The 46,151-nt window shown below is 33.8% G+C and carries 48 protein-coding genes; all 48 read left to right on the top strand.

All coding sequences use genetic code 11. From position 1 onward, the window contains the following. Positions 1-158 precede the first annotated feature (158 nt). Positions 159-1,715, top strand: coding sequence for a radical SAM protein (locus Q0358_RS01630; RefSeq protein ID WP_299546339.1), 1,557 nt, complete (start codon positions 159-161; stop codon positions 1,713-1,715). Then, on the top strand, positions 1,715-2,848 hold the full coding sequence (rffA, locus tag Q0358_RS01625) for a dTDP-4-amino-4,6-dideoxygalactose transaminase (RefSeq protein ID WP_299546337.1): 1,134 nt from the start codon (positions 1,715-1,717) through the stop codon (positions 2,846-2,848). The genes Q0358_RS01630 and rffA overlap by 1 nt, the downstream gene beginning before the upstream one ends. Next, positions 2,848-3,723: a glucose-1-phosphate thymidylyltransferase RfbA gene (rfbA, locus tag Q0358_RS01620; protein WP_299546335.1), complete on the top strand. Its 876-nt coding sequence runs from the start codon at positions 2,848-2,850 to the stop codon at positions 3,721-3,723. Before rffA ends, rfbA begins: the two co-directional genes overlap by 1 nt. Beyond that, complete coding sequence (locus Q0358_RS01615) at positions 3,713-4,732, top strand: radical SAM protein (protein WP_299546333.1); 1,020 nt, start codon at positions 3,713-3,715, stop codon at positions 4,730-4,732. The genes rfbA and Q0358_RS01615 overlap by 11 nt, the downstream gene beginning before the upstream one ends. Positions 4,733-4,741: 9 nt before the next feature. After that, positions 4,742-6,103, top strand: coding sequence for a hypothetical protein (locus tag Q0358_RS01610; protein ID WP_299546331.1), 1,362 nt, complete (start codon positions 4,742-4,744; stop codon positions 6,101-6,103). Positions 6,104-6,116: 13 nt separating this feature from the next. Further along, on the top strand, positions 6,117-7,091 hold the full coding sequence (locus Q0358_RS01605) for a radical SAM/SPASM domain-containing protein (protein ID WP_299546329.1): 975 nt from the start codon (positions 6,117-6,119) through the stop codon (positions 7,089-7,091). Next, complete coding sequence (locus tag Q0358_RS01600; protein ID WP_299546327.1) at positions 7,088-8,158, top strand: TDP-N-acetylfucosamine:lipid II N-acetylfucosaminyltransferase; 1,071 nt, start codon at positions 7,088-7,090, stop codon at positions 8,156-8,158. Before Q0358_RS01605 ends, Q0358_RS01600 begins: the two co-directional genes overlap by 4 nt. Further along, on the top strand, positions 8,155-8,982 hold the full coding sequence (locus tag Q0358_RS01595) for a WbqC family protein (protein ID WP_299546325.1): 828 nt from the start codon (positions 8,155-8,157) through the stop codon (positions 8,980-8,982). Before Q0358_RS01600 ends, Q0358_RS01595 begins: the two co-directional genes overlap by 4 nt. After that, positions 8,966-10,210: a DegT/DnrJ/EryC1/StrS family aminotransferase gene (locus tag Q0358_RS01590; RefSeq protein ID WP_299546323.1), complete on the top strand. Its 1,245-nt coding sequence runs from the start codon at positions 8,966-8,968 to the stop codon at positions 10,208-10,210. Before Q0358_RS01595 ends, Q0358_RS01590 begins: the two co-directional genes overlap by 17 nt. Then, a complete protein-coding gene (locus Q0358_RS01585) occupies positions 10,198-10,746 on the top strand; it encodes an acetyltransferase (RefSeq protein WP_299546321.1) in 549 nt (182 codons plus the stop codon). Before Q0358_RS01590 ends, Q0358_RS01585 begins: the two co-directional genes overlap by 13 nt. 4 nt (positions 10,747-10,750) lie before the next feature. Then, on the top strand, positions 10,751-11,620 hold the full coding sequence (locus tag Q0358_RS01580; RefSeq protein WP_299546319.1) for a formyltransferase family protein: 870 nt from the start codon (positions 10,751-10,753) through the stop codon (positions 11,618-11,620). Between the two features lie 10 nt (positions 11,621-11,630). Next, a complete protein-coding gene (locus Q0358_RS01575) occupies positions 11,631-12,650 on the top strand; it encodes a TDP-N-acetylfucosamine:lipid II N-acetylfucosaminyltransferase (RefSeq protein ID WP_299546317.1) in 1,020 nt (339 codons plus the stop codon). Next, positions 12,637-13,437 carry a class I SAM-dependent methyltransferase gene (locus tag Q0358_RS01570; protein ID WP_299546315.1) on the top strand — a complete coding sequence of 267 codons (801 nt, stop codon included), beginning with the start codon at positions 12,637-12,639 and terminating at the stop codon, positions 13,435-13,437. Before Q0358_RS01575 ends, Q0358_RS01570 begins: the two co-directional genes overlap by 14 nt. A 19-nt stretch (positions 13,438-13,456) precedes the next feature. Then, positions 13,457-15,133 (top strand): asparagine synthase (glutamine-hydrolyzing), encoded by a 1,677-nt coding sequence (gene asnB, locus Q0358_RS01565; protein WP_299546312.1) that lies wholly within the window; start codon positions 13,457-13,459, stop codon positions 15,131-15,133. Beyond that, positions 15,133-16,212 (top strand): DUF354 domain-containing protein, encoded by a 1,080-nt coding sequence (locus Q0358_RS01560; protein ID WP_299546310.1) that lies wholly within the window; start codon positions 15,133-15,135, stop codon positions 16,210-16,212. Before asnB ends, Q0358_RS01560 begins: the two co-directional genes overlap by 1 nt. Then, positions 16,206-17,273 carry a Gfo/Idh/MocA family oxidoreductase gene (locus Q0358_RS01555; protein WP_299546308.1) on the top strand — a complete coding sequence of 356 codons (1,068 nt, stop codon included), beginning with the start codon at positions 16,206-16,208 and terminating at the stop codon, positions 17,271-17,273. The genes Q0358_RS01560 and Q0358_RS01555 overlap by 7 nt, the downstream gene beginning before the upstream one ends. After that, complete coding sequence (locus Q0358_RS01550) at positions 17,249-18,007, top strand: formyltransferase family protein (RefSeq protein WP_006801943.1); 759 nt, start codon at positions 17,249-17,251, stop codon at positions 18,005-18,007. Before Q0358_RS01555 ends, Q0358_RS01550 begins: the two co-directional genes overlap by 25 nt. 10 nt (positions 18,008-18,017) lie before the next feature. Further along, positions 18,018-18,434, top strand: coding sequence for an acyltransferase (locus tag Q0358_RS01545; protein ID WP_299546305.1), 417 nt, complete (start codon positions 18,018-18,020; stop codon positions 18,432-18,434). A 13-nt stretch (positions 18,435-18,447) separates the two neighbouring features. Then, positions 18,448-19,119 carry a class I SAM-dependent methyltransferase gene (locus tag Q0358_RS01540; protein ID WP_006801941.1) on the top strand — a complete coding sequence of 224 codons (672 nt, stop codon included), beginning with the start codon at positions 18,448-18,450 and terminating at the stop codon, positions 19,117-19,119. Next, on the top strand, positions 19,110-20,201 hold the full coding sequence (locus tag Q0358_RS01535) for a DegT/DnrJ/EryC1/StrS family aminotransferase (RefSeq protein ID WP_299546300.1): 1,092 nt from the start codon (positions 19,110-19,112) through the stop codon (positions 20,199-20,201). The genes Q0358_RS01540 and Q0358_RS01535 overlap by 10 nt, the downstream gene beginning before the upstream one ends. Then, entirely contained in the window at positions 20,201-20,563 is a 363-nt protein-coding gene (locus Q0358_RS01530; protein WP_299546298.1) for a hypothetical protein, read from the top strand. Before Q0358_RS01535 ends, Q0358_RS01530 begins: the two co-directional genes overlap by 1 nt. Positions 20,564-20,610: 47 nt before the next feature. Continuing rightward, the gene (locus Q0358_RS01525; RefSeq protein WP_299546296.1) at positions 20,611-21,558 is read left to right on the top strand and encodes a hypothetical protein; all 948 of its coding nucleotides are present in this window, start codon (positions 20,611-20,613) and stop codon (positions 21,556-21,558) included. A gap of 1 nt (position 21,559) precedes the next feature. Next, on the top strand, positions 21,560-22,975 hold the full coding sequence (locus Q0358_RS01520) for a hypothetical protein (protein ID WP_299546294.1): 1,416 nt from the start codon (positions 21,560-21,562) through the stop codon (positions 22,973-22,975). Positions 22,976-22,977: 2 nt separating this feature from the next. Beyond that, positions 22,978-24,141 carry an adenylyl-sulfate kinase gene (locus Q0358_RS01515; protein WP_299546292.1) on the top strand — a complete coding sequence of 388 codons (1,164 nt, stop codon included), beginning with the start codon at positions 22,978-22,980 and terminating at the stop codon, positions 24,139-24,141. A 35-nt stretch (positions 24,142-24,176) separates the two neighbouring features. Then, on the top strand, positions 24,177-25,190 hold the full coding sequence (locus Q0358_RS01510) for a radical SAM protein (RefSeq protein ID WP_299546290.1): 1,014 nt from the start codon (positions 24,177-24,179) through the stop codon (positions 25,188-25,190). A 2-nt stretch (positions 25,191-25,192) separates the two neighbouring features. After that, a complete protein-coding gene (aepX, locus tag Q0358_RS01505; protein ID WP_299546288.1) occupies positions 25,193-26,500 on the top strand; it encodes a phosphoenolpyruvate mutase in 1,308 nt (435 codons plus the stop codon). After that, positions 26,500-27,588: a phosphonopyruvate decarboxylase gene (aepY, locus tag Q0358_RS01500; protein ID WP_299546286.1), complete on the top strand. Its 1,089-nt coding sequence runs from the start codon at positions 26,500-26,502 to the stop codon at positions 27,586-27,588. Before aepX ends, aepY begins: the two co-directional genes overlap by 1 nt. After that, positions 27,573-28,076, top strand: a complete 504-nt coding sequence (locus tag Q0358_RS01495) for an adenylyl-sulfate kinase (protein ID WP_299546284.1) — start codon at positions 27,573-27,575, stop codon at positions 28,074-28,076. Before aepY ends, Q0358_RS01495 begins: the two co-directional genes overlap by 16 nt. A gap of 103 nt (positions 28,077-28,179) precedes the next feature. Further along, positions 28,180-29,166, top strand: a complete 987-nt coding sequence (locus Q0358_RS01490) for an adenylyl-sulfate kinase (protein WP_299546282.1) — start codon at positions 28,180-28,182, stop codon at positions 29,164-29,166. 137 nt (positions 29,167-29,303) lie between these two features. Continuing rightward, a complete protein-coding gene (locus Q0358_RS01485; protein ID WP_299546279.1) occupies positions 29,304-30,977 on the top strand; it encodes an aminotransferase class I/II-fold pyridoxal phosphate-dependent enzyme in 1,674 nt (557 codons plus the stop codon). Positions 30,978-31,074: 97 nt separating this feature from the next. After that, positions 31,075-31,602: a formyltransferase family protein gene (locus Q0358_RS01480; RefSeq protein ID WP_299546277.1), complete on the top strand. Its 528-nt coding sequence runs from the start codon at positions 31,075-31,077 to the stop codon at positions 31,600-31,602. A gap of 164 nt (positions 31,603-31,766) precedes the next feature. Further along, positions 31,767-32,615: a 3'(2'),5'-bisphosphate nucleotidase CysQ gene (locus tag Q0358_RS01475; RefSeq protein WP_299546276.1), complete on the top strand. Its 849-nt coding sequence runs from the start codon at positions 31,767-31,769 to the stop codon at positions 32,613-32,615. Between the two features lie 73 nt (positions 32,616-32,688). After that, on the top strand, positions 32,689-34,902 hold the full coding sequence (gene topA / locus Q0358_RS01470; protein WP_299546274.1) for a type I DNA topoisomerase: 2,214 nt from the start codon (positions 32,689-32,691) through the stop codon (positions 34,900-34,902). Positions 34,903-34,904: 2 nt separating this feature from the next. Further along, positions 34,905-35,306: a pyridoxamine 5'-phosphate oxidase family protein gene (locus tag Q0358_RS01465; protein WP_299546272.1), complete on the top strand. Its 402-nt coding sequence runs from the start codon at positions 34,905-34,907 to the stop codon at positions 35,304-35,306. 1 nt (position 35,307) lies between these two features. Beyond that, the gene (locus Q0358_RS01460) at positions 35,308-36,147 is read left to right on the top strand and encodes a biotin synthase (protein WP_299546270.1); all 840 of its coding nucleotides are present in this window, start codon (positions 35,308-35,310) and stop codon (positions 36,145-36,147) included. A 6-nt stretch (positions 36,148-36,153) separates the two neighbouring features. After that, positions 36,154-37,068, top strand: coding sequence for a YihY/virulence factor BrkB family protein (locus Q0358_RS01455; RefSeq protein WP_299546267.1), 915 nt, complete (start codon positions 36,154-36,156; stop codon positions 37,066-37,068). A gap of 98 nt (positions 37,069-37,166) precedes the next feature. Further along, the gene (locus Q0358_RS01450; RefSeq protein WP_299546265.1) at positions 37,167-38,489 is read left to right on the top strand and encodes a hemolysin family protein; all 1,323 of its coding nucleotides are present in this window, start codon (positions 37,167-37,169) and stop codon (positions 38,487-38,489) included. A gap of 200 nt (positions 38,490-38,689) precedes the next feature. After that, the gene (gene purE, locus Q0358_RS01445; RefSeq protein ID WP_299546263.1) at positions 38,690-39,184 is read left to right on the top strand and encodes a 5-(carboxyamino)imidazole ribonucleotide mutase; all 495 of its coding nucleotides are present in this window, start codon (positions 38,690-38,692) and stop codon (positions 39,182-39,184) included. Positions 39,185-39,192: 8 nt separating this feature from the next. Then, positions 39,193-39,669, top strand: coding sequence for a DUF3972 domain-containing protein (locus Q0358_RS01440; protein WP_317381099.1), 477 nt, complete (start codon positions 39,193-39,195; stop codon positions 39,667-39,669). Between the two features lie 3 nt (positions 39,670-39,672). Beyond that, the gene (locus Q0358_RS01435) at positions 39,673-40,698 is read left to right on the top strand and encodes an ARMT1-like domain-containing protein (protein WP_299546341.1); all 1,026 of its coding nucleotides are present in this window, start codon (positions 39,673-39,675) and stop codon (positions 40,696-40,698) included. A gap of 153 nt (positions 40,699-40,851) precedes the next feature. Beyond that, on the top strand, positions 40,852-42,318 hold the full coding sequence (gene ccoN, locus Q0358_RS01430) for a cytochrome-c oxidase, cbb3-type subunit I (RefSeq protein ID WP_299546261.1): 1,467 nt from the start codon (positions 40,852-40,854) through the stop codon (positions 42,316-42,318). Between the two features lie 10 nt (positions 42,319-42,328). Next, the gene (gene ccoO, locus Q0358_RS01425; protein WP_299546259.1) at positions 42,329-43,012 is read left to right on the top strand and encodes a cytochrome-c oxidase, cbb3-type subunit II; all 684 of its coding nucleotides are present in this window, start codon (positions 42,329-42,331) and stop codon (positions 43,010-43,012) included. Between the two features lie 2 nt (positions 43,013-43,014). Further along, complete coding sequence (locus tag Q0358_RS01420; protein ID WP_299546257.1) at positions 43,015-43,233, top strand: cytochrome c oxidase, cbb3-type, CcoQ subunit; 219 nt, start codon at positions 43,015-43,017, stop codon at positions 43,231-43,233. Further along, a complete protein-coding gene (locus Q0358_RS01415; RefSeq protein WP_299546255.1) occupies positions 43,234-44,115 on the top strand; it encodes a c-type cytochrome in 882 nt (293 codons plus the stop codon). A gap of 12 nt (positions 44,116-44,127) precedes the next feature. After that, complete coding sequence (locus tag Q0358_RS01410) at positions 44,128-44,337, top strand: DUF4006 family protein (protein ID WP_299546253.1); 210 nt, start codon at positions 44,128-44,130, stop codon at positions 44,335-44,337. 116 nt (positions 44,338-44,453) lie between these two features. Continuing rightward, positions 44,454-45,035 carry a TPM domain-containing protein gene (locus Q0358_RS01405; RefSeq protein WP_299546251.1) on the top strand — a complete coding sequence of 194 codons (582 nt, stop codon included), beginning with the start codon at positions 44,454-44,456 and terminating at the stop codon, positions 45,033-45,035. Continuing rightward, a complete protein-coding gene (locus tag Q0358_RS01400) occupies positions 45,035-45,523 on the top strand; it encodes a hypothetical protein (RefSeq protein ID WP_299546249.1) in 489 nt (162 codons plus the stop codon). Before Q0358_RS01405 ends, Q0358_RS01400 begins: the two co-directional genes overlap by 1 nt. A gap of 77 nt (positions 45,524-45,600) precedes the next feature. Next, positions 45,601-46,151, top strand: a 551-nt coding sequence (locus tag Q0358_RS01395) for a saccharopine dehydrogenase NADP-binding domain-containing protein (RefSeq protein ID WP_299546247.1), incomplete at its 3' end; no start/stop codon positions are given.

Here is a 46,151-nt window from a genome sequence, read left to right as displayed (position 1 = left end):
AGAGAAGAGAAGAGAAGAGAAGAGAAGAGAAGAGAAGAGAAGAGAAGAGAAGAGAAGAGAGTCGCGCGTTGATATGTTTGTGAGATTTTATTTGTATTGGCATACATTTTTCTATCGTTTGGGAACAAATCGTGTTTTGTTATTAATAAAGGAATAAAATGAAAGCTGTTTTTGTGGTGTTTAATCATTTAAAAGACGCAAAAGAATTTGATGATGATTTGAAATTTGATGAGTATGAGTGGAATTTTGTAGAAGATTTTTATAGTGATCAATTTTATGAAATTTTGCGTAAAAATTACCAAGATATTAAACAAAAAAAGACGATTTTATTTGGCTTAAAATACCCTTTGGAGTCTTTAGAAGATAGAAAATTTATCAAAGAATTTATAAATTATTCGACAAAAACGCAAGCAAATTATTACTATTTTCCAAAGCCAACAAAAAATGCAAATTTAAACAACTTTGCTTTATTCGCCCTGCAAGATTCAATAACCTTAGATGCTTTTAAAATCTCTATTTTACAAAAACAAGGGGCAATTAGTATTTATCAATACGAACGCTTACAGCAAGTATTATATAAAGAAAATTTTAAAAAAGATTCCATATTTAAGCGTTTTTACCCAGAATCTAAACAGCTTTTTGATATTTCTCCTTTTTGGCAAGAATATCAAGCCGATAATGTAATAAATACTTATAACTTAATACAAAGGGCAACTTATTTTTATCCAGCACCAAAGGGAATAGGAATCCAACTTAATAATATTTGCAATTTGGAATGCACAATGTGTTGGCATTTTTCTCCTATTTATAAAGCAATGCACGATGAAGAAACGAAAAAATTTTATGCTAGCAAAAAAGAGATAGAAGAATCTGTTATTTATAGTGTTTTAGATTATGCAGGAAGGCATAAATGCACGGTGCATTTTAGTGCTAAGGGAGAGCCTACGATAGATAAACGCTTGCCTAGTTTTATTGCGTATGCAAAAAAAGCGGGTTGTCCTGTGATTTCCCTTGTTACAAACGCAACTTTGTTAGACAAAAAACTCACTAAAAAACTTTTAGATAGTGGTTTAAATCGTATTTATTTTAGTGTGGATGGAGCAACTGAAGAAACCTATGAAAAAACGCGTGGAGTTAAATTAAGTTTAGTGGAGTCAAATATTTGTAATTTTTTAGAAGAATCCAAAAATTATAAAGATATTAGAGTTAGATTTAATTGCACTTTAGAAGGAAATGCAATTAATGAAGTGGATGCTTTTGTTGAAAAGTGGAATCCTTATGCTAATGAAATTCAATCGTTAAATTTTACTTATGTAAATTCTTATACGCAAGATGGAGGATCTGTAAAAAAGCAAATTCACAATGCTTGTGAAGAAACGCGCGTGTGCAATGATCCTTGGCTTACGGATTTGTTGATTATTGATCCAATAGGAAATGTTTATCCAAGCTGTGGTTGTCCGGTATCTCAAAAGATTAGTGCGGGGGGGGGGGCATTATTAATGGGTAATGTTTATAAAAATAGTTTGAAAGAAATTTGGGATGGGATTAGATATAAGAATTTAAGAAAAGAGAATTTACTAAAAGAATTTTTAGAATTTAATCCTTGTCAAAATTGTTCTTCTAGGAAATTAGTTTCTGTTGCGCAAGAAAAATCAAATAAAATTGATATTGGAGTAAGAAAAATGTTTATCTTTAATAAAGACGAGGATAGATAGTGATACCATTTTCTAAACCATACATTAGTCAGATTGTTCGTAATAAAATTGAAGAAGTTGTAAGTAAGCAGTCTTTGTGTGGAAATGGTTTTTTCTGTAAAGAAGTAGAGAATTTTTTTAAAACAACTTTTTTAATGAAAAAAGTTTTGCTTACTGCTTCTGCAACGCAAAGTTTAGAAATGATGGCGTTACTTTTGGATATTAAAGCAGGAGATGAGATAATTGCTCCTAGCTTTACCTTTGTATCTAGCGTAAATGCGTTTGTTCTAAGGGGAGCTAGGGTTAAATTTATAGATATTAATCCTAAAACAATGAATCTTGATGAAAATCTGATCGAGCAAGCCATTACAAAAAAAACAAAAGCAATTATCCCCGTGCATTATGCGGGGATTGGCTGTGAAATGGATAGGATTATAGAAATTGCAAAACATTACAAAATAGCGGTTTGTGAAGATGCTGCGCAGGGAGTGAATGCGTTTTATAAAAATAAGCCATTAGGGAGTATGGGGCAATTTGGAGCGTTTTCATTTCACGAGACAAAAAACTATACAAGTGGCGGAGAAGGCGGAGCATTAATTGTTAATGATGAGAGATTCTATCAAAGAGCAGAGATTTTACAAGAAAAGGGGACAAATCGTAGCTTGTTTTTTCAAGGGATGGTAGATAAATATACTTGGGTAGATCTGGGTTCATCTTTTTTGCTTTCTGAATTACAAGCTGCGTTTTTGATGGGGCAACTAGAAGAGATTGATGAAATTTTACAAAAGCGATTAATGCTTTGGGGTCAATATTATGAAGCACTTTTACCATTGCAAGAAAAGGGTTATTTAAAACTTCCATTTTGTCCGAATTATTGTGCGCATAATGGGCATATTTTTTATATAAAAGTTAAGGATTTAAATCAAAGAAAAGAAATTCTAGAATTTCTAAAAGAAAAAGAAATTATCGCAACATTTCATTATATCCCTTTACATACTTCAGAAGCGGGTTTGAAGTTTGGTGAGTTTGTTGGATTAGATAGATATACTACTAAAGAGAGCGAAAGACTGCTTAGATTGCCTTTATATTATGATTTGGATCATACAAGCCAAGAAAAAGTCATTTCTAGTTTGTATGATTTTTGGAAAAAATAATGAAAGGTATTATTCTAGCAGGTGGGAGTGGGACTAGGCTTTATCCCTCTACACTTGGGATTTCAAAGCAGTTATTGCCAATTTATGATAAACCAATGATTTATTATCCATTTTCTGTTTTGATGCTTGCAAAAATCCGTGAAATTTTGATTATCTCTACACCAAAGGATACACCAAGATTTAAAGAGATTTTTGGCGATGGAAGTTGGCTTGGTATGAAAATAGAGTATTGCGTGCAAGAATCTCCTAATGGATTAGCGCAAGGGTTAATTTTAGCAGAGAATTTCATTAATGGTGATGATGTGGCGTTAATTTTAGGGGATAATATTTTTTATGGACAGGGATTTTCGCCGATGTTGCTAGAAGCAAAAGAAAGAGCAAAAAATGGGATTGCAAGTATTTTTTCATATCGTGTCAAAGATCCTTTTCGCTTTGGTGTGGCGGAATTTGATAAAGTAGGCAATGTGTTAAGCTTGGAAGAAAAGCCTAAAAATCCAAAGAGTAATTTTGCAGTAACAGGGCTGTATTTTTATGATAATAATGCAATTTCTATTGCAAAAACTCTTAAGCCTTCAGCGCGTGGAGAGCTAGAAATTACTGATGTAAATCTTGCATATTTAAGGCAAGGCAGGTTGTATTCTCAAAGTTTAGGGCGTGGGTTTGCGTGGTTGGATACAGGCACACACGATAGTTTGCTAGAAGCTGGTAGTTTTGTGCAAACAATTGAGCTAAGACAGGGTTATAAGGTGGCTTGTTTAGAGGAGATTGCATATTCTAATGATTGGATAACACAAGAGCTGCTTTTAAAGCGTGCAGAATATTTGAGCAAAAGTGGTTATGGTGCATATTTAAAAGGCTTAGTAAATGGAAATTAACGCATTTAATGCAGGCGATAAGATTCTTTGTTATAGTGATAAGATTAATTATTTTTTAAACTTTCATAAAACTTTAGTTGTTACAGAGTTAGATTTAACAAATATTTGTAATCACAAATGTCCGGGTTGTTGTGGAAATAATGAAAACAATGCACAACTCTCAAAAGAACAAATTGATAAGATTGTTGAAGGGTTAGTTAAACTTGGTAATAAAGGGGTGATTTTATCAGGGGGTGGAGAGCCTACTTTAAGCCCGCATTTTGAATATGCTGTGCAGCGCATTAGAGAAAATGGAATGAAGATTGGTCTAAACTCTCATGGGATGAATTTAGATAGAAAAAAATGTGAGATTATTGCGCGCAATATGGAGTATTTTAGAATCTCTTTAGATGCTGGAAGTGCTGAAATGTATGCAAAGATTCACGGAATGGGTGTCAAAGATTTTGACAAAACATTGCAGAATATCAAGTTATTTTCAGAAGTAAAAAAAGAGTTAGAATCCAAAACTTCTTTTGGAGTCGGATTTTTGACAAATAGAGAAACTTCTGTGGATATGGAATCTTTTGTGAGATTGGCAAAAGAAAATGGAGCGGATTTTGCGCAATTTCGTCCATTTATTGGAGATGACTTTGATGTTTTGCCACTTTTAGAAGCACTAAAAACAAAATATGAGAGTGATACTTTCAGGATTGTTGCAAGTTTTCAAAAGTATAAAGAAATGCAAAATTTAGAGCAAAGAGGCTATGATAAGTGCCACGGGATGTTCTTTAGCACTTGTATTAGTGCGGATTTTAAGGTGTGGGCTTGCTTGCACTTTAGACAGAGTCCAAAACATTTATTAGGAGATTTAAGCAAAGAGAGTTTGGAGCAAATTTGGCGTGGGAGTAGAATTAGAGAAGTTTATGAAAACATAGATTGTGCAACTTGTCCAATTTTGTGCCGTAATGATAGTTTTAATAAAACGTTAGATAAGTTGCAACTTAGCGTTTTTAATGCAGAGTTTTTATAAGGATTATTTATGCGTTATTTTATCTATCCAAAAGGCGGACACGGCAGAACTTTAGCAGAAATGATAAAATTTTTAGAGTCTTCAGTGGAGATTGCGTTTATTGATGATTATTATGCAGAGATTTCTTTAAAAACGCAAAAAGAAGAAATTTTAAGGAGTGGAGATAAGGTTTTATTAGCACTAGAGCAAAAGAATCCTTATAGCCGTGTGATTATGCAAAAGCTAATTGCAAATTTAAAAGAAGCAAAGATTTCAAATTATGCAAAGGCAGTTTTGTGGTATTCTTCAAAAATTGTAGAATCTGCTAGAGAAAAAGTGCTTCAAAAAGGTTGGAGTAGAGAAAATACTCTTGCTGTTGGTGTTTATAATCACGCTGGGGAGAAGCATTTAGGATTTGTTGATGAAGAGCTTAAACGGCAAGGCTTTAATGTGCTGTATTTGTGCAGTAATGATGTTTCTTATAAGAGCTACTCCAAAAAAGACTCTAGCAACTCTTTGGCAATCCCATTAGTTATTGAGCATTTTGATTTGGTGGATTTTGTATGGGGAATTTATATGACAACTCCACTAAATTATAAAAATCCTAGTGTGAAATATTTTTATCAACCCCACGGGATTGCGGATTTTTTAGAAAATATTTTGCGTTTTGGTGGTGTTGAAGAAACTATGGAGATCATTAGGCACGCTGATTATGTGGTCGCTCCTACAAAATTAGAAGTGGAGATTTTAAAAAAAGCATTGCAAGAATATCATTTAGAATCAAAAGTGCAGATTATAAAAGGAGGTTATCCGGCTTTTGAAATTGTCAAAGAACAATTGTTGGAATCTAAAAATGAAGTTTTGCGTGATAGTTTGCTAGTAGCAGTTTCTGATGAAGAAGATTTATTGGCGATTAAAGATGGCATTGCTTTGCTTTTAGAAAAAGGGATTAAAGTCATTTTTCGTCCAAGACCTTATTGGAATAAAACAGCAGTGGATAACTTTCAAAATGATTTTTTGGGATATTCTAATTTTAGTCTTGATAATGCTGATAAGATTCAAGCAAGTAGTTATCAAAAATCTTTTGCGGTTTTAACAACTGCTTCTAGTGTGGGCTATACCTTCCCACTTACGACCTTTTGTCCGGCGATTTTGTATTTTAAAGACAGAACAAAATTAGATTCCAACTTTTTTGGTTATGCCTATTTTAACCCCATTTTGCACAAGAGAGCTAGCACTCCTTTAGAATTATTAGAAGCTACGCAAGATCTCGCGTGTGTGCAGAAAAATCAAACGATTATGGAGTATAAAAATGCACAAGTATTTCATTTAGGGAGTGCTAGTTTAGAGATTGCAAAGAGTATTAAGGCAATCCATAAAGAAATTTGTTAGCAAAGGATTTTTTATGCAATATGGCTTTCAAGAGCATTTAACACCACATTTCCCTTCACAAATTACCATTGATGTTACACAATATTGTAATCTTGCTTGTATCCATTGTCCGCATAGTAATTTTGTAAAATCCTCTAGTTTTAGTGGGGCGCATTTAGATGAGATGGTGCATCAAAAGTTTATTGATGAAGTCTCAAGTGATGGCTTTGGGTATTGTGAGTATTTACGCTATACGGCAAATGGAGAGACGCTAATCCATCCAAAGATTGATAAGCTTTTAGAATACGCGTGTAAAAATTCAAAAACAAAGGTTAATGTAACAACAAATGGGATGCTACTTAATGCTAAGAATCGTGCGATGCTTTTAAGATTGGGTGTGAATGTTGTAGATATTAGTCTTGATGCTTTTTTAGATGAAACTTATGCAAAGATTAGAGTCAAAGGCGATTTAAAGTTAGTTAGAGAAAATATTTTAGCATTACTTAAGCAAAGAGAAGAAGAGAAATCTCCTTTAAAGCTTGTGGTGAGTTTTGTAGAGCAACCTTTAAATCAGAGTGAAACACAGGATTTTAAGAGTTTTTGGGAGAATGCTGGAGTGGATTTTGTTGTGATTAGAAAATTGCATTCTGCTGGAGGATTTAAAGAGAATATTAAAGAAAAAATGCTGAATTCTTTTGCAAAAGTGCGAAGAAAACCTTGCGTTTATCCTTGGGAGAGATTATTGCTTATGCCCACAGGAGAGATCGGTTTTTGTCCTGCAGATTGGGCTCATCAAGGGGTTTTGGGGGATTTAAGAAAGACAACTATAAAAGAAGTGTGGCAAGGGGAGAAAATGCAAGCTTTAAGAAAAGCTCATTTAGAGAATGACTTTAGTAGCTTCGCATTTTGTGGGCAATGCCCAGATTGGATACATACAAGATGGCCCAAAGAAGAAGGGAGAAATTATGCAGATATGATGCGCCAGATTGTGCCTGAGGATTTATTATGAAAATCTTGCATATTGTAGTGTATGAGGATAAATTTACCCCCCAGTTGATTTATAAGCTTAATGCATACTTTGCTAATAAAAAGACTTTTTATGTGCTTGTGGATAAAAAAGGACGTAAAGAGTTTCCAAAAGAGCTTTTAGCTTATGATAATGTGATGATTTATCAAGGGATTAAAGATTTTTGGAGGCTTTTAAGGGTTGCAAGTGGAGCGCGTGTTGTTGTTTATAATGCGCTTTTTTACCGCTTCTTTTTGCAAATGCAGCTTCTAGCTTGTGCGATTTTTAAGCCAAAGGTATGGATTGTGTGGAGTGCTGATATGTATCTTAGGGATTGTAGCAGCCTTTTAAAAAGGCTTTATAATCGTTTTTTGGTTTCAAGGTTTGCATATCTTGCAACTCCTATTGAAGGAGATTTTGAAAGTTATCAAAGAATATGGGGCTTTGGGGCGAAAAATTTACGCTTTTTCTTCCCCTTTTCACAAGATATTTTAAAGATCCCTTTGGTGCAAAAGGAGTCGCAAACAACTTGGATTCAGGTGGGTAATAGCGGGCATTATACAAATCGGCATTTAGAAGTCTTAGAAATGTTAAAGCCCTATAAAGATAGAGATCTTAAAATCGTAATCCCTTTATCTTATGGTTGTTCTAAAGACTATCAGCAAAGTGTGGAGAATGCCTATAATGAAATTTTTGGAGAGAAGAAAATCTGGGTTTTGAAAGAGAATTTGCCTTTTGTGGAGTATGCAAGGCTGCTAGGGCAAATTGATATTGGAATCTTTCATCATTTTGTGCAAGAAGCTGGGCATAATGTTATGCTTTTAGAAGCGTTTGGTAAAAAGCTTTATATTTGTCCGCAAAATACAATGTATAATATGTCTAAAGTGGTATTTGATGTAGAAGTTTTTAGCACAGAAGATTTAAAGAATCTATCTTTTGAAGAGTTTATCGCGTGGGATAGTAAGGATTCTAAAGCAAATATGGAGAAAATGTGTTATTTTATTAGTGATGAATTTTTTAAAGATGAGATTGAGAAGTTTTATGCTGTATTGCAAAAGGATTTTGAATGAAAAAAGTCGCCATTTCTCAATCAAACTATATCCCTTGGAAAGGATATTTTGATTTGATTAATAGTGTTGATGAGTTTGTGATTTATGACGATATGCAATACACAAGGCGTGATTGGCGGAATAGAAATCTTATTAAAACTCCAAATGGAACAAAGTGGTTAAGTATCCCTGTGGAAGTGAAAGGGAAATTTACACAAGCCATTAGAGAAGTTAAAGTTGTAAATATGCAGTGGAAAAGAGGGCATTTAGAAAGTTTGCGTCATAATTATTCTAAGGCTTTATATTTTAGGGATTATTTTGAATGGTTTGAGGATTTGCTTATGGGGATTGAAAGTGTTTATTTAAGTGAAATCAATATAAAGATTCTTAAAGAGATTAATGCTCAACTTGGGATTACTACAAAGATTTCGTATTCTTGGGATTATGAACTTTTGGGAGATAAAACACAAAAACTTATAAATATCTGCAAACAAATTGGAGCAAGTGAATATGTAAGTGGTCCAAGTGCGAAAAGTTATATTGATGAAAATTTATTTAAAGAGTCTAGTCTTAAACTAAGTTGGTTTGATTATACTAACTATCCACAATACACACAGCTTTATCCTCCATTTATTCATAATGTCAGTGTGTTGGATTTGCTTTTTAATGTAGGAGAAAATGCTGCATTGTATTTAAAAAGCTTTAGTCCTATTGTGCGGGGGGGGGGGCATTTCTACTCTTTTATAGCTTTTCTATCTCTTTTTATTATTTTTTATTCTTTGTCTTTTTTCTTGTATGGAATCTTAAATTTTATTTTGGTGGTGGCTTATGATTTTTGTTACTAAACCTTATTTGCCATCTTTTAAAAAATATCAAAAATATTTAGAGCGAATTTGGAAAAATCATCATCTTACAAATTTTGGTCCTTTGAGTTTAGAGTTAGAAGAAAAACTTAGTGAATATTTGGGTGTGAAATATTTAGTTGTCGTTAATAATGGGACTTTGGCATTACAATTAGCTTATAGGTTAGCGGGTTTAAAAGCAGGGGATAAAGTTATTACAACACCTTTTAGTTTTGTTGCTACGACAAATTCTTTATTATGGGAAGGTATCTTACCTATTTTTAGTGATATTAATAAAAATAACTTAAATTTAGATGTTGTAAAGCTTGCTAAACGCGTAGATTCTGATGTTAAGGCAATGATTTGTGTGCATGTGTTTGGAAATCCTTGTGAAGTGGAAGCTTTACAAGAATATTCTAGGAGACATTGTTTAAAGCTCATTTATGATGCAGCACACGCTTTTGGCGTAAGATATAAAGATAAAAGCATTTTTGAATATGGCGATATTTCTACGCTTAGTTTTCACGCAACAAAAATTTTTCATTGTGTAGAGGGTGGAGCTGTGATTTTAAAGAATGAAGCAATGTTTAAAGAAGCCAAAGAAATGATGAACTTTGGGCTTAGGGATTCTATGCCTATAAAACTTGGGATTAATCTAAAAAATAGTGAATTTCACGCTGCTATGGGACTTTGTGTTTTGGAGGATATGGGGTATATTTTAGAACAAAGAGAGAGATCTTGGAACTACTATGCAATGCATTTAAAAGATGATTTTATCTTGCAAGAATTTAATACGCAAGCCACTATGAATTATCATTATTTTCCTATTATTTTTGAAAGTGAATTGCAATTAACAGAAGCATTAAAGAGATTTAATCATAATGGAATTTTTCCTAGAAGATATTTTTATCCTTCTTTAGATGAGTTGTCATTTTTTGATGGTGGATTGTGTCCTGTTTCGAGGGATATTGCGCGCAGAATATTGTGCTTGCCTATGTTTGTGGGTTTAAGTAAAGCACAACAAGATAAGATTATTAACCTTTTAAAAGAAGTTAAAAGCTTTAATTGTGCGGGGGGGGGGGGAATAATGCCCCGCTCACTAGCTGTATTTTTATTTATCGTTTATTTTAAAGCTTTCTGTCAATTTCTTTTTCAATTTTTATTTATTACAACTTTTAAAATTATTTTGTTTATTGTAAGCTCTAATAAGGAGTTCAAATGGCGTATTTAACACAAAAAGAGCTTAAGACTTTGGGCTTTAAAAGTTTAGGGAAAAATGTTAAGGTTTCTACTAAAGCAAGCTTGTATGATGTGCATTTAATGGAGCTTGGAGATAATGTAAGGATTGATGATTTTTGTGTTGTTAGTGGAAATGTAATTTTGCAAGATTCTGTTTGGTTAGCTCCATTTTGTTTAGTAGCTGGTGGCTGTAAGTTTGATGATTTACAAGAAGGTGGGGTTTTAATTCAAGAATATAGCGTGTTTTCTTATGGAGTAAGGGTTTTTTCTAGAAGTGATGATTATGTAGGTGCAAATATTGGAGTTGTTGAAGCGGTTAGGATTGGAAGGCATTGTGTTTTTGGGGCAAATAGTGTTGTTTTTGCTGGGAGCAAGATTGGAGATTATGTTTCAGTTGGAGCGTTGAGTTTTGTTAAGGGGGTATGTAGAGAATATGGCATTTATGCTGGGATTCCAGCGCGATTACTTCAAATAAAACCTTTGCGGGGGGGGGGGATAATTTTTGTTGCTCTTCTTCAAAGAAGGTAGCATAATGAAGTGCTATCTTTTTTGCTTAGGATATAAAGGATATTTTGTCTTACAAGAGCTTGTTAGGCTAAATAAGCTTGAATTGATTTGTGGAGTAGTGAGTTGTGAGGATACAACGCAAGAGAGTTATTTTGAAAATATTAAAGAAATATGTTTGAAAAATAATGTGAAATTTTTTCATAAAACAATGCTAAATAAAATTGATAAAAATAAAATAGCCATTGCTATTGCTTGGCGATGGATTATTAAAGATTTTTCACAAGTGATTGTGATGCACGATTCTTTATTACCAAGATATAGGGGATTTAATCCGCTTGTAACGAGCTTAATTAATGGAGATGAATGTATAGGGGTTAGTATTCTGTATGGGATCAATGAATATGATAAAGGAGATATTATCGCACAAAGAAAACTTAACATCTCTTATCCTATCACAATATGGGAGGCGATTTTAAAAATCTCTTACCTTTATGCGGAATTATGTGTGGAAATATTGGAGAAAATTTCAAAAGGTCAAAAGATATTAGGTGTGCCACAAGAGCAAAAAAAAGCGACTTATAGTTTATGGAGAGACGATAAGGATTATTTTATTCAATGGAAATGGAGTAGTAAGAAAATCGTGCGCTTTGTTGATGCAGTGGGATTCCCTTATGATGGAGCAAAGGTGCTTTTTGGTGGGAATGTTCTTAGGGTGTTGAGGGCTGAAATTTTTGAAGATGTAAGAGTTGTAAATAGAGATTATGGGAAGGTGATTTTTATGGATAATGGTTGCTGTGTGGTGGTGTGCAAAAAGGGACTTGTTAAGCTATGTGAAGTGGTGGATATGCAAGGCAAGCAATGGAATGCTCCAAAATTTAGAATACGCTTTGAGTAGGAGTAAGAAAATGATTTTACATCTTTTAAGTTCTGCAACACATTCTGTTAGATTTGTAGAATTTATGCAAACATATTTTGATTTGAAAAAACATAAATTTGTTTATGTTCGCCCTGATGTTTGTAAATATGGATTAAGCAACTTTAAAGAAGTGGAGCATATTTCTACTTTAAATCAACGATTAAAGCTTATTTATCTAATGCAAAAAGCAGATAAGATTATTTTACACGGATTGTGGCGATATGAAGTGATTAATCTTTTGTATTTTCAAAAATGGCTTTTAAAAAAATGTTATTGGGTGTTATGGGGTGGAGATTTTTGTTTGGGTAAGGAGTCTTATAGCAAGAGACATAATTTTGTTTTACAAAATGTTGGGCATTTGATTTCTATTGCTGGGGATTATGCTTATGTCAAAAAAGAATATAACGCAAAAGGAGAAGTTTTTTACTCTAAAAGTTTTTATGTATCAAATGTTTTTAATGGAGAGTTTTATCTGTCTAATAAGAATAAAAAGTTGATGATTTTAATTGGAAATTCTGCTGATCCTTTAAATTTGCATAAGGATATATTAAATGCTCTAACACCTTATAAGGATTCTAATATAGAGTTGATTTGTCCTTTATCTTATGGTTCTAACAAAGAATATCAAGATGAAATTATAGAGTATGGTAAAAATATTTTTGGAGATAAATTTAAACCGCTTATAGAATTTATGCCTCTAAATGCTTATTTGGATCTTCTTTCTTCTTTGGATATTGCAATTTTTGCACATAAAAACCAGCAAGCTTATGGGAATATCATACAGCTTTTAGGAATGGGCAAAAAAGTCTATATGCGAAAAACTACTGCTTATAATGAAGTGCTTAAAAATGGATTAAAAGTTTTTGATTTTGATAGTGGTGTTGATTTATGTAGAATTGATGATAAGAACGCAATTGAAAATCATCGTTTAGCAAAGAAGATTTATTCTTTAGAAAATATGAAAAGAGAGTTTGAAGAATTATTTGGAGTAGATGATGAAGCATTTTAAATCGCAAACTTTTAGTGGAGATTTAGTTAGATATTATGAAATCTTTTTTAAGGATAAAAATTTTTTCCGTATTGGTGATTTTTTGTTGAGATTATTTAAAAAACAAACTCTTGGTAATAAAATATTAGATTTTGGGTGCGGAACAGGAATTTTTTGTGAGCATTTTGCAAGAAATGGTTATGAGGTTATTGGAGTTGATGTAAGTTTTGATATGATTGAATATGCTAAAAAAAATCATTCTTTTCATTCTGCGGGGGGGGGGGGCAAAATAGAGTATTATTGTGATGATATTAGAACTTTTTCAAACAATGTAAATAAAAATTTAGAAACATTTGATATTGTTTGTGCATTATCGCATGTGATTTGTTATCAAGTTTCTAATGAGTCATTGTTGAGGGTTTTTAATAATGCATATGATAGATTGCAAGACAATGGAATCTTTGTTTTTGATTTTTATCATCAAGCAGGGATTTTTACGCATAATCTTAAAGCAAGGATTAAAAAGGTTATAGATGGAGAGATTAGAATTGTAAGATTTTCTGAAGCGGAGTTTGATTTGATGGAGAACTCTATTAAAGTTTCTTATTCTTATTTAATTCGTGATGGTTCTAAAGAGCCTTTATTTTTAGAAAGTAATGATACAATGCGATTCTTTTCTGCCAAAGAATTAGAATTTTATCTTAAAAATGTTGGTTTTAGAGCTGTTGAGTTTTTTGATTTGGACGATTTTTGCAAAGTGCAATTAACAAGCCAACGACAAAATGGTTATTGTGTGGCAAGAAAATGAAAAAATATAGGGTTTGTCAATGTGTAGTATTTGTGGGGGAAATTATCCTTTAGAAGTGATTAAGAGAGCATCTAGTGTGATGGCGCATAGGGGACCGGATTTTAGCGGGAGTTTGACGCATCAAGAGGTTACACTAGCACACAATCGCTTGAGTATTTTGGATTTAGATAAGGAGGCAAATCAGCCCTTTACTTCTCCCTTTTGTCCGCATTTTGTGCTTGTGTTTAATGGAGAGATTTATAATTATTTAGAGTTAAAAGCGGAGCTAGAGAGTTTTGGGATTCCATTTTATACGACAAGTGATACAGAGGTTTTATTGCACGCTTTTGTATATTTTGGCAAGAATTGTTTAGAGAAGTTTAATGGTGATTTTGCTTTTGTAATTTTAGATAAACGCGATAATAGTCTATTTTTGGCGCGGGATAGGCTTGGGAATAAGCCTTTATTTTATGGGTTAGAAGGGGATAAAATCTGTTTTGCCTCAGAGATTAAAGGGCTTTTGGAGATTATGCCAAAAGAATTTAATAAAGAAGAAGTTGCAAAGTGGTTGCTCTTTAGCAATGGCAGTAAGGATAAAACGATTTATCAAGGGATTTTGCCTTTTCCAGCAGCGCATTATGGAGTGTTTAAAGGGGGCAAGTTGCAACTTGTGTGTTATTGGGACTTAAAAATCGCCCCTAAAGATTACACGCTAGATTCTGCGTTAGATGAGCTAGAATATTTGCTTTTAGATTCCTTGAAATTACGCTTGCGTTCTGATGTGAAGATTGGACTTAGTGTTTCTGGTGGTGTGGATAGCTCAATTTTAGCGCATTTAATGGCGCGTTTAAATGGGGATTGTAAGTGTTTTGGACTAAGTTTTAGGGATTTTAAAGATATTGATGAGAGCAGTTATATTAGCGCAATTTGTAGAGATGTTGGGGTGGAGATTTGCGAAATTAAGCCACAATTAGAAAGTTTAAAAGATGATTTTGCAAAGCTTGTGTTTTTTCAAGATGAGATTTTTAGAAGTTTTTCTATTTATGCGCAATTTGCATTGTTTAAAGAGATTTCTAAGACTTGCAAGGTGGTGCTTGGAGGACAGGGGGCTGATGAGCTTTTTGGGGGATATTATCATCATATTGGACGCTATGTTTTTGCGCATAAAGTTGCTTTTGAAGAGAGAATTAAGCTTTATGGAGAAGAAGCATTAAAGGAATATATGTTTGGGTTAAAATGTTCTTTAAATAGAGAGTTAAAGCTTCAAATTTTTGCACAAGATAATGCAAAAGATTTAGAAAAATTAGAAAAAATGGGCTTGCCTAAGCCATCGTTAGAAAATCTTTTGGAGCGGTTTTTGCTTGATTTTAATCAAGGGCTTTTGTTGGATACAACAGAGTTTAATTTGCCAAATTTATTGCGTTATGAAGATAGAAATGCAATGGCACACTCTTTAGAAAATCGCACGCCTTTTACGGATTTTAGGGTGGTAGAGTTTGCATTTAGATTGCCAGAACATTTAAAAGTGGCGCAAGGCTATGGCAAGTATCTTTTAAGAGTGTTGTTAGAAAAACTTGGGAGCAAACATCTTGCGTGGCGCAAAGATAAAAAGGGCTTTGCAGTGCCAGAGCTAGAATTTGCACAGAGTTTAGGTTATAATGCGCGAAATCTTTTTGATGTGCGTGCTGTGGTTTTTGAACAATTAAGGGATAGATAATGATTTGGATTGATGTGGCAACTCCTAAATATGCGATGTTTTTTGCGAGTATGATTAAAGAGTTGCAAAAAAGAAATCATAAGATTTTAGTTACCACGCGTTATGCTCCACATTACACAGAGGCAAAAGAAATTTTGGAGCTTCACAAGATTCCACATATTGTGCTTGGAGAGTATGGCGGAGCAACACTTTTAGAAAAATTTGAGGCTCGTATTTTTCGCCAAAAAGAAATTTTAGATCTTTTTAAAGCCAAAGGAGTGCCAAAGGTTTTAATCTGTGGTGCGGTAGTAGATAGTGTGCAAGTGGCTTATGGAATTGGGATACCAGTGGTGAATATTTATGATACACCAGCATTTGGTAAGCCTAGAGATGAAAAATGTCCAGAAGAGCTTACAGCGGTAGCTAGGCTTACTTTGCCTTTTTCTAAAATCTTTTTTTATCCTTTTATTTTGCCAAAAGAACTTATGCTTCGCTTTGCGCTTAATGAAGCACAAATAGAATCTTATCCTTTTATTGATGTTGCATTGTGGATTAAGGGCTTAAAAAAGGAATCCAAAAATGATTTTAGACTACGCTATGGAATGGATACTTCTAAGCCCACTATTTTAATTAGAGAAGAAGAGTATAAAGCACATTATGTTAAAGAAAAGATTCCAACAATTTATGAAGTTATCCCACTTTTAAGTGCGCAACTAGATGTGAATTTAGTGATTATGCCACGCTATGAAAAAGAACGCTTGAAAAATGATTTTGGGGCGGTTGCTACGATTTTAGAAGAGAAATTAAAGCCAGAAGAGTTTTATCCCTTTATTGATTTGTTTATCGGTGGTGGGGGGACTATGAATTTAGAGGCAGTTTGTTATGGGATTCCAACAATTTCTACGCGTTCTATTTGGTTAATCCACGATCAATATTTAATCAAAAATAAGCTAATGTTTTGGACGCAAGATTGCGATGAGATTTTAAAGATTGCTAAAGAAATGTTAGGTAAAAAGGTGGAATCAGAAAATTATTTCATCAAAGGTGCGTGTAATTTTGAGCGCATAATAGAGCGCATTGAAAGGGAGATTTTATGTTAGGAGTTGCATTGCTTGGTTGCGGTAGGATTGCAAAACGCCACGCAGATTTGTTAAGCAACAAGGAAATAGATGGCGCAAAACTCGTTGCAGTTTGCGATGTGCAAGAAGAGCGCGCAAAGGCATTTTCAGAAAAATATAAGATTCCATATTTTACGGATTTAAAAGCAATGATGAAAGAGTGTGGAGAGCAAATCCAGCTTGTTTCAATCTTAACACCTAGTGGAATGCACGCGCAACATACACTTGAAGTTGCTCCTTATCAAAAACATATCATTGTAGAAAAGCCTATGGCTTTAACCTTGGAAGATGCAGATAAGATGATACAAGTTTGTAGGGAAAATAGCATAAGATTATTTGTAGTGAAGCAGAATCGCTATAACTTGCCTGTGCAAAAGCTAAGAGAAGCATTAGAAGTAGGGCGGTTTGGAAAGCTTGTAATGGGAAGCGTGCGTGTTAGGTGGTGTAGAGATGATAGCTATTATAAGCAGGATTCTTGGCGTGGGACTTGGGAATATGATGGGGGAGTTTTTACAAATCAAGCAAGCCATCATATTGATTTGTTAGAATGGATGTTGGGTGATGTGGAGAGTGTGTTTGCAAAAAGCACAACGGCTTTAAGTGCAATAGAGACAGAAGATACCGGGATTGCGGTATTAAAGTTTAAAAATGGAGCTTTGGGCGTGGTGGAGGCTACAACTGCCACACGCCCTAAAGATTTAGAGGGGAGTATTTCTATTTTAGGTGAGTTTGGAAGTGTAGAAATTGGTGGTTTTGCAGTTAATCAAATGCGCCATTGGAATTTTGCAAAGTCTCTAGCAAGTGATGGGGAAGTTATGGAGAAATATTCGGTAAATCCACCTAATGTGTATGGATTTGGGCATAAGGAATATTATTTAAGTGTTGTGGATTGTCTAAAGAACAATAAAAAAGCTCTTGTAGATGGTGAAGAAGGAAGAAAGAGCTTAGAGTTAATTATTGCTATGTATGAATCTATTGAGAGTGGTAAGGAAGTATTTTTGCCTGTAGCTTCTAAGCAATGCAAATTGGGGAAAAAGGCGTGAAAAGAATTGTGTTTTTGGGCGCAAAAGAGATTGGCAAACAATGTTTGGAAATGTTGTTTAAAAAACAAAAAGACTTAGATTTTAAACTTATAGCAGTTGGGACTTCATCTAGAGGGGTGGGTGTTAGGGAGTTTGCAGAAGCAAAAGGGATTCCAATGATTAAGGATTTAAGCGTGCTTTTAAGTTTGGAATTTGACATACTCTTTAGTGTGCAATATCACGCGATTTTAACGCAAGAACAAATTGAGTGTGCAAAAGAAATTGCCTTTAATCTGCATTTAGCACCATTGCCAGAGTATAGGGGGTGCAATCAATTTTCCTTTGCGATTTTAAATGAAGATAGAGAATTTGGTGTAACTATTCATCGTTTAGCAAAAGGGATTGATAGTGGGGATATTATTTTTCAAAAGCGGTTTGAAATCCCAAAAGATTGTTTTGTAGATGAGCTTGTGGAATTAGCAAATATAGAAGGATTTAAGTTATTTTGTGAAAGTTTAGAAAAAATGTTAAAGGGGGAATATGGATTAATCCCACAAGATTCTATTAAGGCTTTACGCAGAGAGTTTCATTTAAGGAATGAAATTGAAGCTTTAAAATGTGTAGATTTACAAGCTTGCGGGGGGGGGGCATTAATTGAAAAAATCATTCGCGCAACAGCAATGCCCGGATTTGAGCCACCCTATTGCTACATTGGGAAAAGAAAATTTTATTTTCTGCAAGCAAAGCAAGATTAGAGATGTGGAGATGGGAGAAAATGTTATGCTAGTAGAGCCTTGCAATTTATATGAATGCTCTCTTGGAGACAATGTGTTTGTAGGTCCTTTTGTGGAGATCCAAAGGGGAGTTAGGATTGGTGCAAATACGCGTGTGCAAAGTCATAGTTTTATTTGTGAGTTAGTGAGTATTGGGGAATCTTGCTTTATAGGACATGGAGTAATGTTTATTAATGATTTATTTGAGTTTGGGAAACCTGCTGGAAATCCTAAGCTATGGAGAGAAACTAAGATTGGAAATAATGTTAGTATTGGCTCTAATGCTACGATTTTACCTGTTAATATTTGTGATGGGGCGGTGATTGGTGCAGGAAGCGTGGTTACAAAAAATCTTACTAAAAAGGGCGTATATGCAGGAAATCCTGCAAAATTAATAAGAGAGTTGTAATAAGGGAGCATAAATGGAGTTTGAAAAGATTGTAGAAATTGTAGAATCTAGGCGTGATGTGCTTAAAGGAAGTGAGAGGAGCATTGAAGTGGTGGATTTTGGTGCGGGAAGTCCGCGAGATAAACGCACAAAAGAGCAAATGGAAAAGGGTGTTTTGTGCGCGATTGCGCTTTGTGATTTAGCAAAAATTGGAGTTAAGAGAGAAAAGGCGCAGGAGATTTTTAAGATTTTTAAAGCCTTAAATCCTAAGGTGATTTTAGAGCTTGGCACTTGTTGTGGGTTTTCTAGTAGTTATATGAGTTATTTTGCGTCAGATTCTAGGATTTATAGCATTGAAGGGAGTGAGAATGTTGCAAATATCGCGAGAGAAAATCATCAAATCTTTGGGCTTAAAAATATTGAAGTTTTAGTGGGGAGATTTAACCTTGTGTTGCCTAGCCTTTTAGAACGCATTGCGCCATTAGATTTTGCATTCATTGATGGGCATCACGATAGGTTTGCAACGCTGGAGTATTTTCACACAATCCGCCCTTTTATGGACAAAGGTGGAGTGATGCTTTTTGATGATATTGCTTGGAGTGGTGGAATGCAAGAAGCGTGGGAGGAAATATTGGAATCTAAAATTTACAAAGAAGCCTATGTTGTGGGTGAAAATACTTGGAAAATGGGGGCTGTATGGCTGTGAAGTTTTTAGATTTGCACAAACAATATTTAAGTATCAAAAATGAGATTGATAGAGCGATATTTTCTGTGATTGAAAATAGTGCGTTTGTTGGTGGGGCAGAAGTTGAAGCCTTTGAAGAAGAGTTTGCTAGCTTTATTGGTGGGGTTAGTGCATTAGGTGTAGCAAATGGGACAGATGCGCTAGAGATTGCTATTAGGGCGTTGGAATTGCCAAAGAATTCTGTGGTTTTAGTGCCTGCAAACACTTTTGCTGCGAGTGCTGAAGCGGTGGTTAGTAATGGGCTTAGAGTGAAGTTTGTAGATTGTGGAGAGGATTATTCACTTGATATTGCGGATTTGCAATCTAAGATTGATTCTAGTGTTAGCGCGATTTTGGTGGTGCATTTGTATGGAATCCCTGCAAATATGAAGGAGATTTTAAGTCTTGCAAAAAAGTGGAATCTAAAAGTGATTGAGGATTGCGCACAGGCGCATGGAGCTAGATTTAACGGGCAAAGAGTTGGGAGTTTTGGCGATGTGGCAACTTTTAGTTTTTATCCGGGCAAGAATTTAGGGGCTTATGGTGATGGGGGAATGATTGTAAGTAAGGATTCTGCGCTGTTAAGAAAGTGCAAGGAAATCGCTCATCACGGAGGATTGCAGAAGTATCAGCATAATATTGTGGGGAGAAATTCTAGGCTAGATGGAATCCAAGCGGCGATTTTACGCGTGAAGTTACGTTATTTAGAAGCTTGGAATATAAGACGCAAGGAAGTGGCGCAAATGTATTTTGATGGGCTTAGTGGTGTTATCTTGCCGAAAGTGGCTAGCAATAGGGAGTGTGTGTGGCATTTGTTTGTAATAAGATGTGAGAAACGGACAGCTATAATAGAATCGCTTAAGAAAGTTGGAATCCAAAGTGGGCTGCATTATCCTGTGGCGCTACCTAATGCACCTGCTTTTTCTAAAAAATCCTATGTTGTAGAAACAGAATGTAAAAATGCGTTTGCTTGGCAGGACAAGATTTTGTCTTTGCCTATGGGAGATCATTTAGAAGATGTTGAAGTAGAAAGGGTGATAGGGACTTTAAAGGAGAGTTGCTAATGCATTATTATATTTATCCTGCAGGTAGGACTGGAAGAACATTGGGCAAAATGCTAGATTATTGTCAAATCAATGCAACTTATAGTTTTATAGATGATAATAAACAAGGGATAACCCTAAAAGAACAATCTTTAAACATTAAAAAGCAACTTGCAAACAATGAAGCTGAAATTGTGTTGGCTTTAACACAAGGAATTGTTATTACGCAAAGCAGAATGGAAAAATTAATTAAAAATTTAAGAGAATTAGGAATTAATCGTTATCTTGAAAATGAATTTATTCAGCAAATTATTCTAAGAGTTTGCCAAAAGGCTCAAATAGAAGTGCAACGCCTAATTAGTCGGGGGGGGGGCATTTATTAGTAGGTGTTATTCTGTATGGATTAGGAGAAGAGAAGCATTTGGGGAATGTGGATTATGAGTTATTAAAAAGAGATTGTAAGATTGTGTATTTAGATCATTCAGGAGAAGAATTTTCTAGGGCTTTAAATGCAAATGCTATTGTTGTGCCTTTTATTATGGATTATTTAAAGGATGTTTATTTTTTGAAATATATTTTTTCCACAGTAAGCACATATTCAAGAAATGCAAATCAAGTTTATTTTGTGCAGCACCATAGTTATGCAAGTGTATTAGAGGCTTTAATGGAAGAAAAATTGGATTATTATCAAATGGTGCTTAAAGATAAGATAGATTATTTATTTGCAACTTCTTATCAAACACAGCAAGCGGTGAAGTTTTTGACAAAAGAGTTTTGCGAAGAAAAAGAACCCAATCTTTTATTAAGTGGCTATGCTGCATTTGATGTTGAAGAAGAGATAGGGGAGAATTTGCGTGATATTGTTTTGATTGCTTTGCATGATGAAAGTGAAGTTTTAGAAATTAAAGAATGTATTTTGGAGTTGCTAGAGTTAGACTTTAAAGTTGCATTGCGTTATCGTTATGAATGGTCTGGAGAAATACAGAAGTTTATAAAAACTATGAAAAATCATCCTAATTTACTAATTAGTTATAATAACGCAAGCTTCAAAGATTATTCTGATAGGAGTTTTGTTGTTGTTACAAGTGCTTCAAGTGTAGCTTATACATTCCCAATTAAGCATTTATGCCCAGCAATTTTATATTTTAAAGATAAAAATATATTTGATAAAAATATTGGAGGGATTAGATTTTTTGAAGATAGAATCCATTTAAAGGCAAGCAGTGGTGCAGAGATTATTTTGCAAGTTAAGATGGCAAAAGATAAAGAATTATTAGAAAAGATTCTAAAATATCGCAAAGAAGAGGTTGTCAATTTTAAACAAGCTAGTGAAGTAATTGCAGATAGCATTGTGCAAATTATTCATAAAGAAAGATAGTATGATAGATAAAATTGGCAAACATAAGGTTGAGCAGTATTATAAAATCGCTGATCTTCTTAAGATTAAGATTCCACAAGATGTAGTTTTAGACTATCAAAATGATGTGGAGGGGGGGGGGTATAAATGTGCATTAACTTTTATTATAAATTGTATGTGTGGGGTCCTGGAGAGAAATCTTCCAAAAGTCGAAAGAGAAAATAAGATTTTAAAGATTGAGTTTTGCGATTACCAAAGAGCATTGACATTGCTCTTAGCTCACTTTCAGGATTATTTGAGTGATAGCGGCTTGAATAGTCTTAAAGAATCTCTAAATGTTCATTTAAAACTTATTGGAGAATCATTAAAGCCATTAGAAGAGATTTGTGGATTAAGTGTTGGGATTACGATGATAGGTTACACAAAAGATAATAAACATATTGGGGACATTGATGAGAGAATTTCTTTTCCTTTGGTGTATTGTTGTAATTCTTTAAAAGCATATGATTTAGCAAAACATAAAATTAAAGAAAATTTTGCAATGATTTCACATCCTATGTATTATAGTATTTTTCCAAAATTGAAAGTTCTATTATCTATAAATACTCCATTGCCACTAGTTAAATTAGAGACTTGCAAAACAATTATTGTGCATTTGGGGCATAACTTTAATGAAGCTTTACAATATACATTGCATCGCACAAATGAGAGCTTTGTATTAGAAAGTTTAAAAAAAGAGAGAATGGATAGGTGCCATTATGTTGTTGCGCACACGCTAAATGATTTTAAACTTTTGCTTAAAGCACAGAGTTTTTTTAATCTTAAAACTAAAATTATTAAGGGTGGTTGTCCTAGTTTAGATTGGGCATTACATAGAATAAAGAAAAAAGCATTAAGTCCTTATTTGCTATTTGCTCCTTCGTATTTATCAAATTTTATTTCTAAGGAATTTATGGAATCTCTTAATGCTATTTTAGATCTTGGGATTAAAGTTGTTTGCAGACTGCATCCTAATTTAAGAGAACAGCAACATCAGCAATTTCATAAAGAAATTGCAAATTGGTGTTTGCATAAAAATTTTATTTTTGATGAAACTTCAAGTTATTTAAATTCTTATATTAATAGCAGCTTTGCTCTTTTAACTGATGAGAGTTCTATGGGGGTATCTTATCCATTGACTTATCTTAAGCCTGCAATTGTTTATATGCCAAATCAAAGAAAGTTTGGCACAAGAGTTTTAGGTGGAATCCATTTGTATTCAAAGGAGGTAAATATTGTGATTGATAACTTTGGCGACTTAAAAAATATTGTGGTAGGTATTAGAGATTCTAGCACATTTGAGAATCAAATAAGAAAGTTTAGAGAAGAGCAAGTGTATAATATCAGAAGCTCTAGTGAATATTTAAGCAAGTTTATTAATAGGCTTTGCAAGGAGTAGGAATGCAAAAAGGTGCGGTGATTTGGATTTGTGGTTTGGCGGGTGCTGGGAAAACAACTTATGCGCAAGATTTATATTTATCTCTTAAAAAAGAAAGAGATAATGTTGTTTTATTGGATGGCGATGTTTTTCGTAGTATATTTCAAGAAGAGCCAGATTTTACAGCAAATGGAAGATTGAGAGTTGCTAAAAAAATCTCTGCACTTTGTTCATTTTTATCTTCTAATGGTATGATAGTTGTATGCGCTACGATTTCACTATTTGAAGAAATTTATTTTATGAATCGTCAAAATATCCCACATTATTTTGAAGTTTTTGTAAAGTGTTCAATGGAAGAGTTAAGAAAAAGAGATAAGAAAAATCTTTATAGTAAAATTCAAAGCAATGCAATTTGCAATGTAATGGGAGTAGATATTCCTTTTGTGGTGCCTAAGGCACATTGCGTGTTGAACAATAATCAAAAAGAAAATTTAGAATACAATCAGCAATTATTAAGGAAAGAGGTGGATAAGTTTTTAGCAAAAGTTTATGAGGCAAGTGATAAGGGGTATTGGTATCAGTTTTATACAAATCATATGCAAGCCGAAAAGGAAAGTCATTTTGCAGCATTTTGCATGAAAAATTATTTTAAAAGCGGTCAATCTTTGATTGAGCTTGGGTGTGGAAATGGTAGGGATAGCTTATATTTTGCTAAAAACAATCTTAAAGTTCTTGGAGTAGATCAGTGTGATAATGTGATTGCTTTTCTTCAGCAGTATAAAAATCACTCATTAAAATTTCAGTGTGCAGATTTTACTAAGTTAGATCTATGTTCTTCTGCGGGGGGGGGGGCTTATGACATAGTCTATTCGCGTTTTACTTTGCATTCTATTACTCAAAATCAACAAAATAGAGTGTTTGAATGGGTTAGAAATCATTTACAAGATGACGGTCTTTTTGCTATGGAGGTAAGGGGACACAAAAATTCTCTTTATAGAATGGGCATTCCAGTCATTGATGAGAAAGATGCGTTTATTTTTGAAAATCATTATAGAAGATTTTTGAAATTTGATATGCTCCTAGAAGAGCTAAAAGATTTTAACATTATTTATGCTAAGGAAGATAAAGGTTTTGCTCCCTTTAGAGATGAAGATGATTATTTTATAAGGGTCATTGCGCAAAAATAAAATCTTTATCCTTCTTTAGCTAAAGAAGGATAAAGATGAAAGATGCAATTAAACAAGAATCAACTTCAGCTGGAAGAGTTGTTAATAATTCAAAAAAAGATGTAGATGCGATTTTTGTCAAAAAATATGGACAAAAATGGTTAGATTATAGAAAAAAATGGGCAGATGCTTCAAAGCATATTTTGAATGATTTTCCACTTTTTGTAAGATTTGAAAATCAATTCAAATGTAATGCAAGATGCACAATGTGTGTGCATGGACACGCTGATTTAAGGGCAGATTATGGATATGAAGGATACTTGCCTTTTGATGTATTTAAACGCTTAGTGGATGAATGTGATGAGCATAAATGTCCATCTGTTGCTCCTTCTCAAACAAATGAGCCTTTATTAGATCACGATATTATCGAACGCTTGCAATATATTAGCACTAAGCAAAATATTATGGATGTGCATTTTAATTCTAATGCTTCTCTTTTGACAGAAGAAATGAGTAGAAAAATTCTTGATACAAGTGTTACAAGAATGAATTTTAGTATTGATGCAATTACAGAAGAGACTTATAAAAAAATTAGAGTTGGATTAGATTTTAAAAAAGTTTTAAAAAACATAGACACTTTTTTAAATTTACGCGCAAAGCTTGGTAGAGAGTTGCCTATTGTGCGTGTGAGTTTTTTATTGCAAGAAAAAAATAAGCACGAATTAGAAGCATTTAAGAATTTTTGGGTAGATAAGGCGGATTATGTATCTGTGCAACGCTATGTGCCGATTTCTCCTTTTGATGATGAAAGGAGTGTGGCAATTTCTGATGCCCCTATTGCTGGGAAGCAGAGCTGTTCTTATCCTTTTGAATCTATTTTTATACACGGAGATGGTTTAGCAGTCCCCTGTGCTTCACATAGAGCAAAACATATTGCAGTAGGCAATATTTATGATAATTCTTTATATGAGATTTGGCACTCTAATGGAATGCAGGCTTTAAGAGAAGCGCATAAGAATGGTGATTTGAGCTGCACGAAGCTTTGTGATACTTGCTTATTTAAAGGATAGGTATGGATAAAAAGCTAGTGTATGTGCCAATGGCAGCAGATATTATTCATCCCGGGCATTTAAATATTATTAAGGAATCTGCTAAATTAGGTTATGTAATGGTTGGACTTTTTTCCGATCAAGCAATTGCTAGTTATAAAAGAGTGCCACTGATGAACTATGAGCAACGCAAACAGATTGTGGAATCCCTAAAAGGCGTTGATGAAGTTGTTATGCAAGATGAGAAAGATTATCGCGCAAACTTAAAAAAATATAAACCAGATTTTCTTGTTCATGGTAGCGATTGGAATACAGGACCTTTAAATGAAGAAAGGCAAAAAGCAATTGTTCTTATGGAATCTTGGGGCGGAAAAGTTGTAGAGCCAGAATATACAAAAGATATTTCCTCTACGAAACTGAACAAAAATTTAAAAGAATTAGGGATTTTGCCACAAGTGAGACTAGGGGCTTTAAAGAAAGCTTTAGCAGCCAAACCTTTAATCCGCGGAATTGAATCTCATAGTGGAATGAGTGCATTAATTGTAGAAGAAGCTTCTATAAAAGATAATGATGGTATTAATCAGACTTTTGATTTTTTATGGTTAAGTTCTCTTACAGATTCTAGCTCTAAGGGCAAGCCAGATATTGAATTTGTAGATTTAACTTCAAGGATTGCTACAGTTAATGATATTTTAGAAGTCTCTACAAAACCTATTATTTATGACGGAGATACAGGTTCTCAGATTCCGCATTTTGCAATGATGGTTAAACGCCTAGAGAGATTAGGAGTGAGTGCTGTTGTTATTGAGGATAAAATAGGGTTAAAGAAAAATTCTTTGTGTGAGGGGGAATCTGCTAAACATACACAAGATTCCATTGAGAACTTTTGTGCAAAAATCAAAGCAGGAAAACAAGCGCAACTAACAAATGATTTTATGATCATTGCAAGAATTGAAAGTTTAATCTTAGAAGTAGGAATGGATGATGCAATTTTGCGCGCGAAAGCTTATATAGAAGCTGGGGCTGATGGAATTATGATTCACTCACGCAAAAAAGATGGACAAGAGATTTTAGAGTTTTGTAAGATCTACAATACTTTTGTTAATCGCAAGCCATTAATGGCGGTGCCTACTAATTATCCTATTTTGAGTGAAGAGGATTTAAAAAATTCTGGAGTTAATATCGTGGTGTATGCAAATCAACTCTTAAGAGCATCTTATACAGCGATGAAAAATACTGCTTTATCTATTTTAGAACACAAAAGAGCATTGGAGGCGGATAAGCATTATATTTCAGCACTAGAGATTATTAATTTAATTGAAGGAAATTAATGCTAGATACTTTAGAGTTTGCAAGATTTTTAAAAGATAGAATAGAGTTTTGTGCGGGAGTTCCTGATAGTTTGTTAAAGCCTTTAAATCAGGCACTTGAGAAAGAAATGCAAAAGGATTTTTATACCACAGCAACAGAGGGGCAAGCAGTAGCTTTTGCTTGTGCGTATCATTTAGCGACTTCTAAGATTGGACTTGTGTATTTGCAAAATAGCGGTTTAGGTAGTGTTATAAATCCTCTTTTATCTTTGGCAGATCCTAAAGTTTATAGGATTCCATTAATTCTATTTATTGGGCTTAGAGGGGGTATTGATGACGAGCCACAGCATTTAAAACAAGGTGAAGTAACAGAACAAATCTTAATTGCTTGTGGGATTAAAACTTTAATATTATCAAAAGAGATCAATCAAGCAAAAGAGCAAATTGATATGGCTTTGCAATATTGTAAAGAAAGTGGTGGAACAGTTGTTTTTTTGATTGAGAAAAATACCTTTGATAAGGTGTCTCTCCCACAAAGCACAAATTCCTTTTCTTTGGTGAGAGAAGAAGCAATTAGTCTTATTCAAGATGTTTTTAAAGGTGCAAAATTTATTACTACGACAGGGATGATTTCTAGGGAGTGTTATGAGTTAAGGGAGTTTAAGAATCAAGATCATAGTAGTGATTTTTTAGTAGTAGGGTCTATGGGATATGCAAGTTCTCTAGCATTTATTTTGTCGAAATATTTAGCTAAAAAAATCGTGTGCCTTGATGGAGATGGTGCGTTTATTATGCATATGGGTTCTCTTGCGAGTTTTAAGGGGGCTAATTTTTATCATATTGTGTTAAATAATTGTGCGCACGATAGTGTAGGTGGGCAAGCAACTAATGTTGGTAATATAAAGTTAGTAGAATTAGCTTATGCTTGTGGATATGATTATGCACTTAGTGTGGAGAGTTTAGAAGAATTACAAAAAACTTTAAAAGAGATTCTACAAATGCAAGGTTTAGTGTTTTTAGAAGTTAAGGTGAAAAAACAGACGCGTGCAAATCTTGGAAGACCAAAGGAGATCTTAAAGCTTAAGGAAGAGTTTTGCAAGGGGCGTTAGTTTATATTACTGGACTTAGTGGTTCAGGTAAGACAACTTTGGCAGGAGAAGTAGTAAAAAGCATTAAGAGTACATTTGGGATTAAAGCTGTTTTGTTAGATGGGGATACTTTGCGTGAATGTGTAGTGAATAATGACTACTCTATACATGGGCGTTTTAATATGGCTTCGTATTATGTGAGAGTTGCTAAAGTGCTAGTAGATCAAGGGTTTGTTGTGGTATTATCAACGATTTCTATGTTTGATAAAATAAGAGCATTTAACGCAGAAAACTTTAAGAACTATTTAGAAGTTTATTTGGAGGTTTCAACAGAAGTTCGCAAACAAAGAGATCCAAAAGATTTTTATAAATTTAATACATTGGATATGGCAGGGCTTAATCAAAGTGTGGAATTGCCAAAAAATAGCCACTTAGTTTTTAAGGATAATTTTGATATAAATCGCGCTTGTGAAAAAATAATAGAAAAATTTAAGGAATTTAATGCGTAAGAGTATTTGTGTGTTTGACTGTCGGGGGGGGGGGGGATTATTTTTTAGCCATTTTCTTATTTTTATCTATAATTGCAGTTATTAATTTAAGTGGTATTGCGGTATGAGTCTTGGTGCTGTAGTTTGGATATGTGGGCTTAGTGGAAGCGGCAAAACCACATTGGCAAGTGCGCTTGTAGAAAGATTAAAGAAGCAGTTTAATGGTGTGGTTTTGTTAGATGGAGACCATTTAAGAAGTATTTATAATGATTTTAATTATAGTAGAGAAGGTAGATTAAATTTAGTATATCGCTCACAAAAACTTTGTTCAATGCTTGTTGATGGTGGCTGTATTGTAGTGGTTTCTTTTGCTACAATGCAAAAAGAAATTTTTACAAGCAATAGAGATATTTTTGAAAAATATTTTGAAATTTTGGTTGATTGCCCATTTGATGAGCTTGTAAAAAGAGATCAAAAACAGCTTTATAGTAGGGCTTTAAAGGGAGAGATTAAAAATGTTTATGGTGTAGATATAGCTTGTGATTTTCCTGCTGCAGATTTTATTATTGATAATTCTAAATGTGAAAATTTGGAATCTAAAGTTGATGTTTTGCATCAGAAGGTTATGGAATTCTTGTTTTCTTTATCTATTCCTGAGAATTTAAGTTTGCAGGTAAAGTTTGCACATACTCCTCTATCAATCAAAGAATCTTATAGAATTATGCAAGAGTTTCGCCCTTATTTGAGTTTAGAAGATTTTACTTCTAGAGTCCTGCTTTTAAATAAAACAATGCAATTTAGGTTTTTAATGTTTTATGATAATAAAGAATTAATAGGGCTATGTGGGTTTATGCCTTCGTATCTTTTGTATCATAAAGAATGTTTATTTATTAGTGATTTTGTTGTGTCTAGTCATGTGAGAAAAATGGGATATGGACAAAAGATGTTTTTAATAATGCAGAGAATTGCTTATGAAAATGGATATAATGAAATTTCTTTAGAAAGTGGTATCGTAAGAGAGAAGGCTCATAGATTTTGGATTGAAAAATGTGGTTTTAGGAGGACAAGATTTGGTTTTAAAAAAGATTTGATTGCTGTAAAGGACCAATAAATGAAAGCGGTAATTTTAGCGGCAGGTGTAGGAAGAAGACTTAAAAAATATACTGAAAATATACCAAAATGTATGGTGGAGGTGGGTGGAATCACAATTGTAGAAAGATTATAAAACAAATTATAAAATATGGAAAATTGAAGCATATTGTTATTGTTACAGGATATTTGGATAAGGTGTTAAAAGACTACATTAGTAGTTTAGATTTACCTTTAGATATTTTGATTGATTTTGTGTATAACGATAAATATCATTGTGCAAATAATATTTATTCTTTATATAGTGCTAAAAAATATTTAAATGATGATATATTTTTATTTGAATCTGATTTAGTTTTTGATGATTCTGTAATAAAACAAATATTTAATGCAACATCTGATAATTTTGCATTAGTATCACGCGATGAATCTTGGATGGATGGATCTGTTGTAATGATTGATGAAGAATATAGAGTAAAAAAAATAATCTTTAAAGATGAATTTGATTTTAAAGAGATTGATAAATATTATAAAACAGCTAATATTTATAAGTTTTCCAAGGAAATGATACAGAATTTTTATATTCCTATTTTAGAGGATTATATTAAAAATAATCAAATTGAATTTTATTATGAGAGAGCCTTGAAAGATATTGTTAATCATGGATGGGTCTTGAAGGCAGAGATTGTGGATAGTGATTTGTGGTATGAAATTGATAATCCAAATGATCTTGCAATTTCTAATATAATGTTTTCTGATTTCAGTAAAAGTTATGAAATGTTAGAAAAAAATTATGGTGGATATTGGAGATTTCCTAAAATTAATGATTACTGTTATTTGGTAAATCCTTATTTTCCAACTCCTAAACTTATAGAAGAGATGGAATTAATGTTGAGAAGTTTGATGATAAATTACCCATCAGGAGCAAAAGTTATACAAACATTAGCCGAGACAATGTTTAATATTAAAGAAGAGTTTTTATTAGTTGGTAATGGAGCTAGTGAATTAATTAAAGCATTAATGACGACTTTAGAGGGCAGGATAGGTTTTATAGTGCCAACTTTTGAGGAATATGTTAATTGCGCAAAAGAGCCCGTGTTATTTGAAGTAAAAACTGGATTAATATATAATGCATCAGAACTTATTACATTTATTTCTAAAGAGTCAATCAAAACAATACTAATTATAGCACCTGATAATCCTAGCGGTTTTTTGCTTCCTAAAAAAGATTTGGAAGAAATTTTAAATTGGACAAAAGAGCATAATGTTAATGTTGTTTTAGATGAATCTTTTATGGACTTTGCAGAGCATTATTATACCTTTTTAGAAAATGAGAAATTAATTTTATATCCTAACTTAATTCTTGTAAAAAGTATTTCAAAATCTTATGGAGTTGCAGGGCTTAGACTTGGAATTCTTGCCAACTCAAATAAAGAAATTCTTAGAAAAATACAAGATAAATGTTCTATTTGGAATATTAATTCTATTGCAGAATATTTTTTACAAATTATAGTTAAATATACAAAGGAATATAAAAAATCCTGTGAGATATTAATAGAAACTAGAAAAAATTTTATTAATGAATTAAGAAAAATAAAACAGATAGAAGTTTTTGATTCTCAAAGTAATTATGTTTTATGTTGTATAAAAAATGAAAATATTAATGTTAAAGAATTGGCAATTTTTTGTTTTAAAAATAATTTTTTAATCAAAGATTGTTCTAATAAAATCGGCTTAAAAAGTGGTAGATTTTTTAGACTAGCTGTCAAGGACAATCATTTAAATAAAGAATTAATTTTAATTTTAAAAAATTTTTTTCAGGATAAGTTTTGAAAGCGATTTTATTGACTGATTGTCGTATTAAAATAGAGAATATTATTGGTATTTTGCAGGATAATGATTTTCAAATATTTGGTGTTTGTTTTGGAGAATGTTTAATTTCAGAATATCAAAAAAAATATGCAAAAATCATCAATTATTAATTGTAGATAAACAAGAATTACCAGCATACAAAGACATTGATGTGATTTTTTCTTATGGTTATGTCCATTACATTCCAAGAGAAGTTTTTTCTTCAGTGCGATATTGTATTAATTTTCATCCTGGATTATTACCTGATTATAAAGGTTGTTATACATTATATTATGGAATGGCAAATAATGAGAAAGAATGGGGGATGACGGCACATTTTGTGAATGAAAAGTTTGATTGCGGAGAGATAATTTTAATAGAAAAATTTATTTTAGATTATGAAAAGACAGGAAAAGAAATTGTGGAATATATTTGGGAGGAAGTAGGAATTAATGCTTTTAAGAAAATTGTATTTATGATCAGAGAAGGGAGTATAATGTCATTTTCTCAAAAAAAAACTCCAAAAATAGCCTGCGGGGGGGGGGGGGGAGATATTATAGTAGAGAAAGGCTTAATGAAGAGAAACTTATCTCTATTGAAGATTTGAAAAATTTAGATTCTAAAGAAATTGTTAAAAAAATTAGAGCTATGTGGTATCCACATTATGATGGTTTGCGATTAAAACTAGAAGATGGAGAAGAATTGTTTTTAATGGATAGAAAGATTTGGGATACAATTAAAAATAAAATTTAGTTTGGAATGGAATATGCTATGGAATGTTTGCTTTATAAAACTGCTTTAATTGCGCTAGAAGCAGGAGATGTGGTTTTAAAATATTATGGTTTAGAAGATTTTGATTTAAAACAAGATTCTTCACCTTTAACAAAGGCAGATTTAGAATCCAATGCTTTAATCATGCAAAAATTGCAAGAAATTTCTTCATATAAGGTGTGCTCTGAAGAAGCTGTGTTGGAGTATGAAGAACGCAAGGGTTTAGAATATTTTTGGCTTATTGATCCACTTGATGGCACAAAGGATTTTTTGGCACAAAATGGAGGCTTTACGATAAATATTGCATTAATTTATAAAAATCGTCCCATTTTAGGCGTGGTGTATGCTCCAGCGTTTTCTAAGCTTTATATCGCCCTAAAAGACTTTGGTAGTTTTGATTATGATGTAAAATCTTTAGAAGAATCTTGGCAAAAAGGGATGTTAGATCTAGCCTGGCTAGAGCAAAACAAAATCCGCTTAAATGGTGAGAGAATCGCACAAGAAAAGCAAATTATTGCGTGTGATTCTGTATTTCATAGCACACAAGCAACACAGGACTTTATTAGTAAATATCATTTAAAAGTGCAAAAGTATGGTTCATCGCTTAAAATTTGTGCTTTAGCCAAAGGAGAAGCAGATATTTATCCGCGTTTTAATGGCACGAGCGAGTGGGATATTGCGGCGTGTGAGATTGTGCTAGAAGAGAGCGGTGGAGTAGTGTTGGATTGTGTGAGTAAAAAACCTTTAGCTTATAATAAAGAGAGTTTTAGAAATAACCATTTTGTCGCATTTGCAAAGAGTCAAGTAGGTAAAGAAATTTATCAAGATATTTTAAACACTGATTTTTAGTAGTTTATGCAATGCCTTGAAATTTTGGAGTAAATTTTTGTATGATTAGCAAAATACAATTAAGGCGGAGCATTTGAAGAATCTAATCATTGTGGAATCTCCAACAAAAGCGCGAACAATAAAGAATTTCTTAGGTGATGCATATAATGTTATCGCGTCAAAAGGGCATATTAGGGATTTGCCTAAGCATACTTTTGGAATTAAAATTGAAAATGAAACCTTTATCCCAGAATATACAATTGATACTTCTCACAAAGAAGTTGTGAATGAGCTAAAAAAGCTTGCAAAAGATGCAAAAGAAATCTATATCGCAACCGATGAGGATAGAGAGGGGGAAGCAATAGGTTATCATATCGCAACTGCTATTGGCAAAAATCCCAATAAACTTCCTAGAATTGTCTTTCACGAAATCACGCAAAACGCTATTAAGGAGGCTCTAAAAAATCCACGCCATATTGATATGGATAGAGTTAATGCGCAGCAAGCAAGGCGTTTATTAGACAGAATCGTAGGCTATCGTTTAAGTCCATTGATTGCTTCTAAGATTCAAAGAGGCTTAAGTGCTGGACGCGTGCAAAGTAGTGCGTTAAAAATTATTGTGGATAGAGAAAAAGAGATTCTAAATTTTAAGCCCATAACTTATTATAGCATTGAAAGCGTGTTTAAAAAAAATGGAGATAAAAGTATCCTTGAGGCCGAACTTGTGGAGTTTAAGGGTAAAAAGATTGATAAGCTGACCTTGCAAGATTACATAGAGGCAGAAGAGATTGTATCTGTGCTAAAAACAGAAAGTTTTAAGATTCAAAGCCTTGAAACAAAACGAAGAAAAACAACTACTCCCCCTCCATTTATGACTTCTACATTACAACAAAGCGCAAGCTCACAGCTGGGATTTTCCCCATCACGAACAATGCAAACAGCCCAAAAGCTTTATGAAGGGGTGATGACACATCAAGGTTCAATGGGTGTGATTACTTATATGAGAACAGATAGCTTAAATATTGCAAAAGTCGCGCAAGATGAAGCACGCAAGCTTATTGCTAAAACTTATGGTAAAGAATATGTGCCAACAAAGCCAAAAGTCTATACCACAAAAGCAAAAGGCGCGCAAGAAGCACACGAAGCAATCCGTCCAACTTTAATGGATTTCACGCCACAAATTGCAGCACAATATCTAAAAGGAGATGAGCTTAAGCTTTATACTCTAATTTATAAGCGATTCTTAGCCTCACAAATGCAAGATGCAGAATTTGAATCACAAAGCATTTTGATAACTTGTAAAACTGCACAACTTAAAATTAATGGTAGAAAACTTGTATTTGATGGGTTTTATCGTGTGCTTGGTAGTGAAGATAAGGATAAATTGCTCCCAGAATTTAAGATTAATGAAGAAATTAAGCTTGAAAAATGCGTCGCTAATGAACATCAAACAGAGCCTCCAGCAAGATATTCTGAAGCAAGCTTGATTAAAACATTGGAGTCTTTAGGGATTGGGCGTCCAAGCACTTATGCTCCAACAATTGCGCTATTGACTTCAAGAGAATATATTAGCATTGAGAAAAAACAAATCCAACCTAAAGAAGTCGCTTTTAAGGTGGTGGAGCTTTTAGAGGCGCATTTTAATGAAATTGTAGATTCTAAATTTACAGCAACTTTAGAAGAGCGTCTTGATGCTATTGCAGAATCTAAACAGGATTGGCAGCAACTTTTATGGGAGTTTTATGAGCCTTTTATTCAAAAAGTGAGTGAAGGCAAAACAAGCATTGCAAGTCAAAAGATTGCGATTCCAACTGGTGAGTCTTGTCCGCTATGCGGTAAAGATCTTGTGCAAAGAAAAAGTAGGTTTGGAGAATTTGTAGGGTGCAGTGGTTATCCTAAGTGTAAATACATTAAAAAAGAACAAGAAACTAGCGATGAAGATTTAGGGGTTTGTGAAAAATGTGGCAAACCAATGGTAAAAAAACGCGGTAGAAATGGAGAGTTTTTGGCTTGTAGTGGGTATCCAGAGTGCAAAAACACAAAGGCTTTAAATGGGTCTAAAGCGCAACCTCAAGTTTTAGAGGATGTTAAATGTCCAAAATGTGGGGGAGATATTTTAGAGAGAATGAGTCGGCGTGGGAAGTTTTATGGATGTAAGAATTATCCAAAATGTGATTTTATTGCAAATTTTCCACCTACACAGCACACTTGTCCAAAATGCAATAGTGTGATGCTAAGGCGGACATTTCGTAAAAAACCGATTTTAGAATGCAGTGCGTGCAAAGAACGCATTGATGATAAAGGATAAAAATGACACAAGAAATTTTAGATTTTTTAGATAATAATGTAGGGTTTTTAGCAACAAAGGGAACTTGTGGTAATCCACGTGTGCGTCCTATGCAATCTCCTTTATATTATGATGAGAAGCTTTATGCTTGCACTTCTAAGAAAAAAGGAATCTATAAGCATATTCAAAATTTTTCTGGGATTGAACTTAGTGCATATGATGGAAAGAATATGTGGATTAGAATCCGTGCAAAAGCCGTGTTTGATGAAAATATAGAGATAAAAAAGAAAATGTTTGAAAAGTATCCTGTAGTTAAAGAGATTTATAAAAATCCTGAAAATCCTGATTTTGCAGTGTTTTACTTTGATGAGCCTAGTATTAAAATTCAAAGTTTTAATGGTCGCAATGAAGTGTTAAAGGGCTAAAATGCAAGAGATTTTTTTATGCACAATTTGTAATGTTTCAAGTGGGAGTTGCGCAGAAGATTGTGCGTATTGCACACAAAGTGCGAAGTATAATGCTGATATTGAACGCTATAAATACAAACCGATTCCACAAATTTTAGAAGAAGCAAAAAGAGCAAGCGAAAACGGTGCGCTAGGGTTTTGTCTTGTAACAAGCGGGAGAGAGTTAGATAGTAAGCGCGTGGAGTATATTGCACAAGCTGCAAGGGCGATTGTGGATTCTGGATTGCATTTGCATTTAATTGGTTGCAGCGGGATTGCAAGTGTTGAGGCTTTAATAGAACTTAAAAATGCAGGAATTGCAAGCTATAATCATAATCTTGAGGCAAGTCGCAACTTTTTTCCAAAAATTTGTTCTACACATAGTTTTGAAGAGCGTTATGAAACCTGTGAAAATGCTTTAAAAGCAGGTCTTGGGTTATGTAGTGGTGGAATCTTTGGAATGGGAGAGAGTTGGCAAGATAGAATGGATTTGCTCTATGCGCTACAAACGCTAACTCCGCATAGCGTGCCGATTAATTTCTTTATTTCAAATCCTGCATTACCTCTTACACAAAAGATTCTAGCGCAAGAAGAAGCATTAGAATGTGTCAAATTAGCAAGGGAGTATTTGCCAAATGCAAGATTAATGATTGCAGGAGGTAGAGAGAAAGTGTTTAAAGAGGATCAAAAGGCACTTTTTGAGTGTGGAATTAATGCGGTTGTATTAGGGGATTATCTTACTACTAAAGGAAACACTCCAAAAGATGAAGTAGAACGCATTAAGAATTATGGATATGGAATCGCAACAAGTTGTGAATAAAATATTATGTTAGAGACTTCTAAAAAACTAGAAAAGAGTAAAGATCTGTTAATTTCGCGCTTTAAAAGATTATGGACTTTAAGGTTATTTCAAGAGATTAGAGATAAGCTTTGGGTGCTTGTGCGTTATTTATATGTGTTTTTAAAAGGCGATTTGCTTTATTTTGCCTCAAGCCTTAGTTTTTATACAATTTTTGCACTTTTACCAATGCTACTTGTGGTATTTTCACTTGTGGCAACATTGCCAGACTTTAAAGAATATATTGAAAGTTTTAAAAGTCTCATTATTGCGAATTTTATTCCTACGCATTCTGATATATTTTTGCAATATTTAGATGGATTTTTAAAAAACTCTACGAAGCTTGGTGGAATGGGGCTTTTATATGCCTTCATCACTTCTATTTTGTTTTTTAGAAACTATCAAAACATTACGACAAAAATTTTTCACTCCAAAGGGCGTGGGTTTTGGGATTCTTTATCTGTGTATTGGACTTGTATGACGCTTTTTCCATTAGGTGTGCTTTTTTCTATCTTTCTTAGCGCAAAGGCGTATGCGTATTTGGATGGGTTGGGTTATAGCACATATTTGGCTTGGCTATTTAGACTGATTCCGTATTTTTTAATTTGGATTGTATTTTTTATGCTTTTTAAAATTTCAGCAAACACAAAAATCAGCACAAAGAATACCTTGCTAAGTTCTTTGATTACAGCACTTTTGTGGTCTTTTTGCAAATGGGGATTTGTGTATTATGTGTTTTACAATAAGGCATATTTAACGCTTTATGGTTCTTTTAGCATTGTGTTGTTTTTGTTTATTTGGGTGTATCTTTCTTGGGCGATTTTGCTTTTTGGAATGAGTTTAAGTCGTGGGATTGATGAGATGTTTGTTAAAGAGTTGGAATCTCAAAATCAAGAGAGTTGAAGTAAGAGATAAATGCAAGAAAACATTAGAAATTTAAGTTTTGCTATTAAATTTATGCTAAAATAATAAAATTTTTCTTTGAACTTAAAGGAGTTTTTTTGGAAATTGAGTCGTTTCTCTTGTCAATTTTCGCGTTGTTTCTTGTTTTATTAAATGGTTTTTTTGTGCTTTCAGAGTTTGCAATTGTTAAGATTCGTCGCTCACGCTTAGAAGAGCTTTCAAAGCGTGAAGTAAGTGGCGCAAAACTTGCACTAAAAATTACTGGAAAATTAGATTCCTATCTTTCTGCAACACAGCTTGGAATTACGCTTTCATCTCTTGGACTTGGTTGGATTGGTGAGCCTGCTATTGCTAGATTGTTAGAAACGCCTTTTAAATATTTTATTGGAGATAATCCTGTATTGCTACATTCTGTGAGTTTTGTGATTGCATTTAGTTTTATTACGCTTTTACATGTTGTTGTTGGAGAGATTGTGCCAAAGTCTATTGCCATTGCTAAGGCGGAAAAGGCTGTGTTGCTTGTTGCGCGCCCTTTGCATATTTTTTGGATTGTGTTTTATCCAGTTATTAAGATTTTTGATTTTATTGCTACGATTATTTTGCACGCAATGCACATTAAGCCTGCAAGCGAAGGGGAAGAAAGTGCGCATTCTGAAGAAGAATTAAAAATCATCGTAGGTGAGAGTTTAAAGGGTGGATATTTAGATACGATTGAAAATGAAATTATTCAAAATGCTGTAAGTTTCTCAGATACAATGGCAAAAGAGATTATGACGCCTAGAAAAGATATGATTTGTTTATATGATGATAACACTTATGAAGAGAATATGCAGATTGTAACAACTACAAAGCACACGCGTTATCCTTATTGCAAAGAAGGAAAAGATAATATTATAGGAATGGTGCATTTAAGGGATTTGCTTGAAACAATGTTGAGTAACAATCCTTCAAAAGAATTGGAAAGCTTGGTGCGTGAAATGATTATCGTCCCTGAGAGTGCATCAATTTCAAATATTCTTAATCAAATGAATCGCCGTCAAATCCACACTGCACTTGTTGTTGATGAGTATGGTGGAACAGCAGGTTTGCTGACAATGGAAGATATTTTAGAAGAAGTGATGGGTGATATTAGTGATGAGCACGATAAAAAAAGCGATGATTATCACAAAATCAGTGAAGATTCTTATTCTTTTGATGGTATGCTTGATTTAGAGCGAGTAGCTGATGTGCTTGGAATCACTTTTGAAGATGACACAGAGCAAGTTACCATTGGTGGGTATGTCTTTAACCTTTTAGAGAGAATGCCAGTAGTTGGCGATATTATTGATGATGAGTATTGTGAGTATGAAGTCTTAGCAACAGAAGGGGCTAGGATTGTGCGATTAAAGGCTACAAAAAAGCCATTTTTAAACGAAGAATAAGTGGATGCTTGATTTATTTTTAGTATTATTGCAAGTTTTATTTATTAGTTTAAAATTAGCTAATAAAATTCAGTGGTCTTGGTGGCTTGTTTTGTTGCCGATGATTGTGTATGTTTTTTTGTATGTTTTTTTGTATGTTTTAGTGGGTGGATTTTTATTTGGTCTAGGAATTTCGCTCACAGCATTGTAAAGGAGAGAAGATGGAATTTGTTGCAATTTTAATGGGAAGCAAAAGTGATTATTCTGTAATGGAAGAATGTATTAAGGTTTTAAAAAAATTTGATGTGCCTTATGAAGTGATTATTTCATCAGCGCACAGAAGCCCAAATCGCACAAAAGAATATGTTAAAAATGCAGAAGAAAAGGGTGCTAAAGTTTTTATTGCGGCTGCTGGAATGGCAGCGCATTTGGCGGGTGCTGTGGCTTCAATGACGACAAAGCCTGTGATTGGTGTGCCATTAAAAGGGGGCGCATTAGATGGTTTAGATTCTTTATTATCCACTGTTCAAATGCCTTCTGGTATGCCAGTAGCAACACTTGCGCTTGGAAAAACAGGTGCTGTAAATAGTGCGTATTTGGCAATGCAAATTTTAGCACTTGCTGATACAGAGCTTGGAGAAAAACTTAAAGAAGATCGTGTAATGAAAGCAAAAAATGTTGAGCTAGATTCTAGCGAGATTGAAGTTATTTTATAAGGAATATTATGGAATCTTGGGTTGGGTTGGAGGAATTTGCAAAGCTTGCACATTTAGACAAAGAAAAAGTCCTAGAAATGGTAGCAAATGGAACGCTAAAGAGCAAGCAAGAAAATGGAGAATTTTTAATTGATGCAAGTAGTGGCACACAAGCACTTGTGAAGAGTGCAGGTAATGCTATAATGCTTGCAGATTCTACAAATATGTCTGTGGATAGTGATTTTGTAGAGAAAACTATTGGCACGATTTTAAGCTTACACGAAAAGGTTGTTAGCTCCAAAGAAGAAACGATTTCAAGTGTAAAAAATGAAAATCAATTTCTAAAAGATGCGCTTTTTAATACACAAGAAGTGTATGAAGATGATAAAAAAACTATTGCGATTTTGCGCGAACAATTGCGTGCAGCACAAGAAGAAATTGAGTTTTTAAAGCGTAAATATCGTCTAATGTGGGGCAAGGCAATTGATGTCAAAGCAAAGGAATAAACCATTAATTTACAATACGCTTGCCTTGAGTGCTTGTTAAAACAAGCACAATTTACTGCAAAACTTCAAAATAATGCTTTAGAGCAAAATGTTTTAAAGGCTATTAGCGCAGTTTTTGAGGGTTTAGAAGATTTTCAAAAATTTTTAGAAAACTCTTCTAATTTTTCTGCTCTAAGCATTAAAGATATATCAAAACTTAAAGAGCAATTGTGTGTATTTTTCAAAGATAAAGGAATCGCATTGTGTGGTGATTTTGAGATTCCACCTACACTGCTTGCAGTTTTAGTTTATGAAAAAATTGCAGAGATTTTAAAAAATCCTTCACCTTATTTGGAAGTCAAAACAAAGAGTATCGCACAAGCTAAAATTTACAAGCAAGGCTTTATGAAGAATTTAGAGACAATGCTAAAGAAAGATTGTAGTGCTAAAGAGATTTTAGAATATGCAGTGCGCATTTGTGTGCTTGGTAATGTGATTGACTATGGAGCGCAATGTAGTTTTGATTTAGAGTTGGAATCTAAAAAGATTTTAAAAGCACATTTTGCATATTTTGAGTTGGAATCCTTTATGAAAAAGTTAGAAAATGCAAAACAGATAGCGTTTATTGGCGACAATGCTGGAGAAAATGAGTTTGATGAAATTTTGATTGTTGCATTGAAGGCTTTATATCCAAGTTTGGAGATTTATTATTTTGTGCGGGGTGCTGAAATCATTAATGATATTACATTAAGAGATTTGCAAAATAGCGATTCTGCATTATTTAGTCTTTGTAAAGTTATTGATAGCGGAGTCTTAAGTCCAGGTTTTATAGAGGATTTAGCAAGCATAAATGCCAAAGAGATTTACAAAAAAGTAGATGTTGTCTTAGCAAAGGGAATGGGAAATTTTGAATCTATGGAATCTTTTGCTAGAAGCGATTGCCGTGTGTTTTTACTCTTTAAGATTAAATGCAATGTGGTGCGTAATTATTTAAAGAAAAATTTAGGGGATTTTGTGTTTTTTTCTCCATTTTTAGAACAAAAGATATGAAATTTCTTGTTTTTAGAATAACAATTTGTAAGATTTCTAATCTTTGGTTAGCTAAATATTAACCATTTTTAAGCTAGTGATTATGTGAAATTCTATAAAATTACGAGATTCTCTGTAAAAGTTTTAAGGGAAATCTTAAAGGAAGGAGCATATATGCAATCAAATCCTGCGTTAGAGTATGATTACTCCATTGCAAAATTATTTCTTTTTGCAACGATTGCGTTTGGTATTGTTGGATTATTGTTGGGTGTTGTGATCGCTTTTCAAATGGCTTTTCCAAACCTTAATTATCTTGCTGGTGAGTTTGGAACATTTGGAAGATTGAGACCTTTACATACAAATGGAATTATTTATGGATTCACATTAAGCGGTATTTGGGCGGCTTGGTATTATTTGGGGCAAAGAGTTTTAAAAATCTCTTATAATGAACATCCCTTTTTAAAGGTGATTGGACACTTACATTTTTGGATTTATATCGCACTTATGGCTTTAGCAGTGATAAGCTTGTTTGCTGGACTTACACAATCTAAAGAATATTCTGAATTAGTTTGGCCTCTTGATTTATTAGTGGTTGTTGTGTGGGTATTATGGGGTGTTAGTTTGTTTGGTTCAATGGGTGTAAGACGCGAGCAAACAATTTATATTAGTTTGTGGTATTTCATCGCAACTTTTGTCGCAATTGCTGCGCTTTATATCTTTAACAATCTTTCTGTGCCAACTTATTTGATCTCAGGTGTAGGTTCAATGTGGCATTCTATTTCTCTTTATGCAGGAACAAATGATGCAATGGTGCAATGGTGGTTTGGACACAATGCGGTTGCATTTGTTTTTACTTCCGGAATTATTGGGGTGATTTATTATTTTTTGCCAAAAGAATCTGGACAGCCAATTTTTTCTTATAAATTGACATTATTCTCATTTTGGGGCTTAATGTTTGTTTATATTTGGGCTGGAAGCCACCATTTGCTTTATTCCACGGTTCCTGATTGGATGCAAACAATGGGTTCAATTTTTTCAGTTGTGTTGATTTTGCCTTCTTGGGGAACAGCAGTTAATATGCTTCTTACAATGAAAGGACAATGGCACCAATTAAAAGAATCTCCATTGATTAAATTTCTTATTCTTGCTTCAACTTTCTATATGCTTTCAACTCTTGAAGGTCCAATTCAGTCTATCAAATCCGTTAATGCGTTAGCTCACTTTACAGATTGGATTGTAGGACATGTGCATGATGGAGTTTTAGGTTGGGTTGGTTTTACAATCATTGCGGCTTGTTATCATATGACACCACGTTTATTTGGGCGTGAAATTTATTCTAAGAAGCTTATGGATATTCAATTTTGGATTCAAACAACGGCAATTATTCTTTACTTCTCGAGTATGTGGATTGCAGGAATTACGCAAGGTATGATGTGGAGAGCAACTGATGAATTCGGAAGTTTGGCATATTCATTTATTGATACAGTAACTGTATTAATGCCTTATTATACAATTCGTGCGATTGGCGGAGCAATGTATTTAATTGGATTTATTATCTTTACTTATAACATTGTTATGACAATTGTGGCTAGCAAAACTCTTGAAAAAGAACCAAGATTTGCAACGCCTATGGCAGCATAAGGGGATTGTGATGTTTCATTGGTTAGAAAAAAATCCGTTTTTCTTTACGGTTGTGTTTTTATTGGTGTTTTCAATTGCGGGATTAGTTGAGATTTTGCCTGATTTTGCAAAAGCTTCACGCCCAACAGAGAATCTTAAGCCTTATACGCTTTTAGAAACTGCAGGGCGTCAAATTTATATTGCGGAGAGTTGTAATGCTTGCCATTCTCAACTTGTGCGCCCTTTTAAAGCAGAAACAGATCGTTACGGCGCATATAGTTTAAGTGGTGAATATGCTTATGATAGACCTTTTCTTTGGGGTTCAAAAAGAACAGGTCCAGATTTACATCGTGTTGGAGATTACAGAACGACAGATTGGCATGAAGAGCATATGTTAAATCCAGAAGCAGTCGTTCCGGGATCTATTATGCCAGCGTATGCGCACCTATATAAGAAAAATGTTGATGTGGATACCGTATACGCAGAAGCTTATACGCAAAAAGTTGTGTTTGCTGTGCCTTATGATACAGAAAATAATCCAAAGCTAGGGGATTTAGAAGCTGCTAGAGCGGAAATTTTAGCAGAAGCTAAGATTTTAGCAGAGGATATGAAAGATCCAGAAATTAAAGCTGCATTAGAGAGAGGTGAAATTAAGCAAATTGTTGCATTAATTGCATATCTTAATAGTTTAGGACAAAAAAGAAGGGCGAATTAGTCGTGGAATATGAAACAATACAAATTATCCAGGGTTATGCGTATTGGTTTATCACGCTGTTATTGGTGGTGTTGTTGTATGCTTATATCTACCATTTATATAAAAGTCAAAAAAGCGGAAAGATAGATTATGAAAAATATGCAAGACTTGCCTTGGATGATGAGTTAGATGATTGTTTAATAGAAAAGCGTAATCAAGAAGACAAAAAGAAGGAGAGCTAAATGGAATGGTTTAATTTAGGCGATAGCGTAAATATGCTCGGATTAGCTGGAGCCGTAGTAATTTTAGCTTTGACTATTTTCATTGTGGGTGGTTACATCAAAAAAATGAAGGATAGCAAAGCAGATGGTGAGCTAGCAGAAGAAGAATGGGATGGTATTAAAGAATTTAAAAATGACATTCCTATTGGTTGGGGTGTTACTTATCTTGTGCTTATTATTTGGGCATTATGGTATTGGTTTGTTGGATATCCTTTGAATTCTTACTCTCAAATTGGAGAATACAATGAAGAAGTAAAAGCATACAATGCAAAATTTGAAGAAAAGTGGCAAAACATTGATGCAGAAACACTGACAAAAATGGGACAGAATCTTTACTTGGTGCAATGTTCTCAGTGCCACGGAGTTACCACAGAAGGGATTAATGGCACAGCTGCAAACTTACTTGAGTGGGGTAGAGAAGAAGGGATTATTCGCACAATGAAAGAGGGGAGCAAAGGTCTAGGTTATATGCTTGGAGATATGTTGCCAATGAGTGAAACAGCACCTGGAGTTTTAAATACAGAAGAAGATTATCAAGCAGTTGCTGCGTATGTAATGGCAGAAATTTCGGAGACTAAAAAGACAAAGTATCCTGACCTTGTGGCAAAAGGAAAAGAGCTATTTAGTGCAGCAACTTGCACAGCTTGTCACGGAGATGATGGCAAAGGAATGGGCGGTATGGCACCAGATCTAAGTAAGTATGGAACACCAGCTTTTGTTGCTGAAGTGCTTGAGAAAGGGAAAAAGGGACATATTGGTATTATGCCTTCTTTCAAGTCTCAAATGCTAACAGATAAACAAAAAGAAGCTTTAGCGCATTTTATCTATTCAGATAAAAACTAAGGAGGTTTGTATATGAACGGATTGTTTGGAGTTAATGGACTTTTGGGATATTTCGTAGCGGTTGTATTGTTGCTTAGTGTTGTGTTTGGTTTGGGTTATGCGGCTGTTGTTACACAAAAAGCACAAGCTAATAATCCTTATGTTATTGAAAATGCAAATACATTGCAAATGACAAGCAAAGAAAATGCGCAACATTTTAAAGATGCGCCAAAAGGAGAATGACAATGATTAAATATAGCGGTTTAGAAAAGATTCTTTTTGTAGCCCATATTGTTGCAATTATCGTGTCTATTGCTGTTGTTTTTATCCCCGATATGCTTCTTTTTGTTGGCTAATTAATGTTTAAAAGATTAAAAATAGGGTTTTTTTCCCTATTTTTTTGTTCATTTGTGATTGCTAAGCCTTATGTGCTAGAAAATCAAAATCAACTTATTGATAAGACAGTTGGTTTTATTGAGATTTTATCTGATGAAGTTTATGAAAAAACAGGTGTTTCTTTATATGTTGTTGCTCTTGAAAATTTAGGAAAAAAAAATCTTCAAGAGCAGGAATATTTTTTTGTGAGAAATCTTAAATCTCCTTATGCACTTCTTTTTTTTACGCAGTTTGAAAAAAAAATCAATATCATTACAAGCCCAGAAGTTGAAAAAATGTTTGATAAAAAAGAAGTGTATTGGGATTATATTATCCCATTAATCCCTAAAAAAGACGATGAATTGACACCGCAAAATATTTCAGCATTTTTGTTGAATGGCTTTGTGGATATGGCTGATAGGATTGCAGAGTATCATAGTGTAGAGCTAGAGCATAGCTTTCCAAAGCAAAATAAAGGCGTGCAAATTGCAGTGCGTACGATGCTTTATGTGATGTTATTTGTTCTTTTGTTGCTATTTGTGTTTGTGTATTTAAGGAGAAAGTGATGAAAAATTATTGGCCACTTGGAATCTTTTTGCTTGCGATGGTGGTTGTTGGATTAATTGTGCTAACACTTAAAGTTGCGATTTCAAATCCTGTTGAGTTGCAAGGGGTTTGTCAGCAGAATTCTCAATATATTGATGAAAATGCAAATGCGATTGCGCAAATGCGTGCAAGATTGCTTAATCAGTATCATATTGTTTTTGAAGGTGCAACTAAACAAAGCCCAAAAGAATTTCGTCAGATTTTCTTGCGTATTAGTGATAAAACAAATGAAAAGATTATAACAAATGCTAAGGTTAAGTTTTTTTTAACACGCCCTAATACAACTAGAGAAGATAAAGCGTTGGGTAATGGAGAGCTTGTAGATGGTTTGTGGCAGAGTGAGTATTTTGAGGTGCAAAAACAGGGGCGTTATCAAAGTGAAGCTTTGGTGGAGATTGGTAATGATTCTCTTTGCATTACGCAGGAATATTTAGTTAAGGAAGATTAAATTTATTGTCAAAAGTTGGAATCCTAATTTAAAGTAAAGTTTTGTAAAATAGCGCATTTTACTTTAAAGGGATTTAAATGGCTTGTGTTTTACAAATTGGTGCAGGTGGAGTTGGAGGCGTAGTAGCGCATAAAATGGCTATGAATAGAGAGAGCTTTTCACGCATTATTTTAGCTTCTCGCACGATAGATAAATGCAAGGCAATAGCAGATTCTATCCGCCAAAAAGGCTTAGGTGAGATTGAGATAGATTCTGTGGATGCTGATAGTGTGGAATCTGTGGTAGCTTTGATTGAAAAATACCGCCCAAAGCTTGTGGTAAATGTCGCCCTGCCTTATCAAGATTTAGCCATTATGGAAGCTTGTCTCCGCACGAAAACGCATTATTTAGACACGGCAAATTATGAGCATCCAGATTCTGCGCATTTTGAGTATAAAGAGCAGTGGGCGTATGATACGCGCTATAAACAAGCAGGGATTTTTGCGCTACTTGGCAGTGGGTTTGACCCGGGCGTTACAAATGTGTTTTGTGCGTATGCGCAAAAGCATTATTTTGATGAGATACACACTATTGATATTTTGGATTGCAATGCAGGGGATCACGGCTATGCGTTTGCGACAAACTTTAA

Source organism: uncultured Helicobacter sp., from assembly GCF_937893305.1.
Lineage (GTDB): Bacteria > Campylobacterota > Campylobacteria > Campylobacterales > Helicobacteraceae > Helicobacter_D.
This window is presented reverse-complemented; position numbering and strand designations above follow the sequence as displayed.

What these genes read in the sequence shown, in the direction of transcription:
- Q0358_RS01630 (WP_299546339.1), top strand. Translation starts at nt 159, where the DNA reads ATGAAAGCTGTTTTTGTGGTGTTTAATCATTTAAAAGACGCAAAAGAA.
- rfbA (WP_299546335.1), top strand. Translation starts at nt 2,848, where the DNA reads ATGAAAGGTATTATTCTAGCAGGTGGGAGTGGGACTAGGCTTTATCCC.
- Q0358_RS01615 (WP_299546333.1), top strand. Translation starts at nt 3,713, where the DNA reads ATGGAAATTAACGCATTTAATGCAGGCGATAAGATTCTTTGTTATAGT.
- Q0358_RS01610 (WP_299546331.1), top strand. Translation starts at nt 4,742, where the DNA reads ATGCGTTATTTTATCTATCCAAAAGGCGGACACGGCAGAACTTTAGCA.
- Q0358_RS01605 (WP_299546329.1), top strand. Translation starts at nt 6,117, where the DNA reads ATGCAATATGGCTTTCAAGAGCATTTAACACCACATTTCCCTTCACAA.
- Q0358_RS01600 (WP_299546327.1), top strand. Translation starts at nt 7,088, where the DNA reads ATGAAAATCTTGCATATTGTAGTGTATGAGGATAAATTTACCCCCCAG.
- Q0358_RS01595 (WP_299546325.1), top strand. Translation starts at nt 8,155, where the DNA reads ATGAAAAAAGTCGCCATTTCTCAATCAAACTATATCCCTTGGAAAGGA.
- Q0358_RS01590 (WP_299546323.1), top strand. Translation starts at nt 8,966, where the DNA reads ATGATTTTTGTTACTAAACCTTATTTGCCATCTTTTAAAAAATATCAA.
- Q0358_RS01585 (WP_299546321.1), top strand. Translation starts at nt 10,198, where the DNA reads ATGGCGTATTTAACACAAAAAGAGCTTAAGACTTTGGGCTTTAAAAGT.
- Q0358_RS01580 (WP_299546319.1), top strand. Translation starts at nt 10,751, where the DNA reads ATGAAGTGCTATCTTTTTTGCTTAGGATATAAAGGATATTTTGTCTTA.
- Q0358_RS01575 (WP_299546317.1), top strand. Translation starts at nt 11,631, where the DNA reads ATGATTTTACATCTTTTAAGTTCTGCAACACATTCTGTTAGATTTGTA.
- Q0358_RS01570 (WP_299546315.1), top strand. Translation starts at nt 12,637, where the DNA reads ATGAAGCATTTTAAATCGCAAACTTTTAGTGGAGATTTAGTTAGATAT.
- asnB (WP_299546312.1), top strand. Translation starts at nt 13,457, where the DNA reads ATGTGTAGTATTTGTGGGGGAAATTATCCTTTAGAAGTGATTAAGAGA.
- Q0358_RS01560 (WP_299546310.1), top strand. Translation starts at nt 15,133, where the DNA reads ATGATTTGGATTGATGTGGCAACTCCTAAATATGCGATGTTTTTTGCG.
- Q0358_RS01555 (WP_299546308.1), top strand. Translation starts at nt 16,206, where the DNA reads ATGTTAGGAGTTGCATTGCTTGGTTGCGGTAGGATTGCAAAACGCCAC.
- Q0358_RS01550 (WP_006801943.1), top strand. Translation starts at nt 17,249, where the DNA reads ATGCAAATTGGGGAAAAAGGCGTGAAAAGAATTGTGTTTTTGGGCGCA.
- Q0358_RS01545 (WP_299546305.1), top strand. Translation starts at nt 18,018, where the DNA reads ATGGGAGAAAATGTTATGCTAGTAGAGCCTTGCAATTTATATGAATGC.
- Q0358_RS01540 (WP_006801941.1), top strand. Translation starts at nt 18,448, where the DNA reads ATGGAGTTTGAAAAGATTGTAGAAATTGTAGAATCTAGGCGTGATGTG.
- Q0358_RS01535 (WP_299546300.1), top strand. Translation starts at nt 19,110, where the DNA reads ATGGCTGTGAAGTTTTTAGATTTGCACAAACAATATTTAAGTATCAAA.
- Q0358_RS01530 (WP_299546298.1), top strand. Translation starts at nt 20,201, where the DNA reads ATGCATTATTATATTTATCCTGCAGGTAGGACTGGAAGAACATTGGGC.
- Q0358_RS01520 (WP_299546294.1), top strand. Translation starts at nt 21,560, where the DNA reads ATGATAGATAAAATTGGCAAACATAAGGTTGAGCAGTATTATAAAATC.
- Q0358_RS01515 (WP_299546292.1), top strand. Translation starts at nt 22,978, where the DNA reads ATGCAAAAAGGTGCGGTGATTTGGATTTGTGGTTTGGCGGGTGCTGGG.
- Q0358_RS01510 (WP_299546290.1), top strand. Translation starts at nt 24,177, where the DNA reads ATGAAAGATGCAATTAAACAAGAATCAACTTCAGCTGGAAGAGTTGTT.
- aepX (WP_299546288.1), top strand. Translation starts at nt 25,193, where the DNA reads ATGGATAAAAAGCTAGTGTATGTGCCAATGGCAGCAGATATTATTCAT.
- aepY (WP_299546286.1), top strand. Translation starts at nt 26,500, where the DNA reads ATGCTAGATACTTTAGAGTTTGCAAGATTTTTAAAAGATAGAATAGAG.
- Q0358_RS01490 (WP_299546282.1), top strand. Translation starts at nt 28,180, where the DNA reads ATGAGTCTTGGTGCTGTAGTTTGGATATGTGGGCTTAGTGGAAGCGGC.
- Q0358_RS01480 (WP_299546277.1), top strand. Translation starts at nt 31,075, where the DNA reads ATGTTTAATTTCAGAATATCAAAAAAAATATGCAAAAATCATCAATTA.
- Q0358_RS01475 (WP_299546276.1), top strand. Translation starts at nt 31,767, where the DNA reads ATGGAATGTTTGCTTTATAAAACTGCTTTAATTGCGCTAGAAGCAGGA.
- Q0358_RS01465 (WP_299546272.1), top strand. Translation starts at nt 34,905, where the DNA reads ATGACACAAGAAATTTTAGATTTTTTAGATAATAATGTAGGGTTTTTA.
- Q0358_RS01460 (WP_299546270.1), top strand. Translation starts at nt 35,308, where the DNA reads ATGCAAGAGATTTTTTTATGCACAATTTGTAATGTTTCAAGTGGGAGT.
- Q0358_RS01455 (WP_299546267.1), top strand. Translation starts at nt 36,154, where the DNA reads ATGTTAGAGACTTCTAAAAAACTAGAAAAGAGTAAAGATCTGTTAATT.
- purE (WP_299546263.1), top strand. Translation starts at nt 38,690, where the DNA reads ATGGAATTTGTTGCAATTTTAATGGGAAGCAAAAGTGATTATTCTGTA.
- Q0358_RS01440 (WP_317381099.1), top strand. Translation starts at nt 39,193, where the DNA reads ATGGAATCTTGGGTTGGGTTGGAGGAATTTGCAAAGCTTGCACATTTA.
- ccoN (WP_299546261.1), top strand. Translation starts at nt 40,852, where the DNA reads ATGCAATCAAATCCTGCGTTAGAGTATGATTACTCCATTGCAAAATTA.
- ccoO (WP_299546259.1), top strand. Translation starts at nt 42,329, where the DNA reads ATGTTTCATTGGTTAGAAAAAAATCCGTTTTTCTTTACGGTTGTGTTT.
- Q0358_RS01415 (WP_299546255.1), top strand. Translation starts at nt 43,234, where the DNA reads ATGGAATGGTTTAATTTAGGCGATAGCGTAAATATGCTCGGATTAGCT.
- Q0358_RS01410 (WP_299546253.1), top strand. Translation starts at nt 44,128, where the DNA reads ATGAACGGATTGTTTGGAGTTAATGGACTTTTGGGATATTTCGTAGCG.
- Q0358_RS01405 (WP_299546251.1), top strand. Translation starts at nt 44,454, where the DNA reads ATGTTTAAAAGATTAAAAATAGGGTTTTTTTCCCTATTTTTTTGTTCA.
- Q0358_RS01400 (WP_299546249.1), top strand. Translation starts at nt 45,035, where the DNA reads ATGAAAAATTATTGGCCACTTGGAATCTTTTTGCTTGCGATGGTGGTT.